The 57671-nt window shown below is 69.2% G+C and carries 52 protein-coding genes and 1 pseudogene (2 of these 53 cut by a window edge); 13 read left to right on the top strand and 40 right to left on the bottom strand.

What is annotated here, in order from left to right; all coding sequences use genetic code 11:
- The 3 genes from IG75_RS0114240 to mqo form a co-directional block, all read right to left on the bottom strand.
- A protein-coding gene (locus IG75_RS0114240) for a VWA domain-containing protein (protein WP_245713172.1) crosses the window boundary here: on the bottom strand, positions 1 to 1902 show its 5' portion. 45 nt of this gene lie to the left of the window's left edge; the window shows 1902 of its 1947 coding nt (coding positions 1–1902); it begins with the start codon at positions 1900 to 1902; its stop codon lies off the left edge, out of view.
- A gap of 123 nt (positions 1903 to 2025) precedes the next feature.
- Positions 2026 to 2475, bottom strand: coding sequence for a GNAT family N-acetyltransferase (locus IG75_RS0114245; RefSeq protein WP_030521743.1), 450 nt, complete (start codon positions 2473 to 2475; stop codon positions 2026 to 2028).
- Between the two features lie 129 nt (positions 2476 to 2604).
- Complete coding sequence (mqo, locus tag IG75_RS0114250; protein WP_051714629.1) at positions 2605 to 4065, bottom strand: malate dehydrogenase (quinone); 1461 nt, start codon at positions 4063 to 4065, stop codon at positions 2605 to 2607.
- A gap of 328 nt (positions 4066 to 4393) precedes the next feature.
- Between mqo and IG75_RS0114260 the strand changes: the two genes are divergently transcribed.
- Entirely contained in the window at positions 4394 to 5425 is a 1032-nt protein-coding gene (locus tag IG75_RS0114260; protein WP_081876919.1) for an alpha/beta hydrolase, read from the top strand.
- Between the two features lies 1 nt (position 5426).
- Here IG75_RS0114260 and IG75_RS0114265 read toward each other — a convergent pair whose 3' ends face one another.
- The 5 genes from IG75_RS0114265 to IG75_RS0114285 form a co-directional block, all read right to left on the bottom strand.
- Positions 5427 to 5990, bottom strand: a complete 564-nt coding sequence (locus IG75_RS0114265; protein WP_030521746.1) for a hypothetical protein — start codon at positions 5988 to 5990, stop codon at positions 5427 to 5429.
- 87 nt (positions 5991 to 6077) lie between these two features.
- A complete protein-coding gene (locus IG75_RS0114270; RefSeq protein WP_030521747.1) occupies positions 6078 to 7682 on the bottom strand; it encodes a cobyric acid synthase in 1605 nt (534 codons plus the stop codon).
- Positions 7679 to 8542, bottom strand: a complete 864-nt coding sequence (map, locus tag IG75_RS0114275) for a type I methionyl aminopeptidase (RefSeq protein WP_030521748.1) — start codon at positions 8540 to 8542, stop codon at positions 7679 to 7681. Before map ends, IG75_RS0114270 begins: the two co-directional genes overlap by 4 nt.
- A gap of 83 nt (positions 8543 to 8625) precedes the next feature.
- A complete protein-coding gene (locus tag IG75_RS0114280) occupies positions 8626 to 9273 on the bottom strand; it encodes a GntR family transcriptional regulator (RefSeq protein ID WP_051714630.1) in 648 nt (215 codons plus the stop codon).
- Between the two features lie 287 nt (positions 9274 to 9560).
- Positions 9561 to 9920, bottom strand: a complete 360-nt coding sequence (locus IG75_RS0114285) for a DUF4254 domain-containing protein (RefSeq protein ID WP_030521750.1) — start codon at positions 9918 to 9920, stop codon at positions 9561 to 9563.
- A gap of 767 nt (positions 9921 to 10687) precedes the next feature.
- Here IG75_RS0114285 and casG point away from each other — a divergent pair.
- From casG to IG75_RS0114320, 6 genes are all read left to right on the top strand, one after another.
- Positions 10688 to 12322, top strand: coding sequence for a steroid-24-oyl-CoA synthetase (gene casG, locus IG75_RS0114295; RefSeq protein ID WP_030521752.1), 1635 nt, complete (start codon positions 10688 to 10690; stop codon positions 12320 to 12322).
- A 124-nt stretch (positions 12323 to 12446) separates the two neighbouring features.
- Positions 12447 to 13316: a helix-turn-helix domain-containing protein gene (locus IG75_RS0114300; RefSeq protein ID WP_030521753.1), complete on the top strand. Its 870-nt coding sequence runs from the start codon at positions 12447 to 12449 to the stop codon at positions 13314 to 13316.
- 166 nt (positions 13317 to 13482) lie between these two features.
- Positions 13483 to 14808, top strand: coding sequence for an APC family permease (locus IG75_RS0114305; protein ID WP_081876920.1), 1326 nt, complete (start codon positions 13483 to 13485; stop codon positions 14806 to 14808).
- Between the two features lie 99 nt (positions 14809 to 14907).
- Positions 14908 to 15435: a hypothetical protein gene (locus tag IG75_RS0114310; RefSeq protein WP_063834141.1), complete on the top strand. Its 528-nt coding sequence runs from the start codon at positions 14908 to 14910 to the stop codon at positions 15433 to 15435.
- A gap of 69 nt (positions 15436 to 15504) precedes the next feature.
- Positions 15505 to 15999 (top strand): peroxynitrite isomerase, encoded by a 495-nt coding sequence (locus IG75_RS0114315; protein WP_030521756.1) that lies wholly within the window; start codon positions 15505 to 15507, stop codon positions 15997 to 15999.
- Positions 16000 to 16212: 213 nt separating this feature from the next.
- Entirely contained in the window at positions 16213 to 16440 is a 228-nt protein-coding gene (locus tag IG75_RS0114320; RefSeq protein WP_030521757.1) for a hypothetical protein, read from the top strand.
- Positions 16441 to 16463: 23 nt separating this feature from the next.
- On the opposite strand, the gene IG75_RS0114325 is transcribed toward IG75_RS0114320, so the two are convergent.
- From IG75_RS0114325 to IG75_RS0114340, 4 genes and pseudogenes are all read right to left on the bottom strand, one after another.
- A complete protein-coding gene (locus tag IG75_RS0114325; protein WP_030521758.1) occupies positions 16464 to 18251 on the bottom strand; it encodes a penicillin-binding transpeptidase domain-containing protein in 1788 nt (595 codons plus the stop codon).
- A 61-nt stretch (positions 18252 to 18312) separates the two neighbouring features.
- Positions 18313 to 19176, bottom strand: a complete 864-nt coding sequence (locus IG75_RS0114330) for a GNAT family N-acetyltransferase (protein ID WP_030521759.1) — start codon at positions 19174 to 19176, stop codon at positions 18313 to 18315.
- 223 nt (positions 19177 to 19399) lie between these two features.
- Positions 19400 to 20407: pseudogene (gene ispG, locus IG75_RS0114335) on the bottom strand (flavodoxin-dependent (E)-4-hydroxy-3-methylbut-2-enyl-diphosphate synthase); the annotation flags it as partial.
- Between the two features lie 180 nt (positions 20408 to 20587).
- A complete protein-coding gene (locus IG75_RS0114340; RefSeq protein ID WP_030521761.1) occupies positions 20588 to 20854 on the bottom strand; it encodes a DUF2631 domain-containing protein in 267 nt (88 codons plus the stop codon).
- Between the two features lie 95 nt (positions 20855 to 20949).
- On the opposite strand from IG75_RS0114340, the gene dxr reads away from it, so the two are divergent.
- On the top strand, positions 20950 to 22089 hold the full coding sequence (gene dxr / locus IG75_RS0114345; protein WP_030521762.1) for a 1-deoxy-D-xylulose-5-phosphate reductoisomerase: 1140 nt from the start codon (positions 20950 to 20952) through the stop codon (positions 22087 to 22089).
- A gap of 125 nt (positions 22090 to 22214) precedes the next feature.
- Positions 22215 to 23417, top strand: coding sequence for a M50 family metallopeptidase (locus tag IG75_RS0114350; protein WP_030521763.1), 1203 nt, complete (start codon positions 22215 to 22217; stop codon positions 23415 to 23417).
- Between the two features lie 326 nt (positions 23418 to 23743).
- On the opposite strand, the gene lhgO is transcribed toward IG75_RS0114350, so the two are convergent.
- From lhgO to rlmN, 3 genes are all read right to left on the bottom strand, one after another.
- Positions 23744 to 24955 carry an L-2-hydroxyglutarate oxidase gene (gene lhgO, locus IG75_RS0114360; protein WP_030521764.1) on the bottom strand — a complete coding sequence of 404 codons (1212 nt, stop codon included), beginning with the start codon at positions 24953 to 24955 and terminating at the stop codon, positions 23744 to 23746.
- Between the two features lie 52 nt (positions 24956 to 25007).
- Entirely contained in the window at positions 25008 to 25598 is a 591-nt protein-coding gene (locus IG75_RS0114365; RefSeq protein WP_030521765.1) for a Uma2 family endonuclease, read from the bottom strand.
- Positions 25599 to 25688: 90 nt separating this feature from the next.
- Complete coding sequence (gene rlmN / locus IG75_RS0114370) at positions 25689 to 26798, bottom strand: dual-specificity RNA methyltransferase RlmN (protein ID WP_030521766.1); 1110 nt, start codon at positions 26796 to 26798, stop codon at positions 25689 to 25691.
- Positions 26799 to 26927: 129 nt separating this feature from the next.
- Between rlmN and IG75_RS0114375 the strand changes: the two genes are divergently transcribed.
- The gene (locus tag IG75_RS0114375; RefSeq protein ID WP_030521767.1) at positions 26928 to 27317 is read left to right on the top strand and encodes a LapA family protein; all 390 of its coding nucleotides are present in this window, start codon (positions 26928 to 26930) and stop codon (positions 27315 to 27317) included.
- Between the two features lie 2 nt (positions 27318 to 27319).
- On the opposite strand, the gene IG75_RS0114380 is transcribed toward IG75_RS0114375, so the two are convergent.
- From IG75_RS0114380 to rpsB, 5 genes are all read right to left on the bottom strand, one after another.
- On the bottom strand, positions 27320 to 28255 hold the full coding sequence (locus tag IG75_RS0114380) for a phosphatidate cytidylyltransferase (protein ID WP_396901063.1): 936 nt from the start codon (positions 28253 to 28255) through the stop codon (positions 27320 to 27322).
- A 266-nt stretch (positions 28256 to 28521) separates the two neighbouring features.
- Positions 28522 to 29079, bottom strand: coding sequence for a ribosome recycling factor (gene frr, locus IG75_RS0114385; RefSeq protein WP_030521769.1), 558 nt, complete (start codon positions 29077 to 29079; stop codon positions 28522 to 28524).
- A gap of 50 nt (positions 29080 to 29129) precedes the next feature.
- Positions 29130 to 29858 carry a UMP kinase gene (gene pyrH, locus IG75_RS0114390; protein ID WP_030521770.1) on the bottom strand — a complete coding sequence of 243 codons (729 nt, stop codon included), beginning with the start codon at positions 29856 to 29858 and terminating at the stop codon, positions 29130 to 29132.
- Between the two features lie 278 nt (positions 29859 to 30136).
- Complete coding sequence (gene tsf, locus IG75_RS0114395; protein ID WP_030521771.1) at positions 30137 to 30961, bottom strand: translation elongation factor Ts; 825 nt, start codon at positions 30959 to 30961, stop codon at positions 30137 to 30139.
- A gap of 147 nt (positions 30962 to 31108) precedes the next feature.
- Entirely contained in the window at positions 31109 to 31972 is an 864-nt protein-coding gene (rpsB, locus tag IG75_RS0114400; RefSeq protein ID WP_030521772.1) for a 30S ribosomal protein S2, read from the bottom strand.
- A 1781-nt stretch (positions 31973 to 33753) separates the two neighbouring features.
- On the opposite strand from rpsB, the gene IG75_RS0114410 reads away from it, so the two are divergent.
- Positions 33754 to 34272, top strand: coding sequence for a M23 family metallopeptidase (locus tag IG75_RS0114410; protein ID WP_030521774.1), 519 nt, complete (start codon positions 33754 to 33756; stop codon positions 34270 to 34272).
- 79 nt (positions 34273 to 34351) lie between these two features.
- On the opposite strand, the gene IG75_RS0114415 is transcribed toward IG75_RS0114410, so the two are convergent.
- The 13 genes from IG75_RS0114415 to IG75_RS0114480 all read right to left on the bottom strand — a co-directional run bounded on the left by IG75_RS0114415 (position 34352) and on the right by IG75_RS0114480 (position 47712).
- Entirely contained in the window at positions 34352 to 34675 is a 324-nt protein-coding gene (locus IG75_RS0114415; protein ID WP_051714568.1) for a DUF202 domain-containing protein, read from the bottom strand.
- Positions 34676 to 34685: 10 nt separating this feature from the next.
- Entirely contained in the window at positions 34686 to 35045 is a 360-nt protein-coding gene (locus IG75_RS0114420) for a YidH family protein (RefSeq protein WP_030521776.1), read from the bottom strand.
- 448 nt (positions 35046 to 35493) lie between these two features.
- Positions 35494 to 36417 carry a tyrosine recombinase XerC gene (locus tag IG75_RS0114425; protein WP_245713166.1) on the bottom strand — a complete coding sequence of 308 codons (924 nt, stop codon included), beginning with the start codon at positions 36415 to 36417 and terminating at the stop codon, positions 35494 to 35496.
- Between the two features lie 224 nt (positions 36418 to 36641).
- Complete coding sequence (gene dprA, locus IG75_RS0114430) at positions 36642 to 37805, bottom strand: DNA-processing protein DprA (RefSeq protein WP_081876870.1); 1164 nt, start codon at positions 37803 to 37805, stop codon at positions 36642 to 36644.
- A complete protein-coding gene (locus IG75_RS0114435) occupies positions 37802 to 39313 on the bottom strand; it encodes a YifB family Mg chelatase-like AAA ATPase (protein WP_030521779.1) in 1512 nt (503 codons plus the stop codon). Before IG75_RS0114435 ends, dprA begins: the two co-directional genes overlap by 4 nt.
- Complete coding sequence (locus IG75_RS0114440) at positions 39313 to 39669, bottom strand: YraN family protein (protein WP_030521780.1); 357 nt, start codon at positions 39667 to 39669, stop codon at positions 39313 to 39315. The genes IG75_RS0114435 and IG75_RS0114440 overlap by 1 nt, the downstream gene beginning before the upstream one ends.
- Positions 39670 to 39803: 134 nt before the next feature.
- Positions 39804 to 40109, bottom strand: coding sequence for a DUF2469 domain-containing protein (locus IG75_RS0114445; RefSeq protein WP_011210678.1), 306 nt, complete (start codon positions 40107 to 40109; stop codon positions 39804 to 39806).
- 138 nt (positions 40110 to 40247) lie between these two features.
- Positions 40248 to 40994: a ribonuclease HII gene (locus IG75_RS0114450; RefSeq protein ID WP_051714569.1), complete on the bottom strand. Its 747-nt coding sequence runs from the start codon at positions 40992 to 40994 to the stop codon at positions 40248 to 40250.
- A gap of 179 nt (positions 40995 to 41173) precedes the next feature.
- The gene (lepB, locus tag IG75_RS0114460; RefSeq protein WP_030521782.1) at positions 41174 to 41956 is read right to left on the bottom strand and encodes a signal peptidase I; all 783 of its coding nucleotides are present in this window, start codon (positions 41954 to 41956) and stop codon (positions 41174 to 41176) included.
- Positions 41957 to 42069: 113 nt separating this feature from the next.
- A complete protein-coding gene (gene rplS / locus IG75_RS0114465) occupies positions 42070 to 42411 on the bottom strand; it encodes a 50S ribosomal protein L19 (protein WP_030521783.1) in 342 nt (113 codons plus the stop codon).
- 122 nt (positions 42412 to 42533) lie between these two features.
- Positions 42534 to 43466 (bottom strand): hypothetical protein, encoded by a 933-nt coding sequence (locus tag IG75_RS0114470; RefSeq protein ID WP_245713165.1) that lies wholly within the window; start codon positions 43464 to 43466, stop codon positions 42534 to 42536.
- A gap of 24 nt (positions 43467 to 43490) precedes the next feature.
- Positions 43491 to 45929, bottom strand: a complete 2439-nt coding sequence (locus IG75_RS0114475) for a Tex family protein (protein ID WP_030521785.1) — start codon at positions 45927 to 45929, stop codon at positions 43491 to 43493.
- Positions 45930 to 46086: 157 nt separating this feature from the next.
- Entirely contained in the window at positions 46087 to 47712 is a 1626-nt protein-coding gene (locus IG75_RS0114480) for an AMP-binding protein (protein WP_030521786.1), read from the bottom strand.
- Positions 47713 to 47804: 92 nt separating this feature from the next.
- Between IG75_RS0114480 and IG75_RS0114485 the strand changes: the two genes are divergently transcribed.
- Complete coding sequence (locus IG75_RS0114485; RefSeq protein ID WP_030521787.1) at positions 47805 to 48659, top strand: helix-turn-helix transcriptional regulator; 855 nt, start codon at positions 47805 to 47807, stop codon at positions 48657 to 48659.
- A 170-nt stretch (positions 48660 to 48829) separates the two neighbouring features.
- Here IG75_RS0114485 and trmD read toward each other — a convergent pair whose 3' ends face one another.
- From trmD to rpsP, 4 genes are read right to left on the bottom strand one after another with little or no spacing between them, the layout of a single operon-like run.
- Complete coding sequence (gene trmD, locus IG75_RS0114490; RefSeq protein WP_030521788.1) at positions 48830 to 49516, bottom strand: tRNA (guanosine(37)-N1)-methyltransferase TrmD; 687 nt, start codon at positions 49514 to 49516, stop codon at positions 48830 to 48832.
- A 13-nt stretch (positions 49517 to 49529) separates the two neighbouring features.
- On the bottom strand, positions 49530 to 50054 hold the full coding sequence (rimM, locus tag IG75_RS0114495; RefSeq protein ID WP_030521789.1) for a ribosome maturation factor RimM: 525 nt from the start codon (positions 50052 to 50054) through the stop codon (positions 49530 to 49532).
- Positions 50055 to 50297: an RNA-binding protein gene (locus tag IG75_RS0114500; RefSeq protein WP_030521790.1), complete on the bottom strand. Its 243-nt coding sequence runs from the start codon at positions 50295 to 50297 to the stop codon at positions 50055 to 50057. It lies immediately after the preceding gene.
- On the bottom strand, positions 50297 to 50737 hold the full coding sequence (gene rpsP, locus IG75_RS0114505) for a 30S ribosomal protein S16 (protein ID WP_030521791.1): 441 nt from the start codon (positions 50735 to 50737) through the stop codon (positions 50297 to 50299). The genes IG75_RS0114500 and rpsP overlap by 1 nt, the downstream gene beginning before the upstream one ends.
- A gap of 329 nt (positions 50738 to 51066) precedes the next feature.
- Between rpsP and IG75_RS0114510 the strand changes: the two genes are divergently transcribed.
- Positions 51067 to 52953, top strand: a complete 1887-nt coding sequence (locus IG75_RS0114510) for a vWA domain-containing protein (RefSeq protein WP_245713164.1) — start codon at positions 51067 to 51069, stop codon at positions 52951 to 52953.
- A gap of 569 nt (positions 52954 to 53522) precedes the next feature.
- Here the strand turns inward: IG75_RS0114510 and ffh are convergent.
- The 3 genes from ffh to IG75_RS0114530 form a co-directional block, all read right to left on the bottom strand.
- Entirely contained in the window at positions 53523 to 55085 is a 1563-nt protein-coding gene (ffh, locus tag IG75_RS0114520) for a signal recognition particle protein (RefSeq protein ID WP_030521793.1), read from the bottom strand.
- 183 nt (positions 55086 to 55268) lie between these two features.
- Positions 55269 to 55610 carry a hypothetical protein gene (locus tag IG75_RS0114525; protein WP_081876871.1) on the bottom strand — a complete coding sequence of 114 codons (342 nt, stop codon included), beginning with the start codon at positions 55608 to 55610 and terminating at the stop codon, positions 55269 to 55271.
- A 126-nt stretch (positions 55611 to 55736) separates the two neighbouring features.
- On the bottom strand, positions 55737 to 57671 hold the 3' portion of the coding sequence (locus IG75_RS0114530) for a [protein-PII] uridylyltransferase (protein ID WP_051714632.1). It continues 528 nt past the right edge of the window; 1935 of the gene's 2463 nt are visible here — the last part of the coding sequence; the start codon falls outside the window, past its right edge; it ends in the stop codon at positions 55737 to 55739.

The raw sequence follows: 57671 nt of genomic DNA on the forward strand, positions 1-57671 counted from the left end.
GGCCACCGAGGCGCCGGTCAGTTCGCCGAGCCGGACGGCCGTACCGCCCAGCGCGGCCGCCAGTTCGGCGGCCAGCCCCAGCCGGACCATGCCGCGTTCGCAGTCGACGACAACGGAGGTGACGCCGTCACGCGCGAGCCGGGTGGCCGCCGCGCGGGCCCGCGCCACCGGATCGGTCCCGCCGGTGGCACGGCCGTCGGTGAGCAGCACCAGCATCGGCCGGCGCTGCGGGTCGCGGACGCGTTCCCGGTAGACCACCTCGCGTGCCGTGCGCAACCCCGCGGCCAGCGGAGTCTTCCCGCCAGTACGCAACCCGGTCAGGCGGCGGACGGCGATATCGATCGAGGAGGTGGGCGGCAGTACCAGTTCTGCCTCGCTGCCGCGCACCGAGATCACCGCGACCTTGTCGCGGCGCTGATAGGCGTCGCGCAGCAGGGTCACCACCGCGCCGGTCACCGCGGACAGCCGGTCGCGGGCGGCCATGGAACCGGAGGTGTCGACCACGAAGAGCACCAGGTTGCCCTCGCGTCCCTCGCGGTACGCCCCGCGCAGATCACCGGGTGCGAGCACCAGTGGCCCGGTGCGCCGGCCGCGCGCCCGCTGATGCGGCGCCGCGGCCCGCAGGGTGCCCAGTAGATGCAGGCCGCCGGTGGGCTCGGGGGTCGTGTTCACCACGCGGCCCTGCCGGGTCTGCGCCCGGGACCGCCGGCCGGGCGCTCCTTCGCCCACACCCGGTACCTCCCAGCGCGGCGGCCGGACCGGTGCCGCGACCGGCGCGCTCGCCTGCCCGGTCCCGCCGGCGCCACCTGGGTTGCCGGAGTTCTCATTCGTCTCGGTGTCCGCACCGGGCGCCTCGGCGCCGCCACCGGGACCGTCCGGGTCGTCGTCGGGATCGACGGGGCCACGAGGCCCCTGCGCCTCGTCGTCGGCCGGTGCGTTCTGCTGATCGCCGGCCTGCTCGGCCGCGTCGCGCATGGCGTCGTCGAGCTGTTCGGGGGTGATCCCGGGTTCGTCGAACGGGTCCCGCCGCCGCCGGTGCGGCAGCGCCAGTTCGGCGGCGACGCGCACATCGTCGGCGGTGACACTGCCGCGCCCGCACCAGGCGGCATGGGCGGCGGCGGTGCGGGCCACCACCAGATCCGCCCGCATACCGTCGACGTCGAAGGAGGCGCAGACCGCGGCGATCCGCCGCAGCTCCACATCGTCGAGCGCGACCTCGGGCAGCCGGTCGCGGGCGGTGAGGACGCGGTCGGCGATCTCGGCGTCCGCGGCGGCGTAGGCGGCCGCGAAACCGTTGGGATCGGCCTCGTAGTCGAGACGGCGACGGACCACGGACATCCGGACGTCCACGTCCCGGGAGGCGGTCACATCCACGGTCAGGCCGAATCGGTCGAGCAGCTGCGGCCGCAGCTCGCCCTCCTCCGGGTTCATGGTGCCGACCAGGACGAACCGGGCCGGATGGGAATGCGAGACGCCGTCGCGTTCGATGTGCACCCGGCCCATGGCCGCCGCGTCCAGCAGCACATCCACCAGGTGGTCGTGCAGCAGGTTGACCTCGTCCACGTACAGCACCCCGTGATGGGCGGCGGCGAGCAGGCCGGGCCGGAACGCCTGTTCGCCGTCGCGCAGGACCCGCTCCAGATCGAGGGAGCCGACGACCCGGTCCTCGGTGGCGCCGACCGGGAGTTCCACCAGCCGCGCCGGGCGGGCGCCCGATTCATCGACCACCGGCGGCAGCAGCCGCGCCAGGGCCCGCACCACCGTGGACTTCGCGGTTCCCTTCTCGCCGCGCACGAGTACGCCACCGATACCGGGATGCACAGCGCACAGGATCAGCGCGAGCTGCAACCGCTCCTGTCCGACCACCGCGGAGAACGGGAACCCGGACTCACCGCCGTCCACGGCGGGGGCGATCGGTCGGGATGCGGGCCGGGCGGTTTCGGTGGAGGACACGGCCCCACTCTAAAACGTGCCGCCGCCCGGCCCGGCCCTCCCCTGCCCGAGACGGGCGGAAGGGCCCGATCGCTATCCCTTGCGCATCGGTACGTGCGCGACGCCGTCCTCGATGAACTCCGCGCCGTCGACCTCGAAACCGTGTTTGGTGTAGAGATCGATCAGGTAGGTCTGAGCGTTGAGCCGGACGGTGTGCGATCCGGTCTCGGCGAGGGCGGCCTGCAGCAGCCGGGTGGTGTATCCGTGCCCGCGGGCCTCGACCGCGGTACACAACCGCCCGATCCGGAAGGATTTGACGCCGTCCTCGTGCTCTTCGAGCAGGCGCAGGGTGGCGATGACCTCGCCCTCGTCGTCGAGCCACAGATGCCGGGTCTCCGGCAGCAGGTCCTGTCCGTCCAGCTCCGGGTACGCGCACTTCTGCTCGACCACGAACACTTCGACCCGCAGCTTCAGCAACTCGTACAGGGTGGGGGTATCGAGATCCTGCGCCCATGACCGGCGGAGTGCAACCGTTGACATCATCGCGCCTTGCTATCACACCTCGGCGCCGGATGCACGCGAATGCCCCGGGCACACCGCGGCGCGCGGCCACGACACGCATGGCCCGCGGGGTTACCACCCCGCGGGCCGGCGCGCGCAATGTCGTCCGGATCAGACCCCGGCAGCGACCCCGGCGCGCGTATCGGACCGGTTGAGCTGCAATGCCTTACCCGTCCAGTCCCACACCTCGCCGAACAGGCGCTGGTTCTCCGACAGTTTCACGCCCAGCGACGGGACCATTTCCTTCAGCTTGGGCGTCCACTGCTCGTACTCGGCCGGGAAGCAGCGTTCCAGGACGTCCAGCATGGCGGTGACACAGGTGGAGGCACCGGGCGAGGCACCCAGCAGGCCCGCGATGGAACCGTCCTGCGCCGCGATGACGGCGGTACCCAGTTCGAGGACACCGCCGACGCCCTTACGGCGGATCACCTGCACTCGCTGGCCGGCCGTGATGAGTTCCCAGTCCCGGCCCTCGGCGCGCGGAATGAACTCCTCCATGGTGTACACCCGGCCGGACTGCGATTTCATCAGCTCGGTGACCAGGTATTTGACCAGACTCAACTCGGTGACGCCCACGCCGAGCATCGGTGCCAGGTTGCCGGGCTTGATCGATTTGAACAGGTCGGCATTGCTGCCGTCCTTGAGGAACTTGGGGGTCCAGCCGGCATAGGGGCCGAACAGCAGGCCGGGCTTGCCCTTGATGACGCGGGTGTCCAGATGCGGCACCGACATCGGCGGCGCACCGACGGCCGCCTTGCCGTACACCTTGGCTCCGTGCTTCGCGATCAGTTCGGGATTGGTACACCGCAGGAACTGACCCGAGACCGGGAATCCCGCGAAACCGCGGATCTCCTTGATCCCCGCCTTCTGCAGCAGCGGCAGCGCCCCGCCGCCGGCCCCGACGAAGACGAACTTGCTGATCAGCGTGCGAGTGCGCCCGGTCCGGGTGTTGCGCACCGTGACCTTCCAGCTGCCGTCCTTCTGCTTGGACAGGTTACGAACCTCGTTACCGAAGCCGATCTCCCCGCCACTGGCACCGATATGGGCGAGCAGCTCCTTGGTGAGCGAACCGAAATCGATATCGGTGCCGCCGTCGGACCAGTTGAGGGCGACGGGGTCGGAGAAATCGCGGCCGCGGGCCATCAGCGGCAGCCGGCGGGCGAACTCGTCGGAGCTGTCGATGTACTCCATCCCGGCGAACAGCGGATGCCGGGAGAGCGCCTCGTACCGCTTGCGCAGGTACTCCACATCGGCGGCGCCGTGCACGAAGCTCACGTGCGGGATGGGGTTGATGAAGCGGGAGGGATCGCTCAGGATCCCGTTCTCCACCGCGTAGGCCCAGAACTGGCGGGAGACCTGGAACCGCTCGTTGATATCGACGGCCTTGCCGATATCGACCGAACCGTCCGGCTTCTGCGGGCTGTAATTGAGCTCACACAGGGCCGAATGTCCGGTACCGGCGTTGTTCCACGGATCACTGCTCTCGGCGGCGGCGGCGTCCAGCCGTTCGAACACCGAGATCGACCAGTCCGGCTGCAGCTGACGCAGCAGCGCGCCGAGCGTGGCGCTCATGATGCCGGCACCGATGAGGACTACATCGGTCTTTTCAGTCTGGGCAGCGTTCGGCACGGGTGTTCGACTTCCTTGTCCTGATGCGCGGGGCGCACATCCGTGGGATGCGGCCCGCTGGGGCACGGGCGCTTGTGCAGTTGTGTACGGGTCGCGATGGTGAGCCCTCCGGGCTCGGCCGAATGTAGGTTACCCGTCGTTCACTATTGCCAATTGTGCACCTCGACACGCGCGGAATCCGCAGCCAGGGCGGCGATTGTGACGTAGATTCCTCCTCTCCGTCACCTTCGGGCCTGCCATTGCTACTCATGGGTCGCCTAGATTGGAAGCCGTGACGAACGATTCCGCGGCCGGTATCGGCGCCCTCGGCCGGACCGCCGACTGGCAGCCGGATGTCCTCGGTGACGGGTACGAATACCGCACCCTGGAGCTCGGGCCGGATCCCGACGGCGAGGGGGATATCGTCGCCACCCTGGTCCGGCATCTGCCCCCGGCCGATGCGGCGACCACCGCCGACGCGGTGCTGTACGTGCACGGCTTCACCGACTATTTCTTCCAGCGGCACGTCGCCGAGCACTTCACCGCCCGCGGGCATCGTTTCTACGCGCTGGACCTGCGCAAATGTGGCCGATCGCTACAGTCCGGCCAGACCCCCCACTTCATCAGCGACCTCGCCCTCTACGACCGGGAACTCGATGATTCGCTCCGGCTGATCGCCACCGAGACCGAGGCGAACGTGCTGGTGGTGGCGCATTCGACCGGCGGTCTGGTGACCTCGCTGTGGCTGGACCGGCGGCAACGCGCCGGGGGCACGGCGGCCGCCGGTATCAGCGGACTGGTGCTGAACAGTCCGTGGTTCGACCTGCAGGGCCCGGCCTATGTGCGCACCGTGGGCACGCAACTCATCAACACGGTGGGCCGTTTCCGGGCGAAGTCGGCGCTGCCGCTCGGTAAATCCAGCGCCTACGGCGACAGCTTGCACCACAGCGTGGCCGGAGAATGGGACTACGACCTGGACTGGAAGCCGCGGCACGGTTTCCCGGTGCGGGCCGGTTGGTTGCGCGCGATCCGGCTGGGTCAGGCGCGGCTGCACCGCGGCCTGGATATCGGCGTGCCCGCGCTGCTGCTGCGATCCAAGCTCACCGAATTCGCCCGCGAATACGGGCCCGCGGTGGACATCGCGGACGCGGTCCTCGACGTCGCGCAGATCCAGCGCTGGGCGGGCTGCCTGGGCGACCGCACCAATATCGTCCCGATCGACGGCGCCCGCCACGATGTGTTCCTGTCCGCCGCGGGCCCACGGACCGAGGCCTTCCGGGAACTGGACAACTGGCTCGACTGGCTGGCCGCGCGGCCGGCCTGAGTCACCACATACTGGTCCGCAGCACGATCTCGGTCGCGAACTCCTGATCGGCTTCGGTGGCGACATTGTCGACGTCGATCCCGACCACCCGGAACTCGCCGTACACATGGCGGCCGGAACTATCGGCCACCGGACGCGGCAGCCGTTTGGTCACCAGCACGGTGGTGGGCAGCTCGACCGCCGGACAGCCGGCGTCGAGCACCGCCCCGTCCTCGTCGGGTACGGCCGGATGCCCGCGATCGGCGACCACCAGGCTCACGAAGCGGCCGAAACCCCTCGCGCAGACTTCCCATGCCACGCTGGCGCCGGTGCCCCGGCCGGCCACATTGGCCCAGGGCACGCCGATCTCGTCGAGGGCCGCGTACACCCCGGCGGTGTCGAGCCCCTCGGCCGTTTCGAACACGATGGTCCGCAGATCGGAACTGTGCAGACGTGCGCACACCCGGTCGTAGACGTCCGGGGGATCACCGGAATCGGGGAGCAGCAGCACGCTGTGCTGGGTCACCGGCCCGTCCACCCGCACCGTCCAGTCCCGGTCACCGACCGCGATGCGCCGAGATTCCATGCCGGTTGACGCTACACCGCCCACCCCCGCCATGGGGTCGACCGGGTCGACCGCGCCGAGATCGTGACGCCGGATCCGCCGCCGCGATCAGCCCGCGCCCGACAACGCTTCCAGGGTGGATCCGACACTCGGCAGCCCGGCGGGGACACCCTCGGCGAGGAGCCGGTCGAGTCCGGCGATATCGAGATGCGCGGACACCAGATCGGCGAGCAGGTCCAGTTGCGCGGCCCGCACCGCGGCCACCCGGGTGCCGGGAGCCACCGTGAACCCGGCGCGCCCGGCACACCGGGCGACCTCGGTGAGCCAGCCCCGCCGGAATTCGTCGGATTCCAGCAGCCCGTGCAGATGGGTGCCCCAGACCGCGCCCCGCGCCCCGCCCTCCGGGACGCGCTCCCCGGTCACCGGGCCGGCGCCGTCCGCCGCCTCCGCCCAGCCGGTGACGTACAGCCACGGCTGCTCGGCGCTACGCCGGACCCGGCCGTGATGGATCTCGTATCCGACCGCGGTCGTCTCCCCTGCCGCACCCTGTGCGCCGGCCGCGGTCGTCCGGCGCAGCACCTTCTGCCGGCCGAATTCGATATCCATATCGAGCAGTCCCAGCCCGGCGACCTCCCCCGTGCCCGATTCCACGGTGTCCACGATCCGGCGGCCCAGCATCTGGTAACCCCCGCAGATGCCGAGGATCGGCCCGCCCACCGCGGCCCGGCGGAGCAGCGCCTCGGCGATACCGGTACGCCGCAGCCAGGCCAGATCATCCACGGTGGCCTTGCTCCCGGGCAGGATGACCAGGTCGGCGTCCACCAGCGCCGACGGGTCGCTCACCCAGCGCACCGTGACGCCGGGCTCGCAGGCCAGCGCCTCCACATCGGTCGAATTCGATATCCGCGGTAAGCGCACGGCGGCGACGGTGAGCCATTCGCTGCCGATCGGGGCGGCGGGGCGCCCCACCGCGGCACCGGCGACGGTCCCCAGCGAATCCTCGGCGTCGATCCACAGCTCGTCGCAGTACGGCAGCACCCCGAGCGTCGGGCGCCCGGTACGCGCGGTCAGCTGGTCCAGGCCCGGCCGTAGCAGGTCCACATCGCCACGGAACTTGTTGATCACGAATCCGGCGATCAGCCGTTGATCTTCGGGTTCCAGTACCGCGAGCGTGCCGAAGAGATGCGCCAGTACCCCGCCCCGGTCGATATCGCCGACCACGAGCACCGGCAGCTCCGCGGCCCGGGCCAGACCCATATTCGCCAGATCCGTGGCACGCAGGTTGATCTCGGCGGGCGAGCCCGCCCCCTCACAGATCACCACATCGAACTCCGCGCGCAGCGCGGCGAGTTCGGCCGCCACGACCTCCCGCAACCGGGTGCGATGGGTGAAATAGTCCGCGGCGCCTACCGTATCCACCACCCGGCCGCGCACCACCAGCTGGGAACGCCGGTCGCTGCCGGGTTTCAGCAGGATCGGATTGAACCGCACGCTCGGTTCCAGCCCGCACGCCCGGGCCTGCAGTGCCTGGGCCCGGCCGATCTCCCCGCCGTCCAGGGTGACCACGGAGTTGTTCGACATGTTCTGCGCCTTGAACGGCGCCACCCGCACACCACGCCGCCGCAGCATCCGGCAGATACCGGCGACCACCACGCTCTTGCCCGCGTCGGAGGTCGTCCCGGCGATCAGCAGCGCCCCGCCGGGCCGGCTCACGGCAGAGTGAGGATTTCGGCGCCGGTCTCGGTGACCACCAGGGTGTGCTCGAACTGGGCCGTCCACTTGCGGTCCTTGGTGACCACGGTCCAGCCGTCGTCCCAGATCTCGTAGTCGATACCGCCCAGGTTGATCATGGGTTCGATGGTGAACGTCATTCCCGGTTCGATCACCGATTCGACGGCGGGCTGGTCGTAGTGCAGGATCACCAGGCCACTGTGGAAGGTCGGCCCGACCCCGTGCCCGGTGAAATCCCGGACGACGCCGTAGCCGAAACGGTTCGCGTAGGACTCGATCACCCGGCCGATCACGTTCAGCGCCCGCCCGGGACGCACCGCCTTGATAGCCCGCGCGGTCGCCTCTTCGGTGCGCTCGACCAGCAGTTTCACCTCTTCGTCGACCTCACCGGCGAGAAAAGTGGCGTTGGTGTCGCCGTGCACGCCGTGGATATAGGCGGTGACATCGATATTGACGATGTCACCGTCCTGAACCACGGTGCTGTCGGGGATACCGTGGCAGATCACCTCGTTGAGCGAGGTGCAGCACGATTTCGGAAAGCCTTTGTACCCGAGCGTCGACGGGTAGGCGCCGTGATCGCACATGTATTCGTGGGCGATCCGGTCGAGCTCGTCGGTGGTGACGCCCGGGGCGACCGCCTTACCCGCCTCGGCCAGCGCCCGGGCGGCGATCTGCCCGGCGATCCGCATCTTCTCGATGGTCTCGGGGGTCTGTACCCAGGGCTCGGACCCCTCCTCGGCCGTTTTCTTCCAGACGTACTCCGGCCGTTCGATCCCACGCGGGACCTCACGGATGGGAGTGGGGGTTCCTGGAAGCAGCGGCTGGCGGGTACGCACGGACATGCGCTCCAGAGTAGTCGGCGCAGGCCGGGCGGTCGCCGGGAACGGTCCCGGACGGTGCCGCCCGCCCCGCGTCGGGCTCGGGCTCAGCGGATGCGGCCGCCCGTACGGACCTCGAACGCGACCCGGTCGCCCCGATAGAGAGCGGCGACCCGTTCGATCGGACGGCCCTGGGTGTCCATCCCGCGGCGTACCACCCGGATCAGCGGTACCGCGGGCCGGCAGCCCAGCAGACCGGCTTCCCGGGGCGCGGCGAGCACGGTCTCGATACGTTCGGTGGCGCCGCCGTATTCGACACCGGAACTGCCGATCGTCGCCGACAGCGAGCCGAGCGGATCGAAACCCGCGCGCAGCCAGCCGAAACGGTCCAGCGAGAGATCGATACGTTCCAGCGCAATCGGTTCGCCGTCGGCGTGCAGCAGGCGTTCCAGCGTCATGATCGGGGTGTGCAGCGGAAGTTCCAGGTCCCGGGCGATCTCGGCGTCGGCCTCGGTGTCCTCCCAGGAGAGCAGACTGCGCACCACCCCGGAACCGTCCTCGACGGTGGGTTCGGGCGCCAGCGGCCGCACCACCTTCGGGCGGGCGAGCACGGTCCCACGGCCCTGTCTGCGGATGCGGCCCTCCACCGCGAGATCGCGCAGGGCGTGACGAACGGTTTCCCGGGCGACTCCGAAACGTCCGGCCAGTTCCCGTTCGGCGGGCACCCGGTCGCCGGGGCGTAGCTCGCCGAGCATCGTGTCCAGTTCGGCCCGGACCCGGTATACCTTCGACAGGGCGGTGATTCCCGGCACCGCGGCTGCCTGTGTGTCGAGGTCTTCGCGCGCCGTCACAGCGCCTACGACCCCTTCGGTCTGCCTCATGGCAGAAACTACCTCCAATTGGCCTGTACCGATGCGTTAACCGGGCATTCGCCGTACGGTTCCATCAGGTCTAGGCCATTCGACAATCTGCGGTCTTTCGCGTGCCCAACTCGGAGGTTCGACGACGTCCAGCGGACTGAACGCGGCGGTGAGCCGAACCCCTATTGCACCGGCAGCCGCCGGCGCCCGCCCGCTACCTCGGCGATCAAATCGGTGTAACCGTCGACCAGTTCGGCGAGGTGGTACCAGTGCCGGTGCGTCCGGTCGCTACGCACCCCATCCGCCTCGATCGCCTGATTCGCGGCCACCCAACTGAACGCCATCCGGTCGATCACCGCGCCGAGGCTTTCGGTGTGCAGTGAGGCGCCGTTGCGGTGCTGCGGCATCCTACGGGTGACCCAATCGTTGATGTCATCCACGAGTTCTGTTCTACGACAATCGATTTCCGCAATCTGCGCCATATCTCGAACCTGCGCGCGGCGCTTGTGCAGTTCGACCAGTGCGTGCGCGAAGCGCAACAGCACACGCTCCTGGATCCGCCGCCCTTGGAAGGCGCACAGCAGTTGTGGCGCAGTCGGCAGGGTTCCCAGAGTGGGTGCGCTCATCCGCACCCCTCGGACTCACCCGGCACCATCACACTCTGTACCAACATGATCGGCTCTCGATTCGGTAATCCCGGACATCGGATCGTTGTTCACAACAAGGCTAGCTGGATCATGCTCTTACATATGCAAGAACACAAGACTTCCGTATGCAATGTTGCGAACAGCGTCGTGCGCGAGCCTAACGATCCCTTCCGTGGAACCCGTAAGCGGTCCCACCGAAAACGCGTACCCGCCAAGATCCTTCCCGTCGGCGGCCCGAATCCCCGCCGCCGCGAACCATACCCGGCACACGCCCCGGACCAGGCGCGACAACGCGTTATGCGACCACATCGCAACCGTGCCGAGATCTGGTCGCGGCACACACCGGGAACCATACCGATCCCTATGGTCCTGTGACACAACGACCCCCGGCCACATGGCCCGCCGTCACGGGCCTTCTTCGCGGCGCCGGCTCCCGGCCGGGCCGAAACCCGCGGCGGCCATCCGGCCTTGCACACGGGATGCACGACCACACACCCGGCAGCGTTTGCCAATCGTTTGCCAACTCATCCGGATGCCCTGGCTCGCGGACCATTCTCCGCGGCGAGGAGAACCGCGGCCCCCGGCCACGACGGCCGGTCACCGTGGCGCCCGCGCGGTGCGGTATGGATTCTGAGGACAGTCGCCGACAAGGATGTGGACCCATGAGCAGTGCCCCCGACCCACGAGCCGCGCAGGTGGCCGCCGAGCTCACCGGCCCCGGTGGACCATTCGAACTGTCGACCGAGACGGTGCTCGGCTCCCCGCTCGCCGTCCGGCGCCACCGGCACCGCTCTCTGCGCGAACTGCTCGACCACTCACAGACCTGGGGTGAACGCGATTACCTGGTCACCGCCGACCGGCGTATCTCGTTCACCGAGCATGCCGCCGACGCCCAGGCACTGGCCCGCGCGCTGGCCGGCCGGTACGGCGTCGGCCGCGGCGACCGGATCGGCATCCTGGCCGCCAACGGCCCCGAATGGGTGATCGCCTTCTGGGCGGCGCAATGCCTGGGCGCGGTCGCGGTCGCGTACAACGCGTGGTGGGCCGCACCGGAGGTCGAATTCGGTCTCCGGCACACCGAACCGGCGGTCGTCGTCGCCGACGACCCCCGTGCCGCCCTCGCCGCGGGCCACGGAGTGCCGGTGCTCACCACTGCGGACCTGCCCGGGCTGATCGCCGACCATCGGGGGCCGGCCCCGGTCATACCGGTCGACGAGGACGATCCGGCCGTCGTCCTCTACACCAGCGGAACCACCGGCCGCCCCAAAGGAGTGGTACACACCCACCGCAACCTCATCGCGATCGCCGACTACCACCGCTACACCGACGCGCTCGGCGCGGTACTGGCCGGCCGCGCGCACCGCGAGCCGAGCGATAAGCGGTTCCTGCTCACCTCTCCCCTGTTCCATATCGCCAGCCTGCACAATCTGGTCGTCCCCCGGCTCGCGACAGGTGCGGCGGTGATCGTGCACACCGGCGCTTTCGCGGCCGACCGGGTGCTGTCGCTGATGGCGCGGGAGCGCGTGACCAACTGGGGCGCCGTGCCGACCCTGGCCGCCCGGCTGCTGGAACACGATCCGGCCGGGTACGACCTGTCGGCACTCACCGCGCTGTCCCTCAACGCCGCCCCCTCCTCACCGGCCTTCCAGCAGCGACTACGCGCCCGGCTGCCCGGCACCGGAATCGCACTCACCACCAGTTACGGCCTCACCGAGAGCGGTACCGCCGCCACGGTCGCGACACCCGCCGAACTCGCCGCCGACCCGGAGACCGTCGGGCGTCCGATTCTCGGTGTCTCCGTGGAGACCCGCGATCCCGCCGGAACTCCGGTGGCCGAGGGCGTCGAGGGCGAGATCTGGGTGCGCAGCCCGTACGTCATGCTCGGCTACTGGCGGGACGAGGCGGCCACCGCCGCGGCGATCGACGGCGAACGCTGGTTGCGGACGGGCGATTTCGGGACCCTGGCCGACGGCCGACTCCGAATGGCCGGGCGCCGTACCGATCTGATCCTGCGTGGCGGAGAGAATGTGTATCCCACCGAGATCGAGAACGTCCTCGACGAACATCCCGCGGTCCGGGAATCAGCGGTCCTCGGTGTGCCCGACGACGATCTGGGACAGCGGGTCGCGGCGGTGGTGGTGACCGACGATCCGGACGCCCTCGACGCCGGCGAACTGCGCGCGTTCGTCGCCGAGCGGCTCGCGTACTTCAAGGTCCCCGAACGCTGGACGCTCACCGCGACACCACTGCCGCGCAACGCGACCGGAAAGGTGCTGCGCCGCGAAATCACGCCATGAGCACCGGTTCCGGCCGCTGCTCGCCCCACTTCCGGTCTTTCCTCGTTATTGTTGCTCGACAGAGGGCGCGGCGGGCGAGGATCGTGGTCGGCGGGCCGCGCCGGGCGCGAGGGAAAGGGATGACATGGCAGGCAAACGCACCGTCCTCACGGCGGGCCTGCGTCGGCTCTCGGTGCTGCTGCTGGAGATGCGCGACGACGCGAAGCTGAGCAAGGAGGACGTCAGCGCGCGGACCGGTATCAATGTGACCACGCTGTACCGCATCGAGACCGCCCAGGCCCGGCCCCAGCGCCGCACCCTGATGACCATGCTGGACCTCTACGATGTCGAGGAGGCACGGCGTCAGGAGGCGCTGGAGCTGCTGTCGGACGCGCAGAAGCCCGGGATGTCGCGGCCCTACGAAGCCAGTCTGTCGGAGGTGTACGCCGCGTACATCAATTTCGAATCGGTGGCGTTGTCGGCCCGGCACTATCAGACCTCCTTCATCCCCGGCCTATTGCAGACCGAGCAGTACGCCATGGCTGTGATCGATACGTGCATGCCGAAATTGGATGCGTCGGATCTGGAGCGGCGCGCCCGCGCCCGGATGGACCGGGCGGCGGTACTGGCCAAGGACGAGCCGCTGGAACTGTGGGTGGTACTCGACGAGGCCGCGATCCGCCGGATGGTCGGGGGCCCGGAGGTTATGAGCGGTCAGCTGCGCCGGCTGGGTGAGGCGACCAAACGCAAGAACGTGATTCTGCAGATCCTGCCCTTCGACGCGGGCGCGCACCCGGGCATGGCCGGGTCCTTCACGATTCTCGACTTCCCGGACCCGACCGATCCGGAACTGGTCTATGTCGAGGGCATCTCCGGAGACGCCCTCGTCGAAGGACATACCGAGATCCGGCGATTCGGTGTCATGTTCGACCAATTGCGGGCGATGGCCCTGAGTCCCCGCGATTCCGCGGTCGTGATCGCGGAAGCGGCCGCGGCAGCCGAAGCTCTGGCCTGACCTTGTGAACAGCCCGTGAACGAGGAGTCCGGGCCACACCGAGTGGGTACCCAGATCGGAACTGTCCGATTCAGGGCTCGCACGGCCACTGCGGAGACGAGGGGTTCTCTTGGCAGACGTCACCGACCGGACCGATCCGGCACAGCAACCGGAATTGAAACGGGTCATGGGCCCGTGGCTGCTGTTGCTGTTCATCGTCGGCGATATTCTCGGTACCGGTATCTACGCACTCACCGGCCGGGTGGCCGGGGAGGTCGGCGGGGCGGTGTGGATCCCGTTCCTGGTCGCCTTCGGGGTCGCGATGGTCACCGGGCTCAGCTATCTGGAACTGGTCACCAAATATCCGCAGGCCGCCGGCGCCGCGCTCTACACCCACAAGGCGTTCGGGATCCATTTCGTCACCTTCATGGTGACATTCGCGGTGATGAGTTCCGGTATCACCTCCGCCGCGACCGCGGCCAAGGCCTTCGCGGCCAATTTCGCCGAAGCCTTCGAATTCGACGGGAAGGGGCCACTGCTCACCGTGATCGCGCTCGCCTTCATGGCGGCGGTCGCCGCGATCAACCTGCGCGGCGTCGGGGAGAGCGTCAAGGCAAATGTCCTGCTCACCTGTGTCGAACTGTCCGGTCTGCTGATCGTGGTGTGCATCGGCCTCTGGGCGCTGGGATTCGGCAACGGCGACTTCGGCCGGATCATCGAATTCGATACCGGCGACCGCACCGCGTTCGGCGGCGTCATCGCGGCGACCACACTGGCCTTCTACGCCATGGTCGGCTTCGAGGACTCGGTGAACATGGCCGAGGAGACCAAAGAGCCCAACAGGATCTTCCCCAGGATCCTGCTCACCGGGTTGCTGATCACCGGGGCGATCTATGTGGTGGTCTCGATCACGGCGGTGGCGCTGGTCCCACCGGAACAACTCGCCGAGGGCGATACCCCGCTGCTGCAGGTGGTGAAGATCGGGGCACCCGGGTTCCCCACTCAGATCTTCGCCTTCATCACGATGTTCGCGGTGGCCAATTCGGCCCTCATCAATATGCTGATGGCCAGCCGGCTGCTGTACGGCATGGCCAAGCACAAGGTGATCCCCCGGGTGCTGGGCCGGGTCGACCGGCGCCGGCGTACCCCCTACATCGCGATCCTGTTCACCACCTTGCTGGCCTTCGGCCTGCTCGCCTTCGTCGACCAGGTACCCGAGCTCGGTGGCACCACCGCACTGCTGCTGCTCGTGGTGTTCACCATCGTCAACATCGCGGTTCTCGTGCTCCGGCGCGACCGGGTGACCCACGAGCACTTCCGCACCCCGACACCGCTGCCCGTACTCGGCGCGGTGTGCTGTGCGTATCTGGCCACACCTTTCACCGACCGCAACCCCCAGCAGTACGCCATCGCCGGGGTGCTGCTGGTCGTCGGCGTCGTGCTCTGGGCGTTCACCGCACTGTGGAACAAACAGCACAATGTCCGGCCGGTGGGCCCGGGGGTCGATATCTGACCACCTGCCGCGTCTTCCGCCCAGGTCGCCGGTTTTCCAGCGGTGCGCGGGAATTCGCGGAAGTGACGAGTCGACGCGCGATCGGTAACGTATTCGCCGATGACAAGCATGGACGCCAGGTTCGGTGATGCGGCTGGGTCGGTGCCCCTGCCCAGCCCGTGGGACCTCAACGCCTACCTCGCCGACGTGGCCGCGCACCGGAAGCGGCCGATCTCTCTGCAGCCGGCCCACCGGTCGGCGCTGGCCGATCTGGGGTGCAACGGCAACGGCCTCTGGATCGCCCGTAAGAACGACGACATCATCGTCTACGACGCGTCGGCCTCCGGCCGCAACGCCGACCACATCGTGCTGCACGCGGTCGGCCATATGCTGCTGGGTCACGGCGGCCCGGGTGCCGAGGACCCCGACACCACCCGTATCTCGCTGGGTGCGCTCAACGCCTCACTGCTGGACGCTCTCGCCACGATCGCCCCCGGATCGATCACGCAGATCCTGGGCCGCGACGATTTCGGCCCCGACCGGGAACGCGAGGCCGGAGTCTTCGCCGAAATGACCATGGTCTACGCGGCGCTGCCCCGGCGCCGTACCCGCTCTTTCTGGCCGTTCGGCCGCCGCCGCAACAAGTAGCGGCAGGCCCGGCGCGCGGGCCGGACACGAGTACCGCGGGGACCGGCAGAGGGTCTACGCTTGTGGGCCGTGGCCGAACCGCAGACACCCGCCCCGCATCCCGCTATCGCCCCGCTGGCCGGTTTGCTCGGCACCTGGCGCGGTCGCGGCCAGGGCGACTACCCGACGATCGAACCCTTCGGTTATCTGGAGGAGATCACCTTCGGGCATCTGGGCCGGCCGTTCCTGACCTACCGCCAACGCACCCGGCACGCCGACGACAACCGTCCACTTCATGTGGAGGCCGGCTATCTGCGCTGCCCCGGCCCCGACCGGGTGGAACTCATCCTCTCCCATCCCACCGGGATCACCGAGATCTGCGAGGGAAAACTCACGCTCGGCGACGACGAACTGCGCCTGGAGCTGGAGTCGACCGCGATCGGTCTGAGTAGTACGGCCAAATCGGTGACCGCCCTCAGCCGGACCGTTCACATGCACGGCGGCGTCATCGACTACACGCTGCAGATGGGTGCGGTCGGACTGCCGCTACAGGATCACCTCGCGGCAAGTCTGCACAAAATCTGAATGGAACGTAACGAGTGGATCACGGATAACGTGGCCCGGATCACGATTTGCTCGTCATCGATTTAATCCACCTTTCCGTCTTGTCTCGGTGGGTATTCCCCGCTTAGGTTGGCCTGAGCAGCAAATCACCAGATAACTCTTCCGCAGAGCCCGGTCGCCAGCAGCACTCCGAGCTCGCTGTCTGTCGAACCTCTGAATCGGAGGGAGCCGGAAATGAAGCGTTCCGCCGTTGCTTTCATCACTGCCGGATTGATCCTGGGGGGTGCCGGGGTCGTCGAGATCCTGGGAACCGATACCGCTTCGTCCGCACCGGTCGCCGACCGGACCGTATCGGTCGTCGCGCCCGCCCGGGTCAGCGATTCGGTGACCACCGATACCCGCATCACCGATATCGGTCACCGTTATGCGACCGCGTCGGAAACCGGGTCCGCCGGCCAGTGATGGGCCACGGGTAACGACCGGTATCAGTACCCCGGGGGCAGCGCCGCCAGCATATCCCGCGTCACCGCCACCGAGTTATCCGAACTTCCGCCTCTGACCAGCAGCGTCGCGAAGGCGATATCGCCCCGGAACCCGACGAACCAGGAATGCGAACCTCCCTCCACTTCCGCTTCGCCGGTCTTGCCGAACACCTCCCCCTGATCGGCGATCCGGTCCGCGGTGCCCGCGACGACCACCTGCCGCATCATCGCCCGCAGCCCGCGCACCACCTCCGGTGCGAGGGCGGGCCGCGGACCGTCGACCACCGTCTCCCGGCCCGCGATCAGGTACGGGGTCGGCGCCTCACCCGAGGCGACGGCCGCGGCCAGGAGTGCCATGCCGAACGGACTCACCACCACCCGTCCCTGGCCTATCCCGTCCTCGGTGCGCTGGGTCCGGTCGTCCGCCGCGGGCACCGATCCGGAAAAGGTCGGCAGGCCCGCCACCGTGTAATCCGGTCCGATACCGAAAGCCGCCGCACTGTCGGTGAGAGCGGATTCCGGCAATTCACTGGCCAATCGGGCGAACGAGGTATTGCACGACCGCGCGTACGCGGTCGTCAGGGGTACGTCGCCGACGGAGAATCCATTGTAATTCGGAATCATCCGCTCGCCGATGGTGACCGCGCTGGGGCAGGAGACGACGGTATCGGGTGTCGCGATACCCTCGCTCATCGCGGCGGCCGCGGTCACCGTTTTGAACACCGATCCGGGCGGATACTGGCCGATGGTGGCCACCGGCCCGTCCCGGTCGGCGGCCGCGTTCTGCGCCACCGCGAGAATGCCGCCGGTCGAGGGCTCGATCACCACCATCATGGCCTGTTCCCGGCGCCCGTCGACCGCCCGCTGGGCCGCGTTCTGGATGCGGCGGTCCACACTCAGCGCGAAGGACGGCGCCGGTTGCGCCGCCACCTCGTGTAGCACTCCGGTCTCGGCACCGCCGGCATTGCGGGCCACCACCCGCCAACCCGACCGGCCGTCGACATCGTCGATCACAGCCTGCCGGACCTGGGTCATCAGATCGGGGGCGAATTTCCGGTCGGTGGGCGCCATATCCCACTCCTGGGTCACGCGCACGCCCGGGAGCCCGATCAACCGGGGGCCCGCCCGGCCGAACTCGGCCTCGTTCAGCACGATGACTGTGTACACGCCGTCGGCGGCGCGCGCGGAATCCAGGATGCGCTCCGGAGTGAGCCGCTCGTCGATATCGGCCAGGGCCCGGGACAGCGCCGTCGCCACCCGCTGCGGGTCGGCGCTGTCGGCGGCATCGAAGGTCACCCGCGAGACGGTGCCCGGAACCAGGACATCGCTACCGGACTGTTCGTTGACCCGGGCCCGCGGCGCGGGCTGTATCGACAACGCCATGGTCTGGGTATCGCCGAGGCGCGGATGCACGGCCGCGCCGCTCCAGCGCACCGTCCAGGCACCGCCGGCGCGCACCATCGGTAACTGCCCCGAATAGGTCCACGTGCGGCCGCCGGACAGCCGCCATTCGTAGGTGTAGTCGACAGTGGCGGTGTCACCGGTGATGCGGGCGGCGCCGGTGTCGGCGTGCAGCTCTTCGGCGCCCAATTCGTCCCACGCCGAAGTCAATGCGGCGAAGGCCTTTTCGGGCCGGGTGGTTCGATCGGCGGCCGCCTCGATATCACGCGCGGTGAACGCACCGAGAAAACCGTCCGCGGCGGTGATCGGCCCGGAGGAGCCCGCCGCACAACCGGTCACGGCGAACGCGAGCGCCGAGACCGTGATCACGAGTACCGATCGGATCGTCATCGGAGCCGATGGTAGGCGACCGGAGCCGGTGATCACCTGCGGCACACCGGATCCGAACGGATCAGTCGAGCAGGACCGTGGCGAATGTGGCGATCTGCCGGAACCCGACCGCCCGATAGGCCCGCCGGGCCACTTCGTTGTAGTCGTTGACGTACAGGCTGGCGGTACGTCCCGAAGCGACAACCGAGTTGGCCACCGCCGCCGTACCCGCCGTGCCCAGGCCCTGCCCCCGGTATTCCGGATGCACCCAGACGCCCTGGATCTGCCCGGTACGCCGGGACTGCGCCCCCACCTCCGCCTTGAACACGACCTCGCCGTCCTCGAACCGTGCCCAGGCCCGGCCGGCTTCGATCAGCCCGGCCACGCGGCGCCGATAGCCGCGGCCCCCGTCACCGGCCCGGGGATCGATCCCGACCTCCTCGATGAACATCGCGATCGCCGCCGCGAGATACCGGTCGAGTTCTTCGGGACGGACCTGGCGCACCTGCGGGTCGGCGGCCGATACGGCGGTATCGGTGAGTGCCAGCAGCGGCTGTGCGCCGCGGACCTCTCGTTCCGGACCCCAATGGTCGGCGAGCATTTCCCACAGCGGCAGCGCGAGTTCCTGCCGACCGACCACCGAGGAGCACAGCCGGGGCCACCGGATGGCCCGGTCGGCGAAGGCGCGCAGCGCCTCACGGCCGCCGCGCAGCGGAATGAGATTCACCCCGGAGAAGCACAGTGATTCCGATGGGCCGCCATGACTCCACAGCTCACCCTGGCCGCACCGGTTGTCCAGACCGTATTCCTGTAACCGGGCGGCGACCATGCAGGTGGCCACCGGGTCATCGTCGAGGACCCGGAGTACCTGGGCAAGGTCCCGCTTGGCGAGCTGACGCGCGGGAACGTATTTCGCGCGCCGGGTCGGCTCCAGCAGACTCCGCACCTACAACAGCCTGCCATGAACCGCACCGCAACGGTACGAATATCCGGAAAGCGTCCGCGCGGCGCGGCTGGGGCGGGCAGCGCCTACCGGCTCCCCCCGCCCGGGCGGCGATTGCGCGGGGGGAGCAGCCCCCGCCGAACACCGGGTTACCAGGGCCGGCGGGTCGTCGGCGGGGGCTGGCCCCCCCGCGCCACGGCCCGGCGGGCGGGGGGAGCCGGTAGGCGCTGCCCGCCCCAGCCGCGAGATCGGCCTCCCGGGCCTCGCCCGGACCGTTCACCACACAGCCCATGACCGCGACCCGCAGCGGCACCTCGAGGCCGTCCAGACCTGCGGTGACCTCGTCCGCCAGGGTGTACACATCAACCTGCGCGCGACCGCAGGAGGGACAGGACACGATCTCGAGTTTGCGGGGCCGCAGATTCAGCGACTGCAGGATCTGCGCGCCGACCTTCACTTCCTCGGCCGGGGGTGCGGACAGCGAGACCCGGATGGTGTCGCCGATACCCTCGCTCAGCAGCGCGCCGAACGCGACCGCGGACTTCACGGTGCCCTGGAAAGCCGGGCCCGCCTCGGTGACGCCGAGGTGCAGCGGGTAGTCGCACTGCGCGGCCAGCTGCCGGTAGGCCTCGACCATCACGACGGGGTCGTTGTGCTTGACCGAGATCTTGATATCGCCGAACCCGTGCTCCTCGAACAGGCTCGCCTCCCACAGCGCCGACTCCACCAGCGCTTCCGGGGTGGCCTTGCCGTATTTGGCCATCATCCGCTTGTCGAGGGAACCGGCGTTCACCCCGATCCGGATCGGGATACCGGCGGCACCGGCCGCCTTGGCGACCTCCGCGACCCGCCCGTCGAACTCCTTGATGTTGCCGGGGTTCACCCGCACCGCCGCGCAGCCCGCATCGATGGCGGCGAAGATGTAGCGCGGCTGGAAATGGATATCGGCGATCACCGGGATCTGCGATTTCTTCGCGATCGTGGCCAGTGCGTCGGCATCCTCCTGCCGCGGGCACGCCACCCGCACGATATCGCAGCCCGACGCGGTGAGTTCCGCGATCTGCTGCAATGTCGCGTTCACATCGTGCGTTTTGGTCGTCGTCATCGACTGCACCGAGATCGGGTGGTCGCTGCCCACACCGACACCGCCCACCATCAGCTGGCGGGTTTTACGCCGCGGTGCGAGCACCGCGGCCGGTGCGGTCGGCATCCCCAATCCGATTGTGCTGGTCACTTTCGGCTGCCTACTTTCGTACTGGTCCGGCCGGTCGGTGCCGAGTGTAGTCGCGCCCCGACCGGGGGCCGCCGAGACATGGACAACAGTCGTGACCGGCACCGGCACGTCACCGGCACGTCACCCGGCCGTAGCCCGCGGTGCCTCGCGCCGCAGCGCAGCCTGCGGAGAAAGCGCTGATTACCGGGGCTTGCGGCGCAGCACGATATCGCGGATCACGAGCACCGCCAGGGCGGCGGCGAATCCGATGAGGTACAGGTCCTCGACCTTGCCGTGGTGATTGCCCTTGAGCATGCCCAGCAGGATGACGATCACCACGACCGCGGCCACCTGGAACGTCCGGCGGGATTCCCCGCTCCAGCCCCAGGCCGCCGACGGAACCTCTGCGGGGTCCACCTTGGTGACGACAGCTTTGTCGCTGGTGGGTTCGACTTCCGTGGCGGCCACGATCGCTCCTCCTCGAGAGAACGGATACTGCCCGATATCGTGGCATACGACCGCCCGTCGTAGCCAGCAGGGGCACGGTCGGTGACAATGGGCAGGTGTCAGATCTCCGCAGAGTCCTCCTGCTCGGCAGCACCGGTTCCATCGGCACCCAGGCGCTCGAGGTGATCGCCGCGAACCCGGACAGATTCGAAGTCGTCGGGCTGGCCGCGGGTGGCGGGAACACCGGATTGCTCGCCGCGCAGATGGCCGCCACCGGCACGACCGCCGTGGCCGTGGCCGACCCGGTCGCCGGGGCCGAACTGGGAGTCCCGTTGACCGGGGCGGGCGCGGTGACCGAACTGGTCCGGCGCACCGAGGCCGACATCATACTCAACGCGCTGGTCGGATCCCTGGGCCTGGAGCCGACGCTGGCCGCGCTGGAAAGCGGCGCGACGCTGGCGCTGGCGAACAAGGAGTCGCTGGTGGCGGGCGGCTCGCTGGTCACCCGGGCGGCGCGTCCGGGCCAGCTGGTGCCGGTCGATTCGGAGCATTCGGCGCTGGCCCAGTGCCTGCGCGGCGGGCGGGCCGACGAGGTCGCCACCCTGGTTCTGACCGCCTCCGGTGGGCCGTTCCGCGGCTGGACCACCGAGATGCTGGACGGGGTGAACCCCGCCGAGGCGAAAACCCACCCGACCTGGTCCATGGGCCCGATGAACACCCTGAACTCGGCCTCGCTGGTCAACAAGGGCCTGGAACTGATCGAAACGCATCTGCTGTTCGGAATCCCCTACGACCGCATCGAGGTCACCGTGCACCCGCAATCGATCGTGCACTCCATGGTCACCTTCACCGACGGCTCCACCCTCGCCCAGGCCAGCCCGCCCGATATGAAGCTGCCGATCGCCCTGGCGCTGGGCTGGCCGGATCGCGTACCGGGGGCCGCCACGCCGTGTGATTTCGGCACCGCCGCCACCTGGACCTTCGAACCCGTGGACAACGCCGTGTTCCCAGCCGTGGAATTGGCCCGGGAAGCCGGTACCGCGGGCGGCTGCGTCACCGCCGTGTACAACGCCGCCAACGAGGTCGCGGTACAGGCCTTCCTGGACGGCCGGATCCGCTTCCCGGAGATCGTGCGCACCGTGGAGCAGGCGGTACGCGACGCCGACCGGTGGCGCGCCGAACCCACCGAACTCGCCGAGGTACTCGCGGCCGACGAGTGGGCACGCGACCGTGCCCGTACCCTCGTACAGCGGTAACCGATGTCTCGGATGGTCGAGGCACCGCGCGCGGGCGGTTACTGTGGACACGTGCTCGCGGCCGCTCCGGTCTCTGTGCGGGCCGGGAGTAATGATCTGCGCACCGCAGGAGGGCTGTAGACCACATGCTGTTCGTGTTGGGGTTCGTGCTGTTCGCCCTCGGCATCACGATTTCGATCGCGCTGCACGAATGCGGGCACATGTGGACCGCTCAGGCCACCGGTATGAAAGTGCGCCGGTACTTCATCGGGTTCGGCCCGAAGATGTTCTCCTTCCGGCGCGGCGAAACCGAATACGGCGTCAAATGGCTGCCGCTCGGCGGGTTCTGCGATATCGCCGGAATGACCGCGCTCGACGAACTGGAACCCGAAGAGGTCGACCGGGCCATGTACCGGCAGGCCACCTGGAAACGACTCGTGGTGATGTCCGGCGGTATCGGGATGAATTTCCTGCTCGGCTTCCTGCTGATCGTCGTGCTGGCGGTCGGCTGGGGTCTGCCGAACCTGAACCAGCCGCCGGAGACCACGATCGGCGATATGAGCTGCGTGGCGCCGCAGAACCCCGACCGCACCCTCGGCGCCTGTACCGGCCCCGGCCCCGCCCAGCGCGCCGGCCTCCAACGAGGCGATGTGGTCACCGCGATCAACGGCGAGAGCGTGGACACCTGGGAGGAGTTCCAGACCCGCACCCAGCAGCAGAACGGACCGTTCACCTACACCGTCGACCGCGACGGGCAGACGCTGACCCTCGAGGTCGTCCCGGAACAGGCCATGCGCTACCCACGGGACGGCGGCCCCGGCCGCGAGGTGAGCGTCGTCGGTGTCGGCCAGGAGTTCTACGAACCGGTCCAGTACAGCGTCCTCGGCGCGATTCCCGCGTCGGCCGCTTTCACCGGGGAGATGTTCATCCGCACCTTCCAGTCGCTGGCGCAGATGCCGGCCAAGGTGGCCTCGCTGTGGGAGGCGGTCACCGGCGGCGAGCGCGACCGGGAGACCCCGGTCAGTGTGTACGGCGCCAGCAAGATCGGTGGCGAAACCGCCGAGCGCGGTTACTGGAACGCCTTCATCCTCATTCTGGCCAGCTTGAACTTCTTCCTGGGCGCATTCAATATCCTGCCGCTGCTGCCGCTGGACGGTGGCCATATCGCGGTGGTGCTCTACGAGAAGATCCGCAACACCATCCGCGGTTGGAAGGGACTGGCCCCCGGCGCCCCGGTGGACTACCTGAAACTGCTCCCGCTCACCTATGTCGCGGTCGTCGTCGGTGGCGCCTACATGCTGCTCACCCTCGCTGCCGACATCGTCAATCCCATCCAGCTCTTTCCCTGATCGCGCACGGGTGACGACACGGCCGGCCTGCACAGCGATCTACGAGGCGAGACCGAACCGTTGACCTTCGACCGGTACCGCGAGCTGATGCTGAACTGAGTGCCCGGGCCGACACCGGACGAACCGGGCCCGGCGTCCCCGGCCACGGTCACCTACGAACTCGCCGGGCCCCACGCCGGCGACCTCCGGAGAATGATCGAACGGCGGTAGACGTATCGAGAGATCGCCCCCGGGCATCGCAATCGGTGGGCCGAGACAGTCGTTTGCGGGAATCATTGCGACCGTTCGGAGGTGGTGAAGACCCGCACCTATCTACGGGCCACTTCCTAACGCGCTCTGGTGTCCTTGCCCTCGATGACATCCACGACGTATTCGGCGATCGCCAGCGAGGAGGTCGCCGCGGGTGACGGGGCGTTGCGAACAGCCGTCACCGGGCCGAGCCGGTCGATCCGGAAATCGTCGACGAGGCTGCCGTCGGCATCGAGGGCCTGGGCCCGGACCCCGGAACCACCTCGCACCACATCCGCGGCACCGACGGCCGGAATGTAGCGCTGCGCCCTGCGCATGTACGCGGCCACCGACAGCGAGCCGTACATCTCCTCGATCCCGGTCCGCCAGTGCTGCCGCGCCATCCGGCGGAACCCCGGCCAGCGCACGGTCTCCGCGAGATCGCGCATCGAGAAGTCCCCGCGCCGATAGCCTTCCCGGGCGAACGCGAGTACCGCGTTGGGGCCGACCTCCACCGTCCCGGACACCCGCCGCGTGAAATGCACCCCCAGAAACGGGTACCGCGGATCCGGTACCGGATACACCAGCCCGCGCACCATATCCGCCTTCTCGGCGACCACATTCATGTATTCGCCCCGGAACGGCACGATCCGCGGGCCGGGGTCGGCGCCCGCCAGCCCGGCCACCGTATCGGCGTGCAACCCCGCGCAGATCACCGTTCGGTCCGCGCGCAGCGCCCCCTCGCCCGTCACCAGCTCGATCCCTCCTGCTGTCCGGGTGATTCGGTGCACGGCGCACGACAACCGCACCTCCCCACCCGATTTCACCAGATCCGCGGCGAAGGACTCCGCCACCCGACGGAAATCGGTGATGGCGGTGTGCGGTGAATACAGCGCGGCGATTCCTTCGGCGGACGGTTCGATCTCGCGGATCTCCGCCTGATCCACCCGGCGCAGCCCCGGGACCGCATTGTCCCCCGCCCGTGCCTGTAACGCCTCGAGCCGGGGTATTTCGTCGTCGTCCACCGCGATGACGAGTTTGCCGCATTCGTCATAGGGCAGTTCGTGTTCGGCACAGTAGTCCCGCAGCAGCGATCGGCCCCGCGCGCACAGGACGGCCTTCAGGCTTCCCGGCTGGTAGTAGATCCCGGCGTGCACCACTCCCGAGTTGTGGCCGGTCTGATGCGCCGCGACCCGATTCTCCTTCTCCAACACCACGATCCGGTCGGCCGGACGGCGGCGGGCGAGTTCCCGTCCGATGGCCAGCCCGACTATCCCCGCCCCGACGATCGCGACAACCTGCTCACCCATGTATTCGTTCCCCTCACACCATGTTCGACTGCACCCGGTCCGGATCCGGCTCTCAGGGCTGTTCCAGCGAATCGAAGGGGATCGTCACCTCGACCGGCTCGTCCAGCAGCAGCACTCGGCGGTGGACGGTGTGCACCAAGTACCGTCGCCCGGACCGGTCCAGGCGGTATTCCTCGATCTCCTCCATCCTGTCTTCCTTCTGGTCGAGCCGGATGATCAGGTAGCGGGGAATACCCGCAGCCGCATACTGGATTCGCTTGTCGGTGATATCGACATCGATGGTGGTTCCGGAGGTGACCTCGACGATCAGCAAAATGTGATCGCGCACCGTATTGACGTCGTACGGTTCACAGTCACGAATCCAGATATCCGGATACCGGATGTTCAGCCGTCGATCCGCGGCGGGTGAATCCGAGTCGGCGAACCGCGCGGCGATATCGGAATCGACGACCATGTACGGACCACCTTCCCGGCGTCCACTTTCGAGTAGGCCGGCCAGCCGCCGAATAACTCTGCTGTGCAGCGGACTCTGGGCCATGAGCCGTATGATTCGGCCGTCGACGATCTCGATATCACCGAGTTCGGCCGTCGCACCGTCGGCGAACTCCTCGGCGGTGAGGCGCAGCTCGTCGGGGGCGCTCATGCAGGCATCATGTCAGGTCGGGTGGTAACGGGCCACTGCGAAGCCCCCTGCCCGGCTGCCCACAGCGAAGGCTCTCGTACCGATTGGAACTCAGCCCTCCGCCGCCAGCTGGCCACAGGCCGCGGCGATCTCCTGGCCCCGGGTGTCGCGGACCGTGCACGGCACGCCCTGCGCCTCGACCCGGCGCACGAACTCCCGTTCCACCGGCTTGGGGCTGGCATCCCATTTGCTGCCGGGGGTGGGATTCAGCGGAATGACATTGACGTGCACGCGGGACCCCAGCGCCTTGTGCAGTTTCTGGCCCAGCATCTCCGCACGCCACGGCTGGTCGTTGATATCCCGGATGAGCGCATACTCGATGGATACCCGCCGGCCGGATTTGTCGGCGTAGTAGCGAGCGGCGTCGAGCACTTCCGAAACCGGCCAGCGGTTGTTCACCGGAACCAGGGTGTCGCGCAGTTCGTCGTCCGGGGTGTGCAGGGATACCGCGAGCGTCACCGAGAGGTCCTCATCGGCGAGTTTGCGGATCGCGGGAGCCAGACCGACCGTCGACACCACCACATTGCGCTGCGAGATACCGAGACCGTCGGGGGCGGGCGAGGTGATGCGGCGTACCGCATTCACCACCCGCTTGTAGTTCGCCAGCGGCTCGCCCATTCCCATGAACACGATGTTCGACAGGCGCCCGGGACCGCCGGAGACAGCGCCGTCCCGCAGATCGGCCGCCGCGGCGCGGACCTGATCGACGATCTCGGCGGTCGAAAGGTTTCGGTTCAGCCCGCCCTGCCCTGTCGCGCAGAAGGGGCAGGCCATACCGCAGCCGGCCTGACTGGAGATGCACAGCGTGGCCCGATCCGGGTAACGCATGAGCACGCTTTCCAGCAGGGTCCCGTCCCCGGCCCGCCACAGCGTCTTCCGGGTCTCCCCGGCATCACAGGCGATCTGCCGGATCGGCGTGAGCAGCGGCGGGAACAACGCCTCCGCCACTTTCTCCCGGACCGCGGCCGGTAGGTCGGTCATCTCCGCCGGATCGGCCTGCAACCGCCCGTAGTACTGGCGCGCGAGCTGGTCGGCGCGGAACTTCGGCAGGCCCAGCTCGGCCATCGCGGCACGGCGGCCGTCGGCGTCGAGGTCGGCCAGATGGCGCGGCGGCATCCCACGGCGCGGTGCGTCGAAAACCAGGGGCAAAGAGGCGGTCATAGTCCTACCAGTGTGTCATCTCGGTGAATGTGACCCGTGCCGAGCCGCCCCGCGACGGGAGCCGGGCCGATATCGACCGGCGGGCCGGAAATCCGTGCGCAGTCGATAGCTGTCGGCAATCATCGATATATGGCGACTTCTGACGAACCGACACCCGAGACCCGCGCGCTACCGAAAGAGCCACCCACGACCCCACCGGGCGCACCCACCGGAGGGAAACCCGCACCCGATGCTACCGGCCGCACACCGGCGGTCGACACCCATCGACGCAAGGAGGTGGAGAAGTCCCGGGTGGGCAACGCCTGGGTCGCGCTGATCGTGGCGGCGCTGCTCGGTATCGTCCTGCTGATCTTCATCCTGCAGAATTCGGAGAGCACCGAGGTGGAGATGCTCTTCTGGAACTTCTCGCTACCGCTGGGCGTGACGATCCTGCTGTCGGTGATCGCCGGAGCCCTGGTGATGGCGTTGGTGGGCGGGGTCCGCATCGTCCAGTTGCGCCGTGCGGTACACCGCGACTGACCTCAGAGCAGGGTGCTGAGCACCAGCCACGATACGAACGCCGAGGGCAGCATCGAATCGAGCCTGTCCATGATGCCGCCGTGCCCGGGCAGCATGGTGCCCATATCCTTGATGCCCAGCTCGCGTTTGATCTGCGATTCGACCAGATCTCCCAGCGTCGCCACGACGACCAGGCCGATACCGAGCACCACACCGATCATGGAATTGGCTTCGAGCAGCAGGGTGACGGTGAGCAGGCCGCCGATGATCGCGAAGACCAGCGAACCGCAGAAACCTTCCCAGGACTTCTTCGGGCTGATCGACGGCACCATGGGATGGCGGCCGAACAGCACCCCGGCGACATAACCGCCGACATCGGAGCACACCACCAGGATCATGAAGGTCAGCACCCGCAGATTGCCGTCCGGCTCCTCGAGCAGGAGCAGTACCGCGAACGAGGCCAGCAGCGGGATCCACGCCAGGGTGAACACCGTGATGGCGGTATCCCGCAGGAAATTGCGCGGGGCGGTGCGCAGACCGTGGTCGAACAATCGCCAGACCATGCAGACCAGCGCCGTCGCCGCGAATGCCCCGGTCACCCCGCCCGGACCGAACGGCCAGCCCAGCCAGAACACCGCCTGACCGCCGACGATCAACGGAGTGCGCGGTACCAGCACATCGGCTTCCCGCAGCCGCTTGGCGACCTCCCAGGTGGCAATACCGACCGCGACCCCGGCGACGCCGATGAACACCTTGGGCACCAACAGCAGGACAGCGATGCACAACACCCCGAGGGTCGTGCCGACCGCCAGGGCCGCGGGTAAGTTCCGGCCGGCACGCGACCCCCGGCGCTCGGCGCCTCCGGAGGCTCCGGTCGGTGCCGGTGTCGGTTCGGATATGCCCTCGGCCGGCGGCTGCGGTCGGGCCGCACCGGTCGCGGCGGCTTTCTCGGCCACGATTGTCCCGTCGCTCAACTCGTCGTCGTTCCGTTCGTTCCCACCCGTCGCGGGCGACGCTCGCTCCGCTGTTTCCCATTGTGCGGCAGTTCACCGGCCAGGGGGCCGGGTGACCGCCGGTCCGGTGCCCGTTCACCACGAACACCGCATTCCGCGCGGCACCTACCGCTCGTGCCGCTCTCGGACGTCCCGCGCGCCGGGCCGGCACGACCGGCGCGCCTGCGCAAGGTACCACCGCGGAGCCGACGGGCTCACCGCCCGGGCACCGCTCAGACCTCGAGCAGTTCGGATTCCTTGTGCTTCACCAGTTCGTCGATCTGGCCGACGTATCTGGCGGTGGTCTTGTCCAGTTCCTTCTCGGCGCGCCCGACCTCGTCCTCGCCGGCTTCGCCGTCCTTCTGGATCCGGCCCAGTTCCTCCATGGCCTTGCGGCGCACATTGCGGATCGCGACCTTGGCGTCCTCGCCTTTCTGCTTGGCCTGTTTGACCAGCTCCCGGCGGCGCTCCTCGGTGAGCTGCGGAATGCTGATCCGCAGGATGTCACCGTTGTTGGTCGGGTTCACGCCCAGGTCGGAGTTGCGGATCGCGGTTTCGATCGGACCCAGCTGTGCCTGCTCGTAGGGTTTGACCACCACCATCCGCGGCTCCGGCACGGTGATACTCGACATCTGGGTGATCGGGGTCGGCGCTCCGTAATAGTCGACCACGACCCGGGCGAACATCCCCGGATTCGCGCGCCCGGTACGGATTCTGCCGAGATCGTCCTTCGCCACCGAGACGGCCTTCTCCATCTTCTCCTCGGCGTCGAAGAGCGCTTCTTCAATCACGACCGTTCCTCCACTGCGTCGTCATCGTCATGACCCGCGGGCCCGCGGTATCAGGATCGAACCAATGTGCCGATCTTCTCACCGGCCACCGCTCGGGCGATATTGCCCTTGGTCAACAAATTGAACACCAGCATCGGCATCTGGTTGTCCATGCACAAACTGAACGCCGTCGCGTCGGCGACCTTCAGATCGCGTTCGATCACTTCCTTGTGGGTGATCTCGTGGTACATGGTGGCGTCGGGATCCAGCCGCGGATCGGCATTGAACACACCGTCGACCGCTTTGGCCATGAGTACCACCTCCGCACCGATCTCCAGCGCGCGCTGCGCGGCGGTGGTGTCGGTGGAGAAGTACGGCATCCCCATACCGGCGCCGAAGATCACGACGCGCCCCTTCTCCAGATGCCGCTTGGCGCGCAGCGGCAGGTAGGGCTCGGCGACCTGGCCCATGGTGATGGCGGTCTGCACCCGGGTGTCCACACCCTGCTGCTGGAGGAAGTCCTGCAGCGCCAGGCTGTTCATCACGGTCCCGAGCATGCCCATGTAATCGGACCGGGCCCGCTCCATCCCGCGTTCCTCGAGTTCGGCGCCACGGAAGAAGTTGCCGCCGCCGATCACGACCGCGACCTGGACGCCGGAGCCGACGATCTCGGCGATCTGCTCCGCCACGGTCTCCACCACGTCGGGATCCAGGCCCACCGCGCCGCCGCCGAACATTTCACCACCGAGTTTCAGCAGTACCCGGCGATATCCTGGGCGGTCGGTCCCCGGGTACGTCATCGGCTGGCGTCTCCTTCGGCAATCGGTGTGTTCACGGTCGGTCGTGCTCATGGTGTCGGCGAACGTGGTGGCCGCCGCGGTCCGGGGCCGCCCGCTGCCCCGGCCGGGCCGACCCGAGCGCGAGTGGCACAGCGGGCGCGGCACCAACGGAAAGCGGCTTCTATCCTGCCCTACCCGCCCACGGCCCCCGGTACTCGGGCCCCTGGGCGGCCGATCTCAGAACGAAACCCCCGCCGCGTCCACCGCGACGGGGGTTTCCTCCGGAGTCGAGGATCGGCTCAGGCCTGGCCGACCTCGAAGCGAGCGAACTTGGTGACCGTGACACCGGCCTCGTCCAGCAGCGCCTTGACGGTCTTCTTGTTGTCGGTGACCGACGGCTGCTCCAGCAGGACGACGTCCTTGAAGAAGCCGTTGACGCGGCCCTCGGTGATCTTCGGGAGCGCGGCCTCCGGCTTACCCTCTTCGCGGGCGGTCTGCTCGGCGATACGGCGCTCGTTCTCGACGATATCGGCGGGAACCTCGTCGCGGGTCACGTACTTCGCCTTGAGCGCGGCGACCTGCATGGCCGCCCCACGGGCGGCTTCGGCGGCGGCCTCACCGGCACCGGTGTACTCGACCAGCACGCCGACGGCCGGCGGCAGATCCGACGCACGCTTGTGCAGGTAGGTGGCGACCGGGCCGTCCAGGGAGACGACGCGACGCAGCTCCAGCTTCTCGCCGATCTTGGCGGCCAGCGCCTGCAGGGCCTCGTCGACGGTCCGGCCGTCGAGGGCCACGGCTTTGAGCGCGTCCACATCGGCGGGCTTCGCGGCCGCGGCGGCGGCGGCGATCTGATCGGCCAGTGCCTGGAATTCCGCGTTCTTGGCGACGAAGTCGGTTTCGGAATTGATCTCGACCATCACGCCGTCCTTGGCGATGACCAGGCCTTCCGCGGTGGTGCGCTCGGCGCGCTTGCCGACATCCTTGGCGCCCTTGATACGCAGCAGCTCGACGGCCTTGTCGAAATCGCCCTCGGTCTCGACCAGCGCGTTCTTACAATCCATCATTCCGGAGCCGGTGAGCTCCCGCAGCCGCTTCACGTCAGCGGCGGTGTAGTTCGCCATCGGGGGCGAGCCTCCTTCGAGAAAGTCTGGTACCGGGCAGTGGTGGTCACGACTCGGCGAGCCGTGACCACCACTGTGGGAAGTGCGGTCCGGCGGCGCTCACCATGGCACCGGCCGGTGAGCGGCCGCCGAACGCGAGGTAACGACTCAGGCGTCGGCCGGAGTCTCCGCGGGCGCCTCGGCCGGAGCTTCCGCCGGGGTCTCGGCCGGAGCTTCCGCCGGGGCCTCGGTGCTCGGGGTGGCCTGCGCCAGCAGCTCCTGCTCCCACTCCGGCAGCGGCTCGGCGGCGCTCGCCTCGGGCTTGTCGTCGCCGCCGGAGCGGCCGGCGCGGGCCTGCACGCCCTCGGCCACCGCGGAGGCGACGACCTTGGTGAGCAGCGCGGCCGAACGGATCGCGTCGTCGTTACCCGGGATCGGGTAGTCGACCAGGTCGGGATCGCAGTTGGTGTCCAGGATCGCGATGACCGGGATGTTCAGTTTGCGCGCCTCGCCGACGGCGATGTGCTCCTTGTTGGTGTCGACAACCCAGATGGCCGACGGCACCTTCTGCATATCCCGGATACCGCCGAGGGTGCGGTCCAGCTTGTTCATCTCACGCGTGAGCATGAGGATTTCCTTCTTGGTGCGGCCCTCGAAACCACCGGTCTGCTCCATCGCCTCGAGTTCCTTGAGACGCTGCAGACGCTTGTGCACGGTGGAGAAGTTGGTGAGCATGCCGCCGAGCCAGCGCTGGTTCACGTAGGGCATCCCGACCCGGGTGGCCTCGGCCGCGATGGACTCCTGCGCCTGCTTCTTGGTGCCGACGAACAGGACGGTGCCGCCGTGGGCGACCGTCTCCTTGACGAATTCGTAGGCCTTGTCGATGTAGGTCAGCGTCTGCTGCAGATCGATGATGTAGATGCCGTTGCGGTCGGTGAAGATGAACCGCTTCATCTTCGGGTTCCAGCGACGGGTCTGGTGCCCGAAATGCGCGCCGCTGTCGAGCAGCTGCTTCATTGTTACGACAGCCATGGCTCTCGTATCTCTCTTTCGTTGCCGGTTGACGCAGCGGGCCGGCGGCCTGCTGCCCTGGCACCACAGAACGCTCGGACCCGATCGGTGATCGGGACCAGCCGGGACGTCCCCTGTTCCGGAATGCGCCGGCCTTCCCCGGTCCCGGCAGGAACTCGGTGGGGCAGCGCGATGAACAAGCACGGTGGTGCGCGAAGTCGGTCGGTGCGAACACAGACCGCTCGGACAGTTTACGGCGTGGACTGCGCGAACGGGAAATCGCCCGGTCGTACCGTCGGTGACCACGCGAGCCGGACGTCGGTATGAAACATCATTTGTTCACAGAGGGCGAGTTGTCCACAGGTACCGGAATTGCGGGTTCCGCGCAGCTCACAGCCCGAGCAGGCTGAGCATATGACCCGCAAAACCACTGCCACCGAGGCCGCCGGAGCGACCGCGACGGACCCGGACCTCCCGCCCGCGCCGCGCGGCTGGCCCCATATCGCGCGCCGCCACAGACCGGAGAGCACCGACCACCCGTCCCGGCCCCTCTCGGCATGGCCGCGACGCACCACGGCGCAACCGCCCCGGGACATCTATCGCGGCCGCGGTGCCGGGCGGTGCACCGATCGCCCACGCGGCACGGCCACGGTCTCGGTGGACGACTCCGGCGCACGGAGAGATCCTGAGCCGGGACGGATTGCCGGTCGGCATCCGGCGTCGCCCCAAGCCCCCTCCGGAGAGCGCGCGGGGTCCGGGGCGCCTTCAGCTCCGGGGCCGAGTGATCTGGCCCGCCGGGCCAGGCGGTACGAGCGAAGGATGGCCCAGCGGCCGGCCGAATTACGTGCGGACGGCCACACCGAGACCGGCTCGAAACAGCTCGACGGTGCGCGAGGATCGCAGCGGACCACACCGATACGCACGACCCGCTTTCCCACGATCCGACCTCGTTCGACGCCTTTTCCCGGGGCGGCACCGGCACGGCACACACCGGACCGCCACCTCCCGGGTTCTCCCGGGCGGAACCCGGTCCGCAGGCCCGGCACGGACGGCCGTCACCTGCCCATTTCCGGCATGCCACGGCACCGATCGGACCGCCGCGGGCTCACGAGCCGGTATCGGAGACCTGCCAACCTGATCGGCGCCGCGCTCACCACGGTGTTCCTCGCGATACCGCTCGGTCCGGGCCCCACTGCCGCCGCGCATTCGGGCGATGCCCCCGCGGTCGCACACCCCGGCACCGCGGGTGGCCCGGCGACGACCGGTACCGGCCCGGCGAATACCGGCCCGATCACCCCGCAGGCCGGCCACATTCCTGCGTCGTTGCGGAATAGCGACTCTTCGCCCTCCGCCGAGGTCTCCGGCTCGGCCTCGGCTGCTCTCGGAGCAGTCGGCACCGGCACACCGGAATCGCCCGCGGTTTCCTCGGCTGGCACGCCCGTCGATGCCTCGCCCGGCCTGCCCGTACGTGCGGAGACCCTGCCCGCCGAACCAATTGCCGGGCAGTCGAACCAGGTGGCCCGCCGGTCACCGGCCGGGTCGAGCCGGGCCGGTGGCTGCGGGACGGGCTCGAATTCGGGTTCGGCCACCGGTTCGGGCGCCCTGTGCCGGGTTCTCCCCCTGCTGGAAGATCTGGTGCACGAACTCCTCAGGCTCGCACCACGACCGGTACCGCAAGCGTGCCCATGCCCCGACCCCGGGCGGTGAGACCGAGCACAGCCGGACCGAGCACAGCCGGACCGAGCACAGCCGGACCGAGCGGACCGCGACGGTCCGCTCGGTCCGGCAGGGCGGACCTCGGGATGGCGGGGGTGATCCTCGCGGTCGCCGCCCTGCTGTCCTCCGGTTCCGCGGCGGCGGCCCCGGAGGCCGGGTTCGACTGGCCGCTACACCCGCGCCCGGTGGTCGGCCGGCCGTTCGACCCACCCGACCAGGACTGGCTGCCGGGCCATCGCGGGGTGGACCTGGTCGGGGCACCAGGTCAGGCGGTCTACGCGGCCGGGCCGGGAGTCGTGGTCTTCGCCGGAAAGGTGGCGGGCAAACCGGTGGTGGCGATACTCCACGGCGGCGGGCTGCGGACGACGTACGAGCCGGTGGAGGCGGAGATCCCGGTGGGCCGGCGGGTCACCCGGGGCACCCGGATCGGGGCACTGGGCACGGGCCATGCCGGGTGTCCGGCGCCGGCCTGCCTGCACTGGGGTCTGCGCCGGGAGAGCACCACGCACGCATCCCGTGAATACCTCGACCCGCTCGGGCTGTTGCGGAGGACGCCGATCAGGCTGAAGCCGGTGGAGCGCGGCACGCCCACGGACGACGGGTGAGCGGCCGGATCGAACGGCGGAAGAACGCGCCGAATGCGGCGGCTTCGGTGCGCCGACATCGGGCCACCCACCATATTCCTCAGCCCGGCGGGCCGCGATGCACCACCGCGTAACCGACCATGACCAGCGCGACGACCGCCATGGCGAGGGTGACCGAGCCGATGCTGGCCGCCGCGGCGCCGGCCGCGCCGAGGCGAAGCCGGCGACTGCGCCGGTAGCCCAGGGCGGCGACCGACAGCAGGACGAGACAGGCGCTTCCCGGCAGGAGCGCGGCCGGATCCCACCCCTCCTCGAGCACGAGACGGAGGAGCAGGAGATCGACCACCAGACACCCCAGACAGGTGCGCCGCCACGAGAGCGCCGTCCGCTCCGCGGCCAGCCGGATCTCGGTCGATTCGGTCACGACACCGTCCTCAATGCAGCAGGACGGCTACGCAGGCGAGAACCGCTACGAACGCGGTCCCGGCCGCCAGCACCGGCACCAGCACCGTGCCCGGCAGCGGCCGCCCTTCCTCCATCGCGACGCGAACCCGCCGCCAGTGCACATACGCCCCGACCGCGAGCACCAACGACAGCAGCAGACAGCTCACGGCCAGCGCGGTACGGAAATCGACATTCCACTGTTCCTGCACCACCGCGTGCACCGCGACCCCACCGGCCAGCAACCCGAGCGCGGTGCGGATCCAGGCCAGAAAGGTCCGTTCGTTGGCGAGCGTGAACCGGTAGTCGACCGGTTCCCCTGCGCGGTCTGTGTCCTCTCGCGGGGAATTCATCGGGCGACCGTGCCGGTCGTGGTCTGCACGCTCACCTCCCGAAATGCCGGTCGGCCGCGGTAGGGCGGCTCCGCTGGACAGCGTAAGCGCCGTACCGCGGCGAATCCAGCCACCGGGTCGTAGACGGGCCGCCCGATCGATTCCCGCCGGTTCGTGGTCCGGTCACAAGGCCGTGACGCCTGGAGCTTTCACTCGCCGGGAGAGACCGCCGATCGAGTGTGGTTCCGGACCGAGTGATCCCGGCACACCGTGCGGCCCTCGCTCTCGGGTTTCATCATGTTCGCGGCGGTGATCAGTAGCGCGGCGCCGAATACAGCCTGAGAAGACCGGTCAGGCAGCGGCAGAGTCCGTTGTCGCCGGCCTAGAAGTCAGCGATGCCACGACCGCGAGGCGGACATATGGCACCCGGCGATGTTCGACCAAAGGGTTCCGGCCCATCGACGACGGTTCAGGCACGGGGGTGGGCCTGGTCGTGGGCTTTTCGCAGACGATCGATGGAGACGTGGGTGTAGAGCTGCGTGGTCGCGAGGCTGGCGTGACCCAGCAGTTCCTGTACCACCCGCAGATCCGCGCCGCCTTCCAGAAGGTGCGTGGCTGCCGTATGACGGAGGCCGTGTGGTCCCAGGTCGGCGGTGCCCGGGACAGCGGACACCACCGCGTGCACCACTGTCCGGGCCTGCCGCTGATCGAGGCGCCGGCCCCGTCGGCCCAGGAGCAGCGCGCGGCCGGAATCGGGTGAGGCCAGGACAGGCCGCCCGTAGCGCAGCCATTCCCCCACCGCATGATCGGCGGGGCCGCCGAACGGTGCCGATCGCTCCCGGTTGCCCTTGCCCAGGACACGGACCAGCCGCCGTTCCCGGTCGATATCGTCGATATCGAGTCCGCACAGTTCGCCGACGCGGATTCCGGTGGCGTACAGCAGTTCGACGATGAGCCGATCCCGTAGCGCCATCGGATCGTGCTGTTCGGCACCCGATTGCGCGGCGTTCATCACCCGGCCCGCCTGCTCTTGACCGAGGACGGCGGGCAGGCTGCGGTGGGCCTTGGGCGCGGCGAGCCGGAGCCCGGGATCCACGGTCAGCCGGCCGGTCCGGGTCAGCCAGGCGGTGAACGCCCGCGCGGCCGACGCCCGGCGCGCCATACTGGTGCGTGCCGCGCCGCGCTCCGCGTGCCCTGCCAGCCACGCGCGCATGGCCGGCAGGTCCAGCTCACGCACCGAGGCGTCGGCGGCATGGTCGACCAGATGTGCGAGCAGCGACCGGATATCGCCGAGGTAGGCGCGCACCGTATGCGCCGACCGGTTGCGACCGAGCCGCAGATGCCGCCCGTATTCGGTCAGCAGGGCTTCCAGGTCCTCGGGCAACTCACGCACCGTCCCACCGTCGTCCGCCCGCCCCCGAACCGCAAGCCCACGCGCCGATATCCGTTGGCGGCTCATACGCTCCCGCCACACACCACGGCCGAGACCACGCCTGGCGACCGCAGCCGCACCTATCGCGCTGCACCGCACCGACTGCGCGTGCACTCGCGCCCGCCGCGCCGACCACCTGCGCACACCGCACCGACCGCACTCGCACACCACCCCGGCCGTCTCGCTCAGTCCAGCCGGTACCAGCCCACCTCGCCGCGCGCGGCCGCACCCGCCAGATCGAGCGCGACGAGTGCCGCGCGGACCTCGGCCGCCGCCATCCCTGTCGCTGCTGCGATATCGTGCGGCCACCGGCCACCGGTGGCGGGTAGGGCCGCCAGCACATGGGCCTCGGTATCGCCGAGACGGTCGGTACCGGCCGAACCGGTGGTCAGCGGCAGGTGCAGGGGCGCGATATCGGCGAGTACCTCCTCCGGACCGGTGACGAGGGTCGCTTCCCTGTCGCGGATCATCCGGTGGCAACCCGCGGAGGCCGCCGAATTCACCGATCCCGGCACCGCGAGCGCGGGACGACCGATCCGGCGGGCCCATTTCACCGTGTTCCGAGCGCCACTGCGCAATCCGGCCTCGACCACCAGCACACCGTCGGACAGGGCGGCGATCAGCCGATTCCGGGCCAGGAAGTGGTGTTTGCGCGCGACCGTACCCGGCGGATATTCACTGACCACCAGGCCGGTTTCGGCGATCCGGGCGATGAGGCGGTCGTGCTGGGCCGGGTAGGGCCGGTCGGCGCCGCAGGCCAGTACGGCGATGGTGGAGCCGCCGACCGCGAGCGCGGCCCGGTGCGCCGTACCGTCGACACCGAAGGCGGCGCCGGATACGACCGTCCATCCGCGGGCGGCCAGGTCTCCCGCGATTTCACCGGTCACCCGGTCGCCGTAACCGGTGCTGCACCGGGCGCCCACCACCGCCACCGCGCGTTCGGTGAGTTCGCCGAGATCCCGGCCGCCCCGGACCCAGAACACCAGCGGCACCGCACCGTCCGGGTCGCGGCCCGGGGTGAGCTGACTCAGACCCAGCATTCGCCAGGCCGGCCATTCCGGATCGTCGGGTGTGACGAGCCGCCCGCCGGTATCGCGGATGACCTCCAGATCACGTGCGGCCGTGTCCAGCTCCCGCCGCCGGTCGGTCGCGGCGCGCAGCACCGGCGGGAGTGCGCGTTCCCGGACCGCTCGCGCCGCCTCGCGCACCCCGACCGAGTCGATCAGGGCCGAGAGTGCCGGGCACGGCCCGAGAACCACTCGGGAAAGATATGCCCACGCCAGCTGCCGCTCTTCCTGCTCGCCGGCGGTCCCCCGCCGAGCCGGCGAGCCTGTTCCGGCCACATTCATTGCGGACTCCGCTGCCGGAAGTCGAGAGCCTGCATCACATCGTGTGCGGTGGGCATATCGCCGCCGCGCAGATCGCAGACGGTCCACGCGACCCGCAGCGCCCGGTCGGCGCCCCGTGCCGAGATCCGGCCCAGTCGCAGCGCCGCCTCGACCGGAGCCGTCGTCTCCGCGGGTAGGGGAAACCGGCGGCGCAGTGCGTACCCGGGGACCTCGGCATTGGTACGCCAGCCCTCGTCACGCCACCGGGCGACGGCGGCCGCGCGGGCGGCGATCACACGGCCGCGCACGGTCGCGCTGTCCTCCGATTCCGCCGCTGCCAGACCGGCGCCCGATATCGGATGCATCTGCAACCAGATATCGATGCGGTCCATCAGGGGACCGGATAGTTTTCCGAGGTACCGGCGCCGGGCGAGCGGGGCACAGATACAGTCCACATCGCGGGCCGGGGCGCAGGGGCAGGGGTTGGCGGCGAGTACCAGTTGGAATCGAGCCGGATAGCGCGCCACCCCGTCGCGCCGCGCGATCCGTACCTCGCCCTCCTCCAGCGGTGTCCGCATCGCCTCGAGCACCTTGGCACCGATCTCGGCGCATTCGTCCAGGAACAGCACCCCGCGGTGTGCGCGGCTCACCGCACCGGGCCGCGCCGACCCCGAACCACCGCCCACCATGGCACTCACCGAGGTCGAATGGTGTGGGGCGACGAACGGCGGGCTGGTGATCAGCGGCTGTTCGTCGGAGAGCGTGCCGGCGACCGAATGGACGGCGGTGACCTCGAGCGCCTCGTCCTCCGACAACGGCGGCAGCACGCCGGGCAGGCGCTGGGCCAGCATGGTCTTCCCGATTCCGGGGGCGCCCGTGAGCAGCAGATGGTGCCCACCGGCCGCGGCGACCTCCAGCGCCCAGCGCGCTTCGTGCTGTCCGGCGACATCCCGCAGATCTCCGCTCGGGGCGCTCGGCGGTGGCGGGAGCACTCCCGGTGACTCCTCCAGGCCGCCCTCGCCCCGCAACCAGTCGACGGCGGCGCGCAGTGTCGGTGCGCCCAGCACCCGGATTCCGGCGACGAGGCCCGCTTCCGGCAGAGCCGACTCGGGGACCACCACCGTCTTGCGACCGGCCCGGCGCGCCGCGAGCACGGCGGGCAGGATGCCGCGGACCCGGCGCAGCCGCCCGTCGAGGGCGAGCTCGCCCAGCAGCACGGTGCCCGTGAGCCGCTCGGAGGGCACGATATCGGCCGCGTGCAGGACCGCGACGGCCAGCGCGAGATCGTAGACGGAACCCACCTTCGGCAGCGTCGCCGGCGACAGGGCCAGAATCACCCGGCCGTCCGGCCATTTCTCGCCGGTATTGGCGACGGCCGCCCGGACCCGGTCCCGGGATTCCTGGAGCGATGTGTCGGGCAGACCCACCAGATGCACCGACGGCAGACCCTGACCGATATCGGCCTCGATCTCGACGACCTGCCCGTCGATCCCACGCACCGCGATCGAGCAGGCCCGGCCCAGCGGCATCAGAACACCGCCCGCAGGTGCTCGATCACGGGCTCGGCGGTCCGCGGGAGCAGGATCGAGACGACGTCGAAACGGATCCGCTGCCAGGGACCGTCCTGTTCGGTGAGCCAGAGTAGCGCCAAGCGGCGGATCCGCTGCCGTTTGTCGTAGGTGACGGCCTCGGCCGGTGTCCCGTATCCGAGCCCCGATCTGGTCTTCACCTCGACGAAGGCGGTCACTCCCGCGTCGCGGACCACCAGGTCCAGTTCGCCGTACCGGCACCGCCAGTTACGGCAGACGATCTCCATACCGGCGGCCTGCAGATATCTGGCCGCCAGTTCCTCCCCGTGGGCGCCGAGCGCCGTGTTGTGTCCCACGTGCCCAGCATCTGCCCTCGGCGGATCGTGCCCACCGCGCCGACCTGCGAAAACAATCGGTCTGTGGACAACCGGTGGCCTGTGGACAAGTTCCTCCGGGGCACGGTCCGGAGGAACTCACCGGCCGCGGCGGCTCATTCGGGTAGCCGCAGGTCCGGCTTCTCCAGCTCTTCGATGTTCACGTCCTTGAACGTGATCACCCGGACGTGTTTGACGAAGCGCGCGGGCCGGTACATATCCCAGACCCATGCATCGCTCATCCGTACTTCGAAGTACACCTCGCCGTCGGCGTTCTGCGGTCGTAGCTCCACCGAGTTGGCCAGATAGAAGCGGCGTTCGGTTTCCACCACGTACGAGAACTGACCGACGATGTCCTTGTACTCCCGGTAGAGCGAGAGCTCCATCTCGGTTTCGTATTTCTCGAGGTCCTCGGCACTCATCTGGTGGAATGTCCTCCTTCTCGCCGCCTTGCGTCTGCTCACATCATCGCTCATCGCGCCCGGGCATGTCACCGTGGGCCGGGCCGCACACCGTCGCCGCGCCGCGCCGCGGGCCGGGTGCGGCCGCGCGGCCCCCGGTCAGGCGGCGCCGCCGGCCTCCGCAGTCGCGAGCGCCAGTGATTCGGCCGCCACGGGCGTCGGCGCGCCGCATTCGCGGACCGTGCGCCACGACCGCCGATGTTCCGGACAGGGACCGAGCCGGCGCAGCGCTTCGAGATGCTGCGTGGTGTTGTAACCCTTGTGCTCGGCGAAACCGTAGCCCGGCCGGTGCCGGTCGAGCTCGACCATCATCCGGTCCCGGGTGACCTTGGCCAGCACACTCGCCGCCGCGATACAGGCGGCGCTGGCGTCACCGCCGATCACCGGCAGCGACGGTACCGCCAGCCCCGGCACCCGGAATCCGTCGGTGAGCACATAGCCCGGCGCGTAGTCCAGTCCGGCCACCGCCCGGCGCATGCCCTCGATATTCGCGACGTGGATTCCGATGGCATCGATCTCCGCGGCGGGGATCACGACCACCTTCCAGGCCAGCGCCAGCTTCTTGATCACCGGGAACAGCGCCTCACGGGCCGCCTCGGTCAGCTTCTTGGAGTCGTTGAGCCCGGCGAGCGCCGCGGACGCCTTCGGCGCGAGTACGCACGCGGCGACCACCAGTGGCCCGGCGCTCGGGCCGCGACCCGCCTCGTCGACGCCCGCGACCGGCCCCAGACCGCTGCGTATCAGCGCCGAATCGAGTGTCCGCAGGCCCGCGGCCTTGCGGACCACCACTCGCGGCGGCCAGCTGCTGCCTCGCGCGGCGCCGGCGGCACGGTTACTACGTGTCACTGGCCACCTCGCGACAGATGATCGGGAACCACGGCCCGATTATCGCGCACCGGATCGGACGCGGTACCGGTAGGTCCGGTCCCGGCCCGGTCGAACGGCTTGTCCGGCAAGGTGATCGGCGCCGGCCATTGCCCGGATCGCGCGACGCTCCCCACGAAGCGACCGTGGAAACCGCGCGCCTACTGCGGATTCTGCGATGTCACCGGACCGATCCGGCCGGGCGGCCAGATCTTGAAGACGGCCTTGCCGCGGACGTTCTCGATGGGCACCGTGCCCTGGAGGTCGTCGCCGACATGCGCGCGGGAATCGCGCGATTCGTTGCGGTTGTCGCCCATCACCCACAGGTGGCCCGGCGGTACCAGTACCGGCCCGAAGACCCGGCCCACCGGATAGGCGGCGTTCTGCTGGCCCGCCACCCACGGGTAGTCGTCGGCGACATAGGGCTCGTCCAGCGGTTTCCCGTCCACCATGACCCGGCCCTGCTCGTCGCAGCACTCCACGGTCTGGCCGCCGACCGCGATCACGCGTTTCACCAGGTCGTTCTCATCGGGCGGGACCAGACCGAAGAAGGCGAAGAAGTTTTGGATACCGCGCACGGCGGGATTGTCGGAACGGATCGAGACGTAGTGGTCGTTCCAGGACGGCGGGCCGACGAATACGACCACGTCCCCGGGCTGCGGATCGCTCCAGTAGTAGCTCACCTTCTGCACGTAGATCCGGTCGCCGGTGCAGCCGGCGCAGCCGTGCAGGGTGGGTTCCATGGACTGGGAGGGAATGACATAGGGGCGGCCGACGAAGGTGACCATGAGGGCGGCGATGATCGCCGCGATGACCAGCAGGATGGGAAGTTCCTGCCAGAACGGCCGCTGCCGCTTCGCTTTGACCTGCTTTCGCGCACGACGCCTTCTCGGCGGTTCGTTCCTGGAATCGGATCCCGAAACCGACCAACTCTCATCTGCCACGCGAACAGCGTAGCCCGGTGCCACAACGGATTCGTGGCACCGGGCTACATATACCGTTCGCCGAGGTCACCGTGGTGCGGCGCGGCGCACGGGTGTCGGCGGTCAGCGACGGGTCAGCGCTTTTCCTTGATCTTGGCGGCCTTACCGCGCAGCTCCCGCAGGTAGTACAGCTTGGCCCGGCGGACATCACCGCGGGTCACCACATCGATGTGATCGATGGTGGGGCTGTGCACCGGGAAGGTGCGCTCCACACCGACACCGAACGACACCTTGCGCACGGTGAAGGTCTCGCGGATACCGCCGCCCTGGCGCCGGATGACGACGCCCTTGAAGACCTGGATACGTTCCTTGGAGCCCTCGATGACCTTCACGTGCACATTGAGGGTGTCGCCCGGACGGAAGTCGGGGACGTCGCTGCGCAGCGAGCTCTCGTCGACGAAATCAAGGGTGTTCATGATCATCCTTCTGATGGTCGCGCGAACAGAGGAACCTGGCGGCGCAAAAGCTCGACCGGTTCGTGCTCCGAATGTGGGGTGCGCCCGGGTCATGCCCAGGGCAACCTGTGCATTGTGCCAGATCAGCGGTCGCTTTCGGAAACCGGCCCGGCCTGGGCCCCCGCTGCCCCGGCGTCGCCGCCCCGATCGGGCGGCCACAGGTGCAAATCCTGCAGCAGCGGATGCTCCCGCGGCGGTGCGGGTGGCGCCGGTACCACCCTACGCGTCAGTTCCACCTCGGCCGCCGACCGCGCGTGACCGACATCCGGACTGCCGGCGATCAGGTCCTGGACGAAGATCTTGGCCCGGATCACCGGACGTCGGTACCGGCGTTCCCGCACGATCGCGCGATACATGAGCCGCCGCCGGCTGCCGTAGCGCCACCGCGCCCACGGGGCTCCCGGCCGGCTGAGCCGCAGCGCGCCCACGACCAGCAGCGGCAGGAAGAACATGCCGAACAGCCCGGTCCAGATCTTGCCCTTGGCGATGACCACGGCGGCCAGCGCCAGATTCACCACCGCGAATCCGGCGACCAGCAGCCGCGTGCCGACGCCGGGCTGGTGCCGCACACCGTTGATCTCCAGCAGCCACAGCGGATGGAAACCCAGCAGCAGCAGGCCGGTGACCGCGAGGGCGACGAACACCGCGTCCACCGAGGTCCGTCCCTGCTCCTCCCAGTACACGTCGCGCAGGTAATACAGCAGCGCGAATTCGTCGAGCACGAGCGCGGCCCCGACCCCGAAGGTGGCGGCCAGGGCCGACGCCGTGCCGGTGCTGTTCCCCGCGGCTCCGGCGATCATCCCGATACCGGATATCAGCACCAGCACCACGCCGAACACCATGTGGTGGATGTGCACACCGCCGGACTTCAGGTTGCCGGGCCACCAGCGCACCCGGGCCCGGATGAGCCGGACGCTGACCCTGATCACCAGGAACCCGATGATGAAGCCGAACAGAAAGCAGAGCAGCGGGAGCCGGCCCGCGGCGATCACGTCCTCGGACAGCCACTGCCGCATACCGGCCCCCGATTCAGCTCGTGGTCACTTCCCGAAACCCGCCCGGCGCAGCGCGTCGGCCATGGCACCGTTCACGGGTGCATTATCGCGCCGGCCGTCCCGGCCCTGCCCGCGATTGCGTCCCTGACCGGCACCGTTACCGCCGCCCCGGCCGCCGGCGTTCTGACCGTTGCCCTGGGCGCCGCGGTTCTTCTCGTTACGGCCCTGGCCCCGGGCGCCACCATCGCGGCCACCGGTCCGGGCGCCACCGTCGCGGCCGCCCTGGCCGCGACCGCGATCGCCGGGGCCCTGGCCGCGTTCGGGCTTACCCGCCCCGGGCTCGTCGTCGAGCCGCAGCGACAACCCGATGCGCTGGCGGGCGACATCGACCTCGAGCACCTTCACCTTCACCACATCGCCGGATTTGACCACCTCACGGGGGTCGCGCACGAAATTACGCGACATCGCCGAAACGTGGACCAAACCGTCCTGGTGCACACCGATGTCGACGAAGGCACCGAACGCGGCGACATTGGTGACGACACCCTCCAGCACCATGCCCGGCTCCAGATCGGCGACCTTCTCGATTCCCGCCGCGAATTCCGCGGTCTTGAACTCCGGGCGCGGATCGCGGCCGGGTTTCTCGAGTTCGCTGATGATGTCGGTCACCGTGGGGACACCGAACTTCTCATCGGTGAAATCGGCCGGGCGTAGCGTGCGCAGGACCGCGCCGTTACCGATGACCTCGGCGATTCCGGTACCGGTGGAATCGAGGATCCGGCGCACCACCGGATAGGCCTCCGGGTGCACCGCCGAGGTGTCGAGCGGATCGTCCCCGCCGCGGATCCGCAGGAAGCCCGCGCACTGTTCGAACGCCTTGGGGCCCAGCCGCGGGACGTCGAGCAGGGCGGTGCGACTGCGGAAGGGACCGTTCTGATCGCGGTGCGCCACAATGCTCTCGGCCACCGAGCCGGTGACACCGGAGACCCGCGACAGCAGCGGCACCGACGCGGTGTTGACATCGACGCCGACCGCGTTCACCGCGTCCTCCACCACCGCGCCCAGCGACCGGGCCAGCAGAGTTTCCGAGACATCGTGCTGGTACTGGCCGACACCGATCGATTTCGGCTCGATCTTGACCAGTTCGGCCAGCGGGTCCTGCAACCGGCGCGCGATGGAGACCGCGCCCCGCAGTGAGACGTCCATATCGGGCAGTTCCTGGGTGGCGTAGGCCGAGGCGGAGTACACCGACGCACCGGCCTCGGAGACCACGATCTTGGTCGGTTTGTTCTCCGGGATCCGTTCGATGAGTTGCGCGGCCAGCGCGTCGGTCTCCCGGGAGGCCGTCCCGTTGCCGATGGCGATGAGTTCGACGCCGAACCGAGCCACCAGGGCGCCGAGGACCGCCAGCGATTTCTCGGTCTGGTTCTGCGGTTTGTGCGGGTACACGACCTCGGTCGCGACGACCTTGCCGGTGCCGTCGACCACGGCGACCTTGACCCCGGTGCGGTAGCCCGGATCCAGGCCCATGGTAGTGCGGGTGCCGGCCGGCGCGGCCAGCAGCAGATCGCGCAGGTTGGCGGCGAAGACATCCACCGCATCGCGTTCGGCGGCCTGCCGCAATCGCATCCGGGTATCGATCCCCAGGCTCACCTGGAGTTTGGTCCGCCAGGCCCAGCGCACGGTGTCGAGCAGCCAGCCGTCGGCGGCGCGACCGGCTTCGGCGATCGAGAACCGCTGGGCGATCCGCGCCTCGTAGGTGCTGCGTTCGCCGGGTGCGAGCTCGGAGTCGGCGGGTTCGGGGTCGAGGTGCAGGCTGAGCACCTCTTCCTTCTCCCCGCGCAGCAGTGCCAGGATGCGATGGGAGGGCAGGCCGGCGAATTCCTCGCCGAATTCGAAGTAGTCGGCGAATTTCGCGCCGGACTCTTCCTTACCGGGACGTACCGTGGCGGTGAGCCGGCCCCGGTTCCACATGAGTTCGCGGAGTTCGCCCACCAGATCGGCGTCTTCGGCGAACCGCTCGACGAGGATGGCGCGCGCGCCCTCGAGCTGTTCGGCGGAGTAACCGGCCGGATCGGTGTCCGGGTTCTCGAGCAGCGCGTCGGCAACGGGTTCGTGCCCGGCCTCGCGCGCGATCTGGGCCTTGGTGCGGCGCTTGGGCTTATAGGGCAGGTAGATGTCCTCGAGCCGGGCCTTGGTCTCGGCGAGCAGCAGCTGCCGGTGCAGCGCCTCGTCGAGTTTGCCCTGGCCCCGGATGGATTCGATGATCGTGGCCCGGCGCTCGTCGAGTTCGCGCAGGTAGTGCAGGCGTTCTTCGAGCGTACGCAGCTGGGCGTCGTCCAGACCGCCGGTGATCTCCTTGCGGTACCGGGCGATGAACGGCACCGTCGACCCGGCGTCCAGTAGCTCGACGGCCGCTCGGACCTGGTTCTCCCGCACCGAGAGCTCGTCGGCGATGCGCCGGCTGACGGAGCCGGACACCACCGGGCCGGTACCGGGGTCTGCAGGCGAGTCGGTGGGGATGGTCTCGGGGTCCGAGGTCTGCGGCACTGTCGTCACCACCCGCACACTACATTCGCCCGGCGACAGGCGGACCGCGCCCGGCCCCGGCTCACCCCGGGGCCGGACACAGCGGGCACGGTCATCCGGCGGCGCGCCCCTGCTGCCGCAACAGGAACCGCTGCACCTTGCCGCTGGGGGTCTTGGGCAGTGTGTCGACGAAATGCACCCGGCGCGGGTAGGCGTGCGCGGCGAACTTCTGCTTCACCAATGTCTGTAGCTGCGATTCCAGTTCCGGGGAACCGGCGGTGTCACCGCGCAACACCACGAACGCCTCGAGCACTTCGCCGCGCAACTCGTCGGGGAGACCGACGACGGCGGCCTCGGCGACCTCGTCGTGCAGCACCAGCACGCTCTCGACATCAAACGGACCGATCCGGTACCCGGACATGATGATCACATCGTCGTCGCGGGCGGAGAAGTGGAAGTATCCGTCGGCATCGCGCGAACCGGCGTCGCCGGTGAGATACCAGCGGCCGTCGGCGGTGAAGCGCTGCGCGGTCTGTTCGGGCGCGTCCAGGTAGCCGAGAAACCACAGCAGCGCACTGCGTTCGGCGTCGATGGCGATCCGGCCCAGCTCCCCCTCCGGCGCTTCCGTATCCGCGTCGTCGGCCAGGACGGCGCAGGCCCAGCCCGGTAGCGGACGGCCCATCGAACCCGCGGGCGCGGCCGTATCCAGATCGTCGTGCCAGGCGTTGCAGATGACCATGCCGTGCTCGGTCTGGCCGTAGTGATCGCGGACCGCCACCCCGAGGTGTTCCGCCGACCAGGCCACCACCTCCGGTGTCAACGGTTCACCCGCGGAGGAGGCCCGGCGCAGCCGGACCGGGTTGCCCGGCTCGCCGGCGCGCAGGGCGCGATAGACGGTGGGCGCGGCCGCGAAATTGGTGACCCCGAAACGTTCCAGTACCTGCCAGGTCAGCGCCGGGGAGAATCCGGCGTGCAGTAGCAGGCTGCGGGTTCCGGACGCCAGCGGACCGAGGATCGCGTAATAGAGACCGTAGGCCCAGCCCGGGTCGGCGGCGTTCCAGAAGACATCGTCGGGGCGGACGTCCAGCGCGAACTCCTGATAGGCGTGGAACGACGCCAGGGCGCGCACCGGAATCGGCACCCCCTTGGGGGTACCGGTGGTGCCGCTGGTGAACAGCTGGACGAGCAGTCCGTCCCCACCCACCACGGCCGGTGGTTCCGTTCCGGTCCCGGCGCTCGGCAATTCGGCCATCAGCAGGGCACCCGGGACGTCGGTATCGCCGGTGACGATGGTGCGCCACGGCGGATCCGCCGGCATATCGCCGCCCGGCGCCAGCTTGCCGACCTGATCCGGGTCGGCGATCACCACCGAAGCCCCGGAAGCCTGGAGCCGGAATGCGATGGCGGGCGGGGCGAACGCGGTGAACAGCGGGACATGTACCGCTCCGCGACGCCAGATGCCGAGCAGCACCACCACCAGATCGACCGATTTCGCCATCAGCGTCGCGACCTGGTCGCCGGGGCCCACACCGAGCCCGGCCAGGGCCGCGGCGAAACGTTCGGACCGCGCGCGCAGTTCACCGTAGGTGAGATCGATCGCCGACAGATCGCTGTCGATCACGGTGAACGCGACGGCGTCGGCCGGATGCCGGTCGCACAGCAATTCCGCCGCACAGGCGTCGGGCCCATCATAGGCGTCCAGCAGTTCGCGTACCCGCGCGTTCGGGTCGGCACCCATCTCACATCTCCTCGGTCGTCCGGCCGGTGTGTTGCCATAGGATGTAGGTCACACCAGGTCCGGCACTACCCCCGAAAAGGGGTGACAACCCGATGTCCACTCTCCCGCCGCTGCTGCGCCCGCGCGACGGCGACGCGCTGCGCGCCGAGATCCGCCGGCTCGCGGCTGTCGCCGGGGTGCCGGTGATCTTCGGGGGCGAGGTCAGCGCCGGTACCCTGCGGCTGACCGAGTTCGCCGGGGTCCGGACCAACGGTCTGCGCGGTCTGTCGGTGACCCGCGCGTCCGGGCTGGGTGGCCGGGTCGTGGATTCGCGCCGGCCCGCCGCGGTCTCCGACTACGGCAACGCGCTCTCGATCACGCACCACTACGACGGGCCGGTACTCGGCGAGGGCCTCCGGTCGGTGGTCGCGGTACCGGTGGTGGTGTCGGGTCGTTCCCGGGCGGTGCTGTACGCGGCGACCAGGGGCCCCGGTCCCCTCGGCGACCGGACCGCCGACGCGCTGGTGCAGGCCGGACGCCGGCTCGCCACCGAGATCGGTGTACGCGACGAGGTGGACCGGCGGTTACGCCTGCTGGATATGACCACTCCCACTCCCGCCAGCGACGGTGTGGTGGCCGAGGAGTTGCGTGCGGTCCAGGCCGAGTTGCGCGCCATCGCGAACGCGGCCGGCGACGAGCATATGCGGGACAAGTTGCGGAATGTCGGTGAGCGGCTCACCCGCGCACTCGCCGGCGGGCCCGTCCCCGATGCGCCGCGGCTCGCGCGCCGCGAAATCGATGTACTGTCGCAGGTCGCGCTGGGTTGCTCCAACCAGACTGTCGCTCAACGACTTTCGCTGGGCCCGGAAACGGTCAAGAGTTATCTGCGCAGCGCGATGCGCAAACTCGACGCCCACTCCCGGCACGAGGCCGTAGCCACCGCCCGCCGCCTCGGCATCATTCCCTGACCGCGCCGAGGCGGCACGTGGACTCGGCGCCTGCCGCGGAAGGCCGGGCTGCCCCGGTACTCAGCCGGTCCCGAACGGCCGCCCAGTTCTCGTGCGACCTGCTCGGCGGTGAAGCGCCGCGACACACCTGTTCTGTATCGCCACCGTGACCCCCACCCGGGTAGCGCGGCTCAGTCCGTATCGGGCAGCAGATCCGGGCGCCGTTCCCGCGTGCGGACCAATGACTGCTCCCGCCGCCAAGCCGCGATCCGGGCATGGTCTCCGGACAGCAGGATCGGCGGTACCTCGAGTCCCCGCCAGCTCACCGGGCGGGTGTAACTGGGGCCCTCCAGCAATCCGTCGGAGAACGAATCCTGTTCGTGCGACTGCTGGTTGCCGAGTACACCGGGGATCAACCGGACCACCGCCTCGGTCATCACGAGGACCGCGGCCTCGCCACCGATCAGGACGTAGTCCCCGATACTGACCTCTTCGACACGGACCCGGCGGGCCGCGTCGTCGAACACCCGCTGATCGATACCCTCGTAGCGGCCGCAGGCGAACACCAGGTGTTCTTCGCCGGCCCACCGCTGCGCGGTCTCCTGAGTGAAGGGGACGCCGGCGGGTGTGGGAACCACGAGCAGGGCGTCGTCCGGGCACACCGCGTCGAGCGCGTCCCCCCAGACGGCGGGTTTCATCACCATGCCCGGTCCGCCGCCGTAGGGCGAATCGTCGACGGATTTGTGCACATCGTGGGTCCAGCGCCGCAGATCGTGGACATCCACCGACACGACGCCCTTCTCGATGGCCTTGCCCAGCAGCGCGGTGCGCAACGGGTCCAGGTATTCCGGGAAGATGGTGACCACGTCGATCCTCATGACGCCGGCCACCTCATTCCGGATCCAGTAGGCCTTCGGGCGGGTCGATCACGATCAGCGCGTCGGCGATCGACACCGTCGGCACGATGGCGGTGACGAAGGGGACCAGGATCTCCCGCCCGTCCGCGGCGGCGCGGATCGAGAGCAGTTCACCGGCCGCCGAATGCAGCACCTCGGTGACGGTGCCGACTTCGGTCCCGTCGGTGAGCTGTACGCGCAGGCCCTCGAGTTCGTGATCGTAGAACTCGTCCGGGTCCTCCGACGGCCCGAGTTCCTCGCTGTCCACCAGGAACAGCGTGCCGCGCAGGGCGTCGGCGGCGGACCGGTCGGTGACGCCTACCAGATTCACCAGAAGCCGGCCCGAATGTTCCCGGGCCGACTCCACGGTGAAGTCACGGACCTGAGCCGAGCGCGCCGCGCGCCCGTGCAGCACCGCGCCGGGCGCGAATCGCGCCTCCGGTTCATCGGTACGCACCTCGACCACCAGTTCGCCCCGCACACCGTGCGAGCGGGCGACCCGGCCCACGACGAGTTCCATCTACTGGTCGGTGTCGACCACGTCGACCCGGATACCCCGGCCGCCGATACCGGCGACGAGGGTACGCAGGGCAGTCGCGGTGCGGCCACCCCGGCCGATGACCTTGCCCAGGTCGTCGGGGTGGACGTGCACCTCGACGGTGCGCCCGCGGCGGCCGGTGATCAGCTCGACGCGGACGTCATCGGGATTGGCGACGATACCGCGAACCAGATGTTCCACGGCATCGGCGACGACGACGCTCATTACTCGGCGGCCTCGGCGGACTCGGTCGCCTCGGCGCCCTCTTCCTTGTCCTTCTTGGCCTTCTTCTTCGGGGTGACGGCTTCGGCGGCCGGCTCGTTGTCGGCGGCGGCCAGCGCGGCATTGAAGAGATCCAGCTTGGACGGCTTGGGCTCGGCGACCTTCAGGGTGCCCTCGGCACCCGGCAGGCCCTTGAACTTCTGCCAGTCGCCGGTGATCTCCAGGAGCCGCTGCACCGGTTCGGTCGGCTGCGCGCCGACACCCAGCCAGTACTGCGCCCGCTCCGAGTCGATCTCGATCAGCGAGGGCTCTTCCTTGGGGTGGTACTTGCCGATGGACTCGATGGCCCGGCCGTCACGACGGGTGCGGGCGTCCGCGACGACGACGCGGTACTGCGGGTTGCGGATCTTGCCCATACGAGTGAGCTTGATGCGAACAGCCATCTGCTGATCTGCCTTTCATAGTGGTCACGGCGCAATTCAGCGACTCACGCGGTCTCGCGAGCCCGGTTTTGCGAATGAAGTGTGTGACCGCCGCGCGGTACGTGACCGGAGACGGGCTGACACTGTCCAGAAGGACGGTCGACCATTCTGCCAGACGCCGGCACCGGCCCGGAAACCGCCCGGGTACCCGGGCTCGCGGGCGGCGCCGCCGGGGCGTGTCGTCCCGTCGGCGGGGATCCGCCGGTTGGCAACTGGTCAGTCGTCTGAGTAGCGTCCGACCGGTCGTATCCGGGCAGGATCCGGCCGAGTCGAATGGGAGTACCGACCACGTGTCATTCTCGAACAGATTTCTGGCCGCGGCCGCGGCGGGGGTGATCGGCCTGGTGCCGGTCTCGGTTCCGGCCCTGGCCCAGCAGTCACCGCAGCAGCCGGAGTACGCGCCGACCATGCTGGTCCTGGACGCCTCGGGCTCCATGGCGGCGCCCGACCCCGGCGGCGGCACCAAGATGGACGCGGCGAAGAACGCAGTGCGGTCGTTCGTGACCGCGGCACCGGCCTCGGCGAAGGTCGGTTTGACCGCGTACGGCACGTCCACGGGTTCCACGGACGCGGAGAAGGACGCCGGCTGCCGCGACGTCCAGGTGCTGCATCCGGCCGAGACCCTCGACAGGCCCGCGCTGACCGGTGCCGCGGACCGGATCGTGCCCAGCGGCTACACCCCGATCGGGACCTCCTTGCGGACCGCCGCCGCGGCCCTGCCCCAGGAGGGTCCGCGTTCGATCGTCCTGGTCTCCGACGGACTGGACACCTGCGCCCCGCCGGACCCGTGTGAGGTCGCGCGCGAATTGTCCGCCCAGGGCGCCGAGATCGTGGTGCACGCCATCGGCTTCGGTGTCGACGATCCGTCCCGCGCCCAGCTGACCTGTATCGCCCAGGCCACCGGCGGCACCTATACCGATGCCGTGGACGGGAAAACCCTGGAACAGGTGCTCCCGCGCGTGAGCGCCACCGCCCTGCGCACCTACGCACCCACCGGCAGCCCGCTCGCGGGCACCGCGGGCTATCGGGACGCACCGGTGGCCGCCGCGGGCCAGTACCTGGATGTGCTCGGGCAGCGCGCGCCGCGCTACTACGCGGTGGACGTACCCGACGACGCGACGGCCTATTTCAGCGCCACCGTGTCCTTCCCGCGCGGCGGGGAGGCCGTGTTCGCGAACAACCGCCTCGACCTACGGGTCTACGGCACCGACGGCGAAGACTGCCATGTCTACGAGAACGAGCTGGCCACCCGCTCCACCGATGGTGTGGCGCTGACCGTCGGCAGCGCGTGGACAGGCGCGGCCGAACCCGACACCGGGAGTCCGAGCACCGACCGGTGCCGGGGCGGCGGACGCTACTACTTCGCCCTGGAATGGGCTCATGTCGCCGACAACGCTCCAGCGCAGCTGCCGGTGGAATTACTGGTCGGCGTGGAGCCCGCGGTCGCCGATCCGGGCCCGACACCGGATCCGGAAGCGGTGGAGTTCGCCGCGCCGGACGGAGTGGCCGTCCCGGCGATCGGCGGGGGCTCGTTCAATGTCGCGGCCGCCCTGCCCGGTTCCGGCCGGTACACCGATACCCTGCAGCGCGGCGAATTCGTCTTCTACCGGGTGAAACTGGAGTGGGGCCAAGGGCTGGCATACCGGGTGCGGTTCGCCGCGACCCCCGAGCGCGGCGTCGACTATGTCTCGAATATCGCCACCACGCTCTACAACCCGTACCGGGCGGAACTCGATTCCGATTTCGCCGCCTACACCGGGACCGAGAACATCCTGCCGAGCAACGACCCGGCGCTGGCCACCACACCGATCAGGTTCCTGAACCGAGAGGCTGCCGATCACCTGGTGCACGACCAGGCGGTGGCGGGCTGGTACTACATCGCGGTGAAGCTGAGCCCCGCGCACGGCGAGCGGGCCCAGGTCGCGCCGGTACCGGTCGAGCTGGAGGTGGATGTCACCGGCGAGCCCGAGCCGGGGCCGCGCTACGCCGGCGATTCCGCGAGTACGGGCACCTTCGGCACAGACCCGCAGCAAGCCGGTGCGCCGGATCCCGCCGCTGCGGCCGACCCAGCACCCGACGGCATATCGCCGCTGGTGTGGGTGGCCGTCGGTGGCGCGGTGCTGGTGATCTCGGCGGCGACGATCGCCTTCCTGCTCAGCCGCCGCAGGAGGCGCTGACCGAACTCGTCGGGGCACAGCCGGTGCGCACCCGCCCGCTGTGCCCCGCTCCCCGGTCCCGCCGCAACCCCGGTCCCGGGCGGTCTCGGGCTGGGCCTCGGGCTCGGTCTGGGCCTCTGGCCCGGGCTCGGACTCGGACTCGGTCTGGGTCTCGGTCTAAGCCTCGGTCTGGGTCTCGGTCTAAGCCTCGGTCTGGGCCTCTGACTCGGACTCGGACTCGGACTCGGACTCGGACTCGGACTCGGACTCGGACTCGGACTCGGACTCGGACTCGGACTCGGACTCGGACTCGGACTCGGACTCGGACTCGGACTCGGAGCATCGCATCCCGACGCAACCCAGAACCTCGCACATCAGATCCCGACGCAACCCCATGCGTCGAGTCTTACGAGACACCTCAAAGGGTTGAGGCCCGTCTCGCCCCTTGGCCGAAGGTGCTCAATGGTCGCCCTCTATGGACGGCCCACCGCACATCGCATGCGGCGAAGCCGCGAGTCTCGAGGCCGAAACGGCGAGACCAAGGGGGCCTCAACCCCGCGGCGCCGAAGGCGCCGCAAAATAAACCCAGCTCACTTGTCCGGGAACTTGAACTTGGAGATATCGAAGTTCTCCAGCCCGGGGGGCAGCTGGTCGAGGCCGGGCGGCATATTGGACAGATCCGGCATACCGCCGCCGCCGGGCAGGCCCGGCATACCGGGGAAACCGCCACGCATCTTCGGCTGGGTGGGTCCACGCCCGCCCTTCTTCCCCTTCTTGCCCTTCTGCTTCTTGTTACGACGGTTGGCGCCGGGCATCCCCATCTGCCGGCCCATCATCGTCATCATTTTGCGGGCTTCGAAGAACCGGTCGACCAGCTGGTTGACATCGGAGACCTGGACTCCCGACCCGTTGGCGATGCGCAGCCGGCGGGAGGCGTTGATGATCTTCGGGTTCTCCCGCTCGGCGGGGGTCATTCCGCGGATGATCGCCTGGACCCGGTCGAGCTGTTTATCGTCGACCTGGGCCAGTACATCCTTCATCTGACCGGCGCCCGGCAGCATCCCGAGCAGATTGCCGATGGGCCCCATCTTGCGGATGGCGAGCATCTGGTCGAGGAAGTCCTCGAGGGTGAGCTCGCCGCTGCCGATCTTGCGTGCCGCCTCTTCGGCCTGCTGCGCGTCGTAGACCTGTTCGGCCTGTTCGATGAGGGTGAGCACATCGCCCATACCGAGGATGCGGCTGGCCATCCGGTCGGGATGGAAGACGTCGAAATCCTCGAGTTTCTCGCCGGTGGAGGCGAACATGATCGGCGCGCCGGTGACATTGCGCACGCTCAGCGCCGCGCCACCGCGGGCGTCGCCGTCGAGTTTGGTGAGGACCACACCGGTGAAGCCGACACCGTCACGGAATGCCTCGGCGGTGGAGACCGCGTCCTGGCCGATCATGGCGTCGAGGACGAACAGGGTCTCGTCGGGTTTCACCGCGTCGCGGATACCGGCGGCCTGCGCCATGAGTTCGGCATCGATACCGAGCCGGCCGGCGGTGTCGACGATCACGACGTCGTATTGTTTGGCGCGCGCCTCGGCGATACCGGATTCGGCCACCGCGACCGGATCGGCCGCGGTGATCCCGAGGGCGTTCTCGCCACCACCGATCGAGGTGCCGGGATGCGGCGCGAACACCGGCACACCGGCGCGTTCGCCGACCACCTGCAACTGGGTCACCGCGCCCGGGCGCTGCAGATCGCAGGCCACCAGCAGGGGCTGATGTCCCTGGTCGCGCAGCCATTTGGCGAGCTTGCCGGCGAGCGTGGTCTTACCGGCACCTTGCAGGCCGGCCAGCATGATCACCGTCGGCGGGGTCTTGGCCAGCGTCAGGCGCCGGGTCTCACCACCGAGGATGCCGACGAGTTCCTCGTTGACGATCTTGACGACCTGCTGGGCCGGGTTCAGCGCGGCCGAGACCTCCGCGCCCTTGGCCCGCTCCTTGATCCGGGTGACGAAACCGCGGACCACGGGCAGCGCGACGTCGGCCTCCAGCAGCGCCAGGCGGATCTCCCGGCAGGTGGCGTCGATATCGGCCGGCGACAGACGTCCCTTACCGCGAAGATCCTTCAGGGCACCGGTCAACCGGTCGGATAGGGATTCGAACACCTGGCGCGCTCCTGATCTCGAGTGACGTCACTGAGTCCCAGGGTAATGGGCGTCCCAGAGTAGCGGGCGGCCCGGCGGGGCCGGGGCCCGCACCGGTCTGCTCGCGCACATCACCGGAGATCGTCACCGGGCGGAGCGCAGAACCGGGGTCGCGAGGCCCCCGGCCCGGTGGATGAACACCGCTCAGGAGGGCCCCGACCCGGCGGCGCCGGAGGCATCGCCGATGTACTCGGTGGAGAACCCGCGGCGGTAGTCGTGCTGTTCGACAGCGACCAGGTAGGCCGCCTCCCGCCCGGTGAGGCCGAGTTCGCGGGACAGGCTGTCCAGCCGCGACCAGTCGTCGTCGGGCGGTAGCCCGTTGGTCGCTACAGCGGCGGCCACATTCATCGCGGCCATCGCCTGGGGTTCGGTGAGTGTGCGCCCCGGCAACCAGGACACCACCCAGTAGGCGTCACCTACACATCGGGCGATGTGCGGTGTCATATCGCTGGTCATGATCGACGAGGTCACCACTTGGATTGCCACCGACCTGCTCCCCTCATGAGCGCGACAGCTGACCACCCGAATGTTAGGGGCCCGATCACCCACCATCGCCGACTCGCTGGCAAACGGTGAGCAATCGACGCGCAACGGTGACCTTCGGCTCGAACGCTAGTTCTGCTCGGGCTCCGGGGGTTTGCGCGGAGCCGGTCGCGGAACCACCGCCAAGATCGCCGATTCGAGCTCCGCGCGCCGGTCGGGGCCGGATCGTTGCCCCAGGTCCACGCAGAACACGTCCACCACGAACGAACCCATCGTCACGACCTTCGCCCAGCGCACATCGGCGCCCGCGCCCGCCAGTACCGCGGCCAACCGGCAGAGCAACCCGATTCGGTCCTCGGCCCGCAACTGCAGGATCAACTGCCCGGGTATCGCGGTCTCCGCCCACAGCAACAGGGGCTCGGCCTGGGCCCGGCGCACGGCGCCGAGGTTCTCTCGTTCCCGCGCGTCCAGCGCCGCCCGTACATCCAACTCCCCGGCCGCGGCCCGTTTGATCTCCTGCCGCAGCAGGCCCGCGTCCGGCGGACCGCCGAAAGTCGGTGTCACCACGAAGGTGTTGATCGCCGAATCCCCTGCTCCGCCGACCGACGCCGAGAGCACCCGCAGCGAATGCAGGGCCAGTACGCCCGCGGTATTCGAGAGCAGTCCGGGGGTGTCCGGGGCGATCACGGTGGCGATATGAGTGTATTTCCCCTCGCCCGGCGTCAATTCGACGTGCACACCGCCGGCGGCGGCGCGGACCAGCAATTCCTCGGGGATGGGTTCGGGTTCGGGCAGCGTCTCCCCCGCCATCACGGTGCGGCAGCGCCGGACCAGTTCGCCGATCAGGGTGGCCTTCCACTCGCCCCATACGCCCGGGCCGGTGGCCAGCGAATCGGCCTCGGCCAGCGCGTGCAGGAGTTCGAGCCGCCGCGGATCGTTGTCCAGCGCGTCGACCACGTACCGCACGGTGTCCGGGTCATCGATATCCCGATGCGTGGCGACATCGGGCAGCAGCAGATGGTGGCGGACCATGGCGCTGAGGATCTCCACATCCGAGGGCCATAGACCCAGCCGGCGACCGATATGGGTCGCCAGGTCGGCACCCACCGCACAGTGGTCCTCGACGCGGCCCTTGCCGATATCGTGCAGCAGCGCACCGAGTGCCAGCAGATCGGGCCGGGCCACCCGGGTACTCAGCGCGCTCGCGTAGGCCACCGTCTCCACCGAGTGCCGGTCCACCGTCCACACGTGCAGCGCGTCACGCGGCGGCAGATCCCGGACCGCACCCCATTCCGGCAGCAGTCTCCCCCACAGACCGGTCCGGTCCAATGCCTCCACCGCGTCGATCACGCCCCGGCCCGCGCCCAGCAGCACCAGCAGATCGTTCAACGCGTCCTTGGGCCACGGCTCGCGCAGTTCGGGAGCGTCCTCGGAGAGGCGGTTCAGGGTGGTCGCCGACATGGGCAGACCGGTCTGCGCGGACGCGGCGGCCACTCGTAGTACCAGCCCCGGGTCCCGCTGGGGCCGGGCGTCCCTGGCCAGCACCACTTCTCCGGCGTGTTCGACCACGCCCTCGTCCAGTGGCCGCCGCACCGGCATCCGGCGCAACCGGGCCAGGCCGCGGCGCGGCAGCGCGTTACCCGCGGTGCGCAGGCCCACATCGACCGAATATCCGACGGTGCGGGCCGCATCGCTGAGTGTGCGGGCCAGATCGAATCGGTCTCCGATACGCAGCGCGGCCCCGATCTCGTCGGCGTCCTGGGCGCGCAACTGGTCGCGGGCCCGGCCCGCGACCCGGTGCAGTTCGGTGCGCACATCCAGGAGCCGCCGATGGGCCTGGGCCAGACCACCACCGGGCGCGTCCGGCCCCAACCCGGGCATGGCGTCGGTGAGCTGGGCGATCGCGAGCGCGTCCAGCAGCTGGATATCACGCAATCCGCCGCGCCCGTTCTTCAGATCCGGCTCGCTGCGGTGGGCGACCTGACCACTGCGTTCCCAGCGCGTACGGACCCCGGCGACCAGTTCGTCGAAACGACCCCGTATTCCGCTGCGCCAGTCCTTGCG

The sequence above is a fragment of the Nocardia rhamnosiphila NBRC 108938 genome, from assembly GCF_000720425.1.
Taxonomy (GTDB): Bacteria; Actinomycetota; Actinomycetes; order Mycobacteriales; family Mycobacteriaceae; genus Nocardia; species Nocardia rhamnosiphila.

Bases quoted from the DNA above. Each gene is read 5' to 3' on its own strand.
- IG75_RS0114420 (WP_030521776.1), bottom strand. From the start codon at position 35,045: ATGAATTCCCCGCGAGAGGACACAGACCGCGCAGGGGAACCGGTCGAC.
- IG75_RS0114300 (WP_030521753.1), top strand. From the start codon at position 12,447: ATGGCAGGCAAACGCACCGTCCTCACGGCGGGCCTGCGTCGGCTCTCG.
- IG75_RS0114265 (WP_030521746.1), bottom strand. From the start codon at position 5,990: ATGGAATCTCGGCGCATCGCGGTCGGTGACCGGGACTGGACGGTGCGG.
- mqo (WP_051714629.1), bottom strand. From the start codon at position 4,065: ATGAGCGCCACGCTCGGCGCGCTGCTGCGTCAGCTGCAGCCGGACTGG.
- IG75_RS0114435 (WP_030521779.1), bottom strand. From the start codon at position 39,313: ATGCCGCTGGGCCGGGCCTGCTCGATCGCGGTGCGTGGGATCGACGGG.
- rplS (WP_030521783.1), bottom strand. From the start codon at position 42,411: ATGAACACCCTTGATTTCGTCGACGAGAGCTCGCTGCGCAGCGACGTC.
- IG75_RS0114325 (WP_030521758.1), bottom strand. From the start codon at position 18,251: ATGACGATCCGATCGGTACTCGTGATCACGGTCTCGGCGCTCGCGTTC.
- IG75_RS0114365 (WP_030521765.1), bottom strand. From the start codon at position 25,598: ATGAGCGCCCCCGACGAGCTGCGCCTCACCGCCGAGGAGTTCGCCGAC.
- lhgO (WP_030521764.1), bottom strand. From the start codon at position 24,955: ATGGGTGAGCAGGTTGTCGCGATCGTCGGGGCGGGGATAGTCGGGCTG.
- IG75_RS0114410 (WP_030521774.1), top strand. From the start codon at position 33,754: ATGGCGGGGGTGATCCTCGCGGTCGCCGCCCTGCTGTCCTCCGGTTCC.
- IG75_RS0114245 (WP_030521743.1), bottom strand. From the start codon at position 2,475: ATGATGTCAACGGTTGCACTCCGCCGGTCATGGGCGCAGGATCTCGAT.
- tsf (WP_030521771.1), bottom strand. From the start codon at position 30,961: ATGGCGAACTACACCGCCGCTGACGTGAAGCGGCTGCGGGAGCTCACC.
- rimM (WP_030521789.1), bottom strand. From the start codon at position 50,054: ATGGAACTCGTCGTGGGCCGGGTCGCCCGCTCGCACGGTGTGCGGGGC.
- pyrH (WP_030521770.1), bottom strand. From the start codon at position 29,858: ATGACGTACCCGGGGACCGACCGCCCAGGATATCGCCGGGTACTGCTG.
- dprA (WP_081876870.1), bottom strand. From the start codon at position 37,805: ATGAATGTGGCCGGAACAGGCTCGCCGGCTCGGCGGGGGACCGCCGGC.
- rlmN (WP_030521766.1), bottom strand. From the start codon at position 26,798: ATGACCGCCTCTTTGCCCCTGGTTTTCGACGCACCGCGCCGTGGGATG.
- casG (WP_030521752.1), top strand. From the start codon at position 10,688: ATGAGCAGTGCCCCCGACCCACGAGCCGCGCAGGTGGCCGCCGAGCTC.
- IG75_RS0114480 (WP_030521786.1), bottom strand. From the start codon at position 47,712: ATGGGTGCCGACCCGAACGCGCGGGTACGCGAACTGCTGGACGCCTAT.
- IG75_RS0114350 (WP_030521763.1), top strand. From the start codon at position 22,215: ATGCTGTTCGTGTTGGGGTTCGTGCTGTTCGCCCTCGGCATCACGATT.
- IG75_RS0114500 (WP_030521790.1), bottom strand. From the start codon at position 50,297: ATGAGCGTCGTCGTCGCCGATGCCGTGGAACATCTGGTTCGCGGTATC.
- IG75_RS0114375 (WP_030521767.1), top strand. From the start codon at position 26,928: ATGGCGACTTCTGACGAACCGACACCCGAGACCCGCGCGCTACCGAAA.
- trmD (WP_030521788.1), bottom strand. From the start codon at position 49,516: ATGAGGATCGACGTGGTCACCATCTTCCCGGAATACCTGGACCCGTTG.
- IG75_RS0114305 (WP_081876920.1), top strand. From the start codon at position 13,483: ATGGGCCCGTGGCTGCTGTTGCTGTTCATCGTCGGCGATATTCTCGGT.
- map (WP_030521748.1), bottom strand. From the start codon at position 8,542: ATGTCCGTGCGTACCCGCCAGCCGCTGCTTCCAGGAACCCCCACTCCC.
- IG75_RS0114320 (WP_030521757.1), top strand. From the start codon at position 16,213: ATGAAGCGTTCCGCCGTTGCTTTCATCACTGCCGGATTGATCCTGGGG.
- IG75_RS0114470 (WP_245713165.1), bottom strand. From the start codon at position 43,466: ATGCGGCAGTGGCTGTCCGAGGACGTGATCGCCGCGGGCCGGCTCCCG.
- IG75_RS0114310 (WP_063834141.1), top strand. From the start codon at position 14,908: ATGACAAGCATGGACGCCAGGTTCGGTGATGCGGCTGGGTCGGTGCCC.
- IG75_RS0114280 (WP_051714630.1), bottom strand. From the start codon at position 9,273: ATGCTCGGCGAGCTACGCCCCGGCGACCGGGTGCCCGCCGAACGGGAA.
- rpsB (WP_030521772.1), bottom strand. From the start codon at position 31,972: ATGGCTGTCGTAACAATGAAGCAGCTGCTCGACAGCGGCGCGCATTTC.
- rpsP (WP_030521791.1), bottom strand. From the start codon at position 50,737: ATGGCTGTTCGCATCAAGCTCACTCGTATGGGCAAGATCCGCAACCCG.
- IG75_RS0114485 (WP_030521787.1), top strand. From the start codon at position 47,805: ATGTCCACTCTCCCGCCGCTGCTGCGCCCGCGCGACGGCGACGCGCTG.
- IG75_RS0114445 (WP_011210678.1), bottom strand. From the start codon at position 40,109: ATGAGTGCCGAGGACCTCGAGAAATACGAAACCGAGATGGAGCTCTCG.